At 72.1% G+C, this 54661-nt stretch carries 58 protein-coding genes and 1 pseudogene (2 of these 59 running past the window's edge); 27 read left to right on the forward strand and 32 right to left on the reverse strand.

All coding sequences use genetic code 11. The features are described from left to right. The 3 genes from ACQF4J_RS37970 to ACQF4J_RS37980 form a co-directional block, all read left to right on the forward strand. On the forward strand, positions 1–623 hold the 3' end of the coding sequence (locus tag ACQF4J_RS37970) for an ABC transporter substrate-binding protein (RefSeq protein WP_351564493.1). Its footprint begins 961 nt before the window's first position; 623 of the gene's 1584 nt are visible here — the last part of the coding sequence; its start codon lies off the left edge, out of view; the stop codon is at positions 621–623. A gap of 106 nt (positions 624–729) precedes the next feature. Beyond that, positions 730–1413: a uracil-DNA glycosylase gene (gene ung / locus ACQF4J_RS37975; protein WP_351804622.1), complete on the forward strand. Its 684-nt coding sequence runs from the start codon at positions 730–732 to the stop codon at positions 1411–1413. A 111-nt stretch (positions 1414–1524) separates the two neighbouring features. Next, positions 1525–2046, forward strand: a complete 522-nt coding sequence (locus tag ACQF4J_RS37980; protein WP_351564497.1) for a hypothetical protein — start codon at positions 1525–1527, stop codon at positions 2044–2046. Between the two features lie 37 nt (positions 2047–2083). Here ACQF4J_RS37980 and ACQF4J_RS37985 read toward each other — a convergent pair whose 3' ends face one another. The 3 genes from ACQF4J_RS37985 to ACQF4J_RS37995 all read right to left on the reverse strand — a co-directional run bounded on the left by ACQF4J_RS37985 (position 2084) and on the right by ACQF4J_RS37995 (position 3673). Continuing rightward, positions 2084–2563, reverse strand: a complete 480-nt coding sequence (locus tag ACQF4J_RS37985; protein WP_351564499.1) for a hypothetical protein — start codon at positions 2561–2563, stop codon at positions 2084–2086. A gap of 113 nt (positions 2564–2676) precedes the next feature. After that, entirely contained in the window at positions 2677–3189 is a 513-nt protein-coding gene (locus ACQF4J_RS37990) for a DinB family protein (protein WP_351564501.1), read from the reverse strand. Positions 3190–3229: 40 nt separating this feature from the next. After that, positions 3230–3673: a hypothetical protein gene (locus ACQF4J_RS37995; RefSeq protein ID WP_351804618.1), complete on the reverse strand. Its 444-nt coding sequence runs from the start codon at positions 3671–3673 to the stop codon at positions 3230–3232. Positions 3674–3693: 20 nt separating this feature from the next. On the opposite strand from ACQF4J_RS37995, the gene ACQF4J_RS38000 reads away from it, so the two are divergent. Further along, positions 3694–4599, forward strand: coding sequence for a Gfo/Idh/MocA family protein (locus ACQF4J_RS38000; protein ID WP_351564505.1), 906 nt, complete (start codon positions 3694–3696; stop codon positions 4597–4599). Here the strand turns inward: ACQF4J_RS38000 and lnt are convergent. After that, on the reverse strand, positions 4523–6088 hold the full coding sequence (gene lnt / locus ACQF4J_RS38005; protein WP_427167790.1) for an apolipoprotein N-acyltransferase: 1566 nt from the start codon (positions 6086–6088) through the stop codon (positions 4523–4525). The two genes, ACQF4J_RS38000 and lnt, sit on opposite strands and share 77 nt — an antisense overlap. 70 nt (positions 6089–6158) lie before the next feature. Further along, positions 6159–6635 (reverse strand): nuclear transport factor 2 family protein, encoded by a 477-nt coding sequence (locus ACQF4J_RS38010; RefSeq protein WP_351564509.1) that lies wholly within the window; start codon positions 6633–6635, stop codon positions 6159–6161. Between the two features lie 146 nt (positions 6636–6781). Between ACQF4J_RS38010 and ACQF4J_RS38015 the strand changes: the two genes are divergently transcribed. Next, the gene (locus tag ACQF4J_RS38015) at positions 6782–7756 is read left to right on the forward strand and encodes an LLM class flavin-dependent oxidoreductase (protein ID WP_427167791.1); all 975 of its coding nucleotides are present in this window, start codon (positions 6782–6784) and stop codon (positions 7754–7756) included. 128 nt (positions 7757–7884) lie between these two features. Continuing rightward, positions 7885–8625, forward strand: coding sequence for an SDR family NAD(P)-dependent oxidoreductase (locus ACQF4J_RS38020; RefSeq protein WP_351564516.1), 741 nt, complete (start codon positions 7885–7887; stop codon positions 8623–8625). A 63-nt stretch (positions 8626–8688) separates the two neighbouring features. Here the strand turns inward: ACQF4J_RS38020 and ACQF4J_RS38025 are convergent, their stop codons facing one another. The 4 genes from ACQF4J_RS38025 to ACQF4J_RS38040 form a co-directional block, all read right to left on the reverse strand. Beyond that, positions 8689–8868 carry a hypothetical protein gene (locus ACQF4J_RS38025; protein ID WP_351564518.1) on the reverse strand — a complete coding sequence of 60 codons (180 nt, stop codon included), beginning with the start codon at positions 8866–8868 and terminating at the stop codon, positions 8689–8691. Positions 8869–9003: 135 nt separating this feature from the next. Continuing rightward, a complete protein-coding gene (locus ACQF4J_RS38030) occupies positions 9004–9753 on the reverse strand; it encodes a glucose 1-dehydrogenase (protein ID WP_427167792.1) in 750 nt (249 codons plus the stop codon). A 221-nt stretch (positions 9754–9974) separates the two neighbouring features. Continuing rightward, positions 9975–10997 carry an LLM class flavin-dependent oxidoreductase gene (locus ACQF4J_RS38035; RefSeq protein WP_427167793.1) on the reverse strand — a complete coding sequence of 341 codons (1023 nt, stop codon included), beginning with the start codon at positions 10995–10997 and terminating at the stop codon, positions 9975–9977. Positions 10998–11092: 95 nt separating this feature from the next. Next, positions 11093–11554 carry a MarR family winged helix-turn-helix transcriptional regulator gene (locus ACQF4J_RS38040; protein ID WP_351564524.1) on the reverse strand — a complete coding sequence of 154 codons (462 nt, stop codon included), beginning with the start codon at positions 11552–11554 and terminating at the stop codon, positions 11093–11095. A gap of 139 nt (positions 11555–11693) precedes the next feature. On the opposite strand from ACQF4J_RS38040, the gene ACQF4J_RS38045 reads away from it, so the two are divergent. Continuing rightward, the gene (locus tag ACQF4J_RS38045) at positions 11694–12596 is read left to right on the forward strand and encodes an NADP-dependent oxidoreductase (RefSeq protein WP_427167794.1); all 903 of its coding nucleotides are present in this window, start codon (positions 11694–11696) and stop codon (positions 12594–12596) included. A gap of 123 nt (positions 12597–12719) precedes the next feature. On the opposite strand, the gene ACQF4J_RS38050 is transcribed toward ACQF4J_RS38045, so the two are convergent. Then, a complete protein-coding gene (locus ACQF4J_RS38050; protein WP_351564528.1) occupies positions 12720–13595 on the reverse strand; it encodes an undecaprenyl-diphosphate phosphatase in 876 nt (291 codons plus the stop codon). Between the two features lie 260 nt (positions 13596–13855). Between ACQF4J_RS38050 and ACQF4J_RS38055 the strand changes: the two genes are divergently transcribed. Genes ACQF4J_RS38055 through ACQF4J_RS38065 form a run of 3 tightly spaced genes read left to right on the forward strand, consistent with a single transcriptional unit; the run spans position 13856 to position 16697 of the window. After that, positions 13856–15052: a Gfo/Idh/MocA family protein gene (locus ACQF4J_RS38055; RefSeq protein WP_427167795.1), complete on the forward strand. Its 1197-nt coding sequence runs from the start codon at positions 13856–13858 to the stop codon at positions 15050–15052. Then, the gene (locus tag ACQF4J_RS38060) at positions 15049–15975 is read left to right on the forward strand and encodes a PmoA family protein (protein WP_351564534.1); all 927 of its coding nucleotides are present in this window, start codon (positions 15049–15051) and stop codon (positions 15973–15975) included. The genes ACQF4J_RS38055 and ACQF4J_RS38060 overlap by 4 nt, the downstream gene beginning before the upstream one ends. Continuing rightward, positions 15969–16697 (forward strand): cupin domain-containing protein, encoded by a 729-nt coding sequence (locus tag ACQF4J_RS38065; protein WP_427167796.1) that lies wholly within the window; start codon positions 15969–15971, stop codon positions 16695–16697. Before ACQF4J_RS38060 ends, ACQF4J_RS38065 begins: the two co-directional genes overlap by 7 nt. Before the next feature lie 47 nt (positions 16698–16744). Here the strand turns inward: ACQF4J_RS38065 and ACQF4J_RS38070 are convergent, their stop codons facing one another. The 4 genes from ACQF4J_RS38070 to ACQF4J_RS38085 all read right to left on the reverse strand — a co-directional run bounded on the left by ACQF4J_RS38070 (position 16745) and on the right by ACQF4J_RS38085 (position 19457). Beyond that, positions 16745–17950 carry a DUF5667 domain-containing protein gene (locus tag ACQF4J_RS38070; protein WP_351804604.1) on the reverse strand — a complete coding sequence of 402 codons (1206 nt, stop codon included), beginning with the start codon at positions 17948–17950 and terminating at the stop codon, positions 16745–16747. Next, positions 17947–18495, reverse strand: coding sequence for an RNA polymerase sigma factor (locus ACQF4J_RS38075; protein ID WP_351804602.1), 549 nt, complete (start codon positions 18493–18495; stop codon positions 17947–17949). Before ACQF4J_RS38075 ends, ACQF4J_RS38070 begins: the two co-directional genes overlap by 4 nt. Continuing rightward, positions 18492–18836: a hypothetical protein gene (locus ACQF4J_RS38080; RefSeq protein ID WP_351564546.1), complete on the reverse strand. Its 345-nt coding sequence runs from the start codon at positions 18834–18836 to the stop codon at positions 18492–18494. Before ACQF4J_RS38080 ends, ACQF4J_RS38075 begins: the two co-directional genes overlap by 4 nt. Positions 18837–18986: 150 nt before the next feature. Further along, positions 18987–19457, reverse strand: coding sequence for a winged helix-turn-helix transcriptional regulator (locus tag ACQF4J_RS38085; RefSeq protein ID WP_351564549.1), 471 nt, complete (start codon positions 19455–19457; stop codon positions 18987–18989). 141 nt (positions 19458–19598) lie between these two features. Between ACQF4J_RS38085 and ACQF4J_RS38090 the strand changes: the two genes are divergently transcribed. Further along, positions 19599–20768, forward strand: a complete 1170-nt coding sequence (locus ACQF4J_RS38090) for a thiolase family protein (RefSeq protein ID WP_351564552.1) — start codon at positions 19599–19601, stop codon at positions 20766–20768. A gap of 16 nt (positions 20769–20784) precedes the next feature. On the opposite strand, the gene ACQF4J_RS38095 is transcribed toward ACQF4J_RS38090, so the two are convergent. Beyond that, entirely contained in the window at positions 20785–21561 is a 777-nt protein-coding gene (locus ACQF4J_RS38095) for a TVP38/TMEM64 family protein (protein WP_351564555.1), read from the reverse strand. A 49-nt stretch (positions 21562–21610) separates the two neighbouring features. Between ACQF4J_RS38095 and ACQF4J_RS38100 the strand changes: the two genes are divergently transcribed. The 3 genes from ACQF4J_RS38100 to ACQF4J_RS38110 all read left to right on the forward strand — a co-directional run bounded on the left by ACQF4J_RS38100 (position 21611) and on the right by ACQF4J_RS38110 (position 24731). Next, positions 21611–22333, forward strand: a complete 723-nt coding sequence (locus ACQF4J_RS38100) for a DNA alkylation repair protein (protein WP_351564558.1) — start codon at positions 21611–21613, stop codon at positions 22331–22333. A 286-nt stretch (positions 22334–22619) separates the two neighbouring features. Further along, on the forward strand, positions 22620–23789 hold the full coding sequence (tuf, locus tag ACQF4J_RS38105) for an elongation factor Tu (protein WP_427167797.1): 1170 nt from the start codon (positions 22620–22622) through the stop codon (positions 23787–23789). Between the two features lie 96 nt (positions 23790–23885). Continuing rightward, complete coding sequence (locus ACQF4J_RS38110) at positions 23886–24731, forward strand: spermidine synthase (RefSeq protein WP_351564564.1); 846 nt, start codon at positions 23886–23888, stop codon at positions 24729–24731. On the opposite strand, the gene ACQF4J_RS38115 is transcribed toward ACQF4J_RS38110, so the two are convergent. Next, positions 24693–25979 (reverse strand): MFS transporter, encoded by a 1287-nt coding sequence (locus ACQF4J_RS38115; protein ID WP_427167798.1) that lies wholly within the window; start codon positions 25977–25979, stop codon positions 24693–24695. The two genes, ACQF4J_RS38110 and ACQF4J_RS38115, sit on opposite strands and share 39 nt — an antisense overlap. A gap of 169 nt (positions 25980–26148) precedes the next feature. On the opposite strand from ACQF4J_RS38115, the gene ACQF4J_RS38120 reads away from it, so the two are divergent. Further along, entirely contained in the window at positions 26149–26586 is a 438-nt protein-coding gene (locus ACQF4J_RS38120) for a DUF4442 domain-containing protein (RefSeq protein ID WP_351564982.1), read from the forward strand. 94 nt (positions 26587–26680) lie between these two features. Here the strand turns inward: ACQF4J_RS38120 and galU are convergent, their stop codons facing one another. After that, positions 26681–27631, reverse strand: a complete 951-nt coding sequence (galU, locus tag ACQF4J_RS38125) for a UTP--glucose-1-phosphate uridylyltransferase GalU (protein ID WP_351564570.1) — start codon at positions 27629–27631, stop codon at positions 26681–26683. Positions 27632–28006: 375 nt separating this feature from the next. Between galU and ACQF4J_RS38130 the strand changes: the two are divergent. The 4 genes and pseudogenes from ACQF4J_RS38130 to ACQF4J_RS38145 all read left to right on the forward strand — a co-directional run. Then, positions 28007–29029 (forward strand): annotated as a pseudogene (locus ACQF4J_RS38130) (hydrolase); the annotation flags it as partial. Positions 29030–29349: 320 nt separating this feature from the next. Then, a complete protein-coding gene (locus ACQF4J_RS38135; RefSeq protein ID WP_351804590.1) occupies positions 29350–31815 on the forward strand; it encodes a beta-glucosidase family protein in 2466 nt (821 codons plus the stop codon). Beyond that, on the forward strand, positions 31812–33374 hold the full coding sequence (locus ACQF4J_RS38140; RefSeq protein ID WP_351804588.1) for a carboxylesterase/lipase family protein: 1563 nt from the start codon (positions 31812–31814) through the stop codon (positions 33372–33374). The genes ACQF4J_RS38135 and ACQF4J_RS38140 overlap by 4 nt, the downstream gene beginning before the upstream one ends. A gap of 86 nt (positions 33375–33460) precedes the next feature. Beyond that, the gene (locus tag ACQF4J_RS38145) at positions 33461–34108 is read left to right on the forward strand and encodes a DedA family protein (protein ID WP_351564578.1); all 648 of its coding nucleotides are present in this window, start codon (positions 33461–33463) and stop codon (positions 34106–34108) included. A 3-nt stretch (positions 34109–34111) separates the two neighbouring features. Here the strand turns inward: ACQF4J_RS38145 and ACQF4J_RS38150 are convergent, their stop codons facing one another. Both ACQF4J_RS38150 and ACQF4J_RS38155 read right to left on the reverse strand, forming a co-directional pair. Beyond that, a complete protein-coding gene (locus ACQF4J_RS38150) occupies positions 34112–34645 on the reverse strand; it encodes a gamma carbonic anhydrase family protein (protein ID WP_142150109.1) in 534 nt (177 codons plus the stop codon). Positions 34646–34780: 135 nt separating this feature from the next. Continuing rightward, positions 34781–35242, reverse strand: coding sequence for a DUF7144 family membrane protein (locus ACQF4J_RS38155; protein WP_351564581.1), 462 nt, complete (start codon positions 35240–35242; stop codon positions 34781–34783). 138 nt (positions 35243–35380) lie between these two features. Here ACQF4J_RS38155 and ACQF4J_RS38160 point away from each other — a divergent pair, with 138 nt between their 5' ends. Both ACQF4J_RS38160 and ACQF4J_RS38165 read left to right on the forward strand, forming a co-directional pair. After that, positions 35381–35665 carry a hypothetical protein gene (locus tag ACQF4J_RS38160; RefSeq protein ID WP_351564584.1) on the forward strand — a complete coding sequence of 95 codons (285 nt, stop codon included), beginning with the start codon at positions 35381–35383 and terminating at the stop codon, positions 35663–35665. 71 nt (positions 35666–35736) lie between these two features. Continuing rightward, positions 35737–36213, forward strand: coding sequence for a helix-turn-helix transcriptional regulator (locus tag ACQF4J_RS38165; protein ID WP_351564587.1), 477 nt, complete (start codon positions 35737–35739; stop codon positions 36211–36213). Between the two features lie 25 nt (positions 36214–36238). On the opposite strand, the gene ACQF4J_RS38170 is transcribed toward ACQF4J_RS38165, so the two are convergent. The 3 genes from ACQF4J_RS38170 to ACQF4J_RS38180 all read right to left on the reverse strand — a co-directional run bounded on the left by ACQF4J_RS38170 (position 36239) and on the right by ACQF4J_RS38180 (position 39803). Beyond that, positions 36239–38644, reverse strand: coding sequence for a LuxR C-terminal-related transcriptional regulator (locus tag ACQF4J_RS38170; protein ID WP_427167799.1), 2406 nt, complete (start codon positions 38642–38644; stop codon positions 36239–36241). A gap of 122 nt (positions 38645–38766) precedes the next feature. After that, positions 38767–39249 (reverse strand): DUF1269 domain-containing protein, encoded by a 483-nt coding sequence (locus ACQF4J_RS38175; RefSeq protein WP_351804584.1) that lies wholly within the window; start codon positions 39247–39249, stop codon positions 38767–38769. After that, complete coding sequence (locus ACQF4J_RS38180) at positions 39249–39803, reverse strand: DUF1269 domain-containing protein (RefSeq protein WP_427167800.1); 555 nt, start codon at positions 39801–39803, stop codon at positions 39249–39251. The genes ACQF4J_RS38175 and ACQF4J_RS38180 overlap by 1 nt, the downstream gene beginning before the upstream one ends. Before the next feature lie 538 nt (positions 39804–40341). Between ACQF4J_RS38180 and ACQF4J_RS38185 the strand changes: the two genes are divergently transcribed. After that, positions 40342–40539, forward strand: coding sequence for a hypothetical protein (locus tag ACQF4J_RS38185; RefSeq protein ID WP_351564606.1), 198 nt, complete (start codon positions 40342–40344; stop codon positions 40537–40539). 64 nt (positions 40540–40603) lie between these two features. Beyond that, positions 40604–40915: a hypothetical protein gene (locus ACQF4J_RS38190; RefSeq protein ID WP_427167801.1), complete on the forward strand. Its 312-nt coding sequence runs from the start codon at positions 40604–40606 to the stop codon at positions 40913–40915. Between the two features lie 28 nt (positions 40916–40943). Here the strand turns inward: ACQF4J_RS38190 and ACQF4J_RS38195 are convergent, their stop codons facing one another. The 6 genes from ACQF4J_RS38195 to ACQF4J_RS38220 all read right to left on the reverse strand — a co-directional run bounded on the left by ACQF4J_RS38195 (position 40944) and on the right by ACQF4J_RS38220 (position 48092). Then, positions 40944–42749, reverse strand: coding sequence for a SulP family inorganic anion transporter (locus ACQF4J_RS38195; protein WP_427167802.1), 1806 nt, complete (start codon positions 42747–42749; stop codon positions 40944–40946). A 26-nt stretch (positions 42750–42775) separates the two neighbouring features. Next, entirely contained in the window at positions 42776–45517 is a 2742-nt protein-coding gene (locus ACQF4J_RS38200; RefSeq protein ID WP_427167804.1) for a cation-translocating P-type ATPase, read from the reverse strand. Continuing rightward, a complete protein-coding gene (locus ACQF4J_RS38205) occupies positions 45514–46482 on the reverse strand; it encodes a polyphosphate kinase 2 family protein (protein WP_351804578.1) in 969 nt (322 codons plus the stop codon). The genes ACQF4J_RS38200 and ACQF4J_RS38205 overlap by 4 nt, the downstream gene beginning before the upstream one ends. Positions 46483–46501: 19 nt before the next feature. Beyond that, positions 46502–46921, reverse strand: a complete 420-nt coding sequence (locus ACQF4J_RS38210) for a DUF7144 family membrane protein (protein ID WP_351564621.1) — start codon at positions 46919–46921, stop codon at positions 46502–46504. Positions 46922–47022: 101 nt separating this feature from the next. Next, positions 47023–47472, reverse strand: a complete 450-nt coding sequence (locus ACQF4J_RS38215; RefSeq protein ID WP_351564624.1) for an RDD family protein — start codon at positions 47470–47472, stop codon at positions 47023–47025. After that, positions 47469–48092, reverse strand: a complete 624-nt coding sequence (locus ACQF4J_RS38220; protein WP_427167805.1) for a hypothetical protein — start codon at positions 48090–48092, stop codon at positions 47469–47471. The genes ACQF4J_RS38215 and ACQF4J_RS38220 overlap by 4 nt, the downstream gene beginning before the upstream one ends. 138 nt (positions 48093–48230) lie before the next feature. Between ACQF4J_RS38220 and ACQF4J_RS38225 the strand changes: the two genes are divergently transcribed. Further along, a complete protein-coding gene (locus tag ACQF4J_RS38225) occupies positions 48231–48995 on the forward strand; it encodes an acyltransferase (RefSeq protein ID WP_351564629.1) in 765 nt (254 codons plus the stop codon). 8 nt (positions 48996–49003) lie between these two features. On the opposite strand, the gene ACQF4J_RS38230 is transcribed toward ACQF4J_RS38225, so the two are convergent. Next, complete coding sequence (locus ACQF4J_RS38230) at positions 49004–49861, reverse strand: DMT family transporter (protein WP_351564631.1); 858 nt, start codon at positions 49859–49861, stop codon at positions 49004–49006. 115 nt (positions 49862–49976) lie between these two features. On the opposite strand from ACQF4J_RS38230, the gene ACQF4J_RS38235 reads away from it, so the two are divergent. Both ACQF4J_RS38235 and ACQF4J_RS38240 read left to right on the forward strand, forming a co-directional pair. Then, complete coding sequence (locus tag ACQF4J_RS38235) at positions 49977–50549, forward strand: helix-turn-helix domain-containing protein (RefSeq protein WP_351564633.1); 573 nt, start codon at positions 49977–49979, stop codon at positions 50547–50549. A gap of 22 nt (positions 50550–50571) precedes the next feature. Next, a complete protein-coding gene (locus ACQF4J_RS38240; protein WP_351564635.1) occupies positions 50572–51129 on the forward strand; it encodes a YbaK/EbsC family protein in 558 nt (185 codons plus the stop codon). A gap of 6 nt (positions 51130–51135) precedes the next feature. Here ACQF4J_RS38240 and ACQF4J_RS38245 read toward each other — a convergent pair whose 3' ends face one another. From ACQF4J_RS38245 to ACQF4J_RS38255, 3 genes are all read right to left on the reverse strand, one after another. After that, positions 51136–52356 carry a 4-hydroxybenzoate 3-monooxygenase gene (locus ACQF4J_RS38245; RefSeq protein WP_427167806.1) on the reverse strand — a complete coding sequence of 407 codons (1221 nt, stop codon included), beginning with the start codon at positions 52354–52356 and terminating at the stop codon, positions 51136–51138. 55 nt (positions 52357–52411) lie between these two features. After that, on the reverse strand, positions 52412–52819 hold the full coding sequence (locus ACQF4J_RS38250; protein WP_427167807.1) for a CoA-binding protein: 408 nt from the start codon (positions 52817–52819) through the stop codon (positions 52412–52414). A 121-nt stretch (positions 52820–52940) separates the two neighbouring features. Then, positions 52941–54281: a jacalin-like lectin gene (locus ACQF4J_RS38255; RefSeq protein WP_427167808.1), complete on the reverse strand. Its 1341-nt coding sequence runs from the start codon at positions 54279–54281 to the stop codon at positions 52941–52943. Positions 54282–54503: 222 nt separating this feature from the next. On the opposite strand from ACQF4J_RS38255, the gene ACQF4J_RS38260 reads away from it, so the two are divergent. Then, positions 54504–54661: the beginning of a hypothetical protein gene (locus tag ACQF4J_RS38260; protein WP_427167809.1), read on the forward strand. 595 nt of this gene lie beyond the right edge of the window; 158 of the gene's 753 nt are visible here — the first part of the coding sequence; it begins with the start codon at positions 54504–54506; its stop codon lies beyond the right edge, outside the window.

The raw sequence follows: 54661 nt of genomic DNA on the forward strand, positions 1-54661 counted from the left end.
AGCCGCTGTACTCCATGGTCCCCAAGGGCCTGACCGGTCACACGACCGACTTCTTCGACGACTTCGGCAGCCCCAGCGCGGCAAAGGCCCGCAAGATCCTCACCGACGCCGGCATCACCCAGCGCGTCCCGCTGACCCTCTGGTACACCAGCGACCGCTACGGCTCCCAGACCAAGCCGGAGTTCGCCGAGATCAAGCGCCAGCTGGAGGACTCCGGCCTGTTCACGGTCACCCTCAAGAGCCGCCCCTGGAAGACGTACGTCACCGGCTACCAGAAGGGCGAGTACCCGGTGTTCGGGCGCGGCTGGTTCCCCGACTTCCCGGACCCCGACAACTTCATCGCGCCCTTCGTGGGCAAGCAGAACGCGCTCGGCACCCCCTATCCGGCGCCCGAGATCACCGGTGTGCTGCTGCCCCGCTCGCGCAGTGTCAGCGACCGCGCCAACGTCGTCTCGGACTTCGAGCAGGCCCAGCAGATCCTCGTCCGCGACGCCCGGCTGCTGCCGCTGTGGCAGGGCAAGCAGTTCGTGGCCGCCAGCGACGACATCTCCGGCGCGGAGCAGGCGCTGGACCCGTCGACGATCATGATGATGGGCGAGCTGTCCCGCAAGACCAGCTGGTAGCGGGCCCGGTTCACGGAGCGGAAGACCGTTGTCAGTGGTCGCCTGTAGGTTCTGAGAACTGGAAGTGACCGCACACCGTTCCACCGCACATCGTGAGGAAGTTGACGTGACCGACATCGCCATGCTGCCCGAGTCCTGGCGCGGGGTTCTGGGCGACGAACTGCAGCAGCCCTACTTCAAGGAGCTGACGGAGTTCGTCGAGGAGGAGCGGGCGAAGGGCCCCGTCTACCCGCCGCGCGAGGAGGTCTTCGCCGCGCTGGACGCGACCCCGTACGACAAGGTGAAGGTCCTGATCCTCGGCCAGGACCCCTACCACGGCGAGGGCCAGGGGCACGGCCTGTGCTTCTCGGTCCGCCCCGGTGTGAAGATCCCGCCCTCCCTGCGCAACATCTACAAGGAGATGCACGAGGAACTCGGCACCCCCGTGCCGGACAACGGCTATCTGATGCCGTGGGCCGAGCAGGGCGTCCTGCTGCTGAACGCGGTGCTCACGGTCCGCTCCGGCGAGGCCAACTCGCACAAGGGCAAGGGCTGGGAGAAGTTCACCGACGCGGTGATCCGCGCGGTCGCCGAGCGGCCCGACCCGGCGGTCTTCGTGCTGTGGGGCAACTACGCGCAGAAGAAGCTCCCGCTGATCGACGAGACACGGCACGTGGTCGTCAAGGGCGCGCACCCCTCGCCGCTGTCCGCGAAGAAGTTCTTCGGCTCCCGTCCGTTCACGCAGATCAACGAGGCGGTGGCACGGCAGGGCCACGAGCCGATCGACTGGACGGTCCCGAACCTGGGCTGAGCCCCGCCGGGCCGGTTCCGCGGGGGACCGGCCCGGTGCCGCCTGACCGGGAATGCCGGTCGCTGCGGTTAGCGTCGGTGAGCAGTAGCCGACGAGTGGGCGGAGTGCGCGGTGGCCAAGGGACAGGAGCAGACGGCGCCGGACGCCCTGCTGACACGCATCGGACAGGTCGTCATCCTGCACCACGCCGGGGACCGCGAGGAGGCCCGGCACCGCTTCCTCGAGCTGTGGGCCGAGATCGGCACGGACGGCGACCCGCTGCACCGCTGCACCCTCGCCCACTACATGGCCGACGCCCAGGACGACCCGTCCGACGAGCTGGCCTGGGACCTGAGGGCGCTGACGGCGGCGGAGGAACTGTCCGGGGCGCGCTCCGCCGAGCACGAGAGCGCCACAGCGGTACGGGCGCTGTACCCCTCCCTGCACCTGAACCTGGCCGCCGACTACCTGAAACTCGGCCGCGACGGTGCCGCCCGCACCCATCTGCGCCGGGCCCGGACCGCCGCCGGGACGCTCGGCGACGACCGGTACGGCGACGGGGTACGGGCGGCCATCAGCCGGCTGGAGTCCAGCCTGGGGGAGCGGGGCACCGACGGGGACGGGCGGTGGGGGCCACCGAGACAGCGGCCCTGACGCGGTGGGGGCGCTTTCCGGCGTCCCCGACGGTGGCTCAACGCCCGTAGGCCTGCTTGCAGATGACCGACTCCGGGCTGTCCGCGTGCCAGCCTCCGTACTGCCGCCCCAGCGCGCACAGGTCCTTCGTGTTCTTCGGCACCGACCTGCGCACGTCCGGAATCCCCACGCGCGGCTGCTGGTGGTGCCCGTGCTCCGGCCGCGGTGCCCGGGGGTGGGGCCGCGCACGTGAGCGGGGCGCCGACGGCTTTCCGGCCGGTGCCGGGGCCTTCGCCGCCGGTCCGTGCTGCGGTGCCCCGGGCTCCGCCGGCCGGGACGGGCCGATCATCTCCAGCGCCTCCTTGGCCGGCGCCTGAACGGACTGCGGCTCGCGCTCACCGTCCGGGCGCGGCGCCGACGACTGGGACGGCGCCGTCGGCGGGCCGGAGGCGGGCGGGCGCTGGACCGTCACACAGCCGGTGAGGGCCGCGACAGCGACGGTGACCAGGAGCGTTGCGGTGGTCGTCGTTCGATGCACCGCTCAACGATGGCGTCTCCGCCCGCGCCGCGGAACAGCGGACGGGCGGAGGATGCCCCGCACGGGTGATCTCCGGCCCCTTACGGAGGGCACGGGAGCGGCCGGGCTGACGTTCAGTCGCCGGTGGCGCCGTCGATCCGTTCGCGGAGCAGGTCGGCGTGGCCGTTGTGGCGGGCGTACTCCTCGATCATGTGGGTGTAGATCCAGCGCAGGTTGAACTGCTCGCCGGTGCGCCGGTGCCGGCCCTTGGAGAGGTCGTCCAGGCCGAAGTCGGCCGCGACGCGGCGTGCCACCTCGATCTCGGCCTGCCAGGCGTCCCGCGCCTGCGCCCAGGTGTCCGCCTCGGTGAGGTGGAACTCGCCGTCGGGGTCCTCGTCGGTGAAGTGGATCGGACCCGCGTCCTCGTCGGCGAGGACCCGGCGGAACCAGCCGCGCTCCACGTCCGCCATGTGCCGTACCAGCCCCATCAGGGACAGCGTGGACGGCTCCACGGAGGCGGTCCTCAGCTGGGCGTCGGTCAGGCCCTCGCACTTCCAGGCCAGTGTCTGCCGGTGGTACTCCAGCCAGCCCTCCAGCATGGTGCGTTCGTCGGCGGTGGTCGGGGGTTCACGGCGTTCGGTCGTCATACGGGCATCCTCGTCCAACCCCGTCGCCCACGACCACGGGTTATCGGCCCGCGCCGCGGCCCGTCAGCGGCTGCTGCCGGCGACAGCGCGTGGCGGGCCGGGTCCGTCGAGCCCGGGCCCGCCACGCGTGCCGTGAGCCGCGGCCGGGTCGCCCTGCTCGGCGACGCCGCGCACCCATGCCCCCGACGCTCGGCCAGGGCGGCAGCCAGGCGATCGAGGACGCGACCGTGCCGGCGCACCACGCCGACGCGGTCGCCGCCTGCCCGGCGGCCCGGCCGCCCCGTACGGCGGGCGTCACCCGCCAGGCGGTCCGGGAGGTCCGCTTCAGCACGACGACCGCCTCCGCCCCGACGGCCGTCCGTGACACGGCCGTCGCCGCGCTCTCGCGAGCCGTACCCGGGCTCCTGCTGCGGGGCTTCGCCTCGAACGCCGACTGGCGGCCGCCGCTGCCGCCGTATGCTTCCGGCAGGAGCAGGGCAGGCAACCGTCAGAGGAGAACACCCCGTGAAGGTCGGCTGCATCGGACTCGGCGACATCGCGCAGAAGGCCTATCTTCCGGTGCTCGGCGCCCTGGCCGGGGTCGAGCTGCACCTGCAGACCCGCACCCCCGCCACCCTCGACCGGGTGGCCGACGGCCTCCACCTCCCGGCCGACCGCCGCCACCGGGACCTGGACTCCCTGCTCGCACAGAACCTCGACGCCGCCTTCGTGCACGCGCCCACCCTCGCGCACCCCGAGATCGTCACGCGGCTGCTCCAGGCGGGTGTGCCGACCTACGTCGACAAGCCCCTCGCCTACGAACTCGCCGACTCCGAACGGCTCGTGGCGCTCGCCGAGGAGCGCGGCGTGTCCCTCGCCGTCGGCTTCAACCGGCGCTTCGCACCCGGGTACGCGCAGTGCGCCGACCATCCGCGCGAGCTGATCCTCATGCAGAAGAACCGGATCGGACTGCCGGAGGAACCCCGGTCGATGATCCTCGACGACTTCATCCACGTCGTCGACACCCTGCGGTTCCTGGTGCCCGGGCCCGTCGACGACGTGACGGTACGCGCGCGCGTGGAGGACGGGCTGCTGCACCACGTGGTGCTGCAGCTGGCCGGGGACGGCTTCACCGCGCTCGGCGTGATGAACCGGCTCAGCGGCTCGGCGGAGGAGATCCTGGAGGTGTCCGGTCAGGACACCAAGCGTCAGGTGGTCAACCTCGCCGAGATAGTCGACCACAAGGGGCAGCCGACGGTGCGGCGGCGCGGGGACTGGGTGCCGGTGGCCCGCCAGCGCGGCATCGAGCAGGCGGTCCTGGCCTTCCTCGACGCGGTACGGGCGGGCAAGGTGCTCAGCGCCCGGGACGCACTGGCGACTCACGAACTGTGCGAGCGGGTGGTACGTGCGGTTGTGGACCGGGCCGCCTGAGCCGGACCGCCCGCACACCCTCCGTCGCGCACCACACCGCGAGGATCAGGATCGCGCCGTGCACCGGCCAGTCGCCGTAGCGGACGTACGGAGTGATCCCGTGGGCCAGCGGAACGTCGAACACCACCGATGAGCTGCGGTCCGTACCCACCCAGGAGCCGATCCGCTGCCCGCTCGGCCCGTAGACGGCCGACACGCCGGTCAGCGTCGCGTGCACCATGGGGCGGCCGGTCTCGGCGGCGCGCAGGGCGGCCAGCGAGGCGTGCTGCTCGGGCGCCCAGCTCTGCTGGAACGACGACGTCGCCGACTGCGCGATCAGCAACTCGGTGCCGTCCTGGGCGAGGTGACGGCTCATGTCGGGGAACGCCGACTCGAAGCAGACCATCGGGCCGACGCGCAGCCCGTGTCCGACGTTCATCACGACCTGTTCCGTGCCGCGCCTGCGGTCCTCGCCGGCCGCCTTGCCGACGGAGGTGACCCAGCCGAGCAGCGACCGGGCCGGTATGTACTCGCCGAAGGGCACCAGCCGCATCTTGTCGTAGCGGTCGCCGGTCAGGCCGTCCGGGCCGACCAGGACGGAACTCTTGTAGATGCCGGGCCGGTCGGAGCGCCGGGCGTCGACGTTGACGAGGATGTCGGCCTTCGTCTCCCGGGACAGCGCGGCGATGCGCCGGGCGAGGTCGGGCCGGTGGCCGAGGTCGTAGCCGACGCTGCTCTCGCCCCAGACGACGAGGTCGAGGCCGCGTCCGGCGAGTGTGCGGGTCAGCTGTTCCTCGCGGTCGAAACGCCGGCCGGGGCCGTCGATGACACCGGGCTGCACCACGGCGACCCGCACCCGGCCGTCGACGTCCGGGCGGGGCGAGAAGACCCAGGCCGCGGAGGTCGCCGCCGCCGTCGCGACGATCCCGGCGACGGCCGGCACCCGCGACTCACGCACGGACACCAGCACGGCGACGGCCACGTTGACGGCCACCACCAGGAAACTCAGCAGCCACACCCCGCCGACCGAGGCGAGCCGCAGCGCCGGCTCCACCTGCCACTGACTGGAGCCCAGCACCCCCCAGGGCCCGCCCAGCCCCTGCCAGGAGCGCACCAGCTCGACCATCAGCCAGGCCGACGGCACGACGAGGAGGCCGGCCAGGACCCGCCCCGGCCCGGGCACCCCGCCCAGGAAGCGGCGCACCAGCCAGCCCCACGGCAGCCACAACGCGCCCAGCAGCGCCGCCAGGGCGAAGATGAAGACGTTCAGGCTCGGCAGCAGCCAGTGGTGCACCGCCACCATGTATCCGAACCCGCCGCACCAGCCGTCGTACGCCGCCCGTTTCCCCGTCGGCGCGGAGCGGACCAGCAGGATCCACGGGACGAGGGCGACGTACGCGAACCACCACAAGGACGGCGCGGGGAAAGCGAACATGGGCAGGGCGCCGGCCAGCGCGGCGATGGCCGAGCGGCGCCACGGAGAGGCGAGCCAAGAACCCAAGGTCTTCATACGGCCCCCCTCTACCCAGCTATGGCTCCAGTGTGCGCGTTTTCGATGATCCGGCACAGAGCGGCCGGGATCATTCGGCCACGGGCGCGGGCCGCGGCCCGGGCAGCCGCCGCCACTTCTCCTCGACGACGACCTCCGTCAGCCGCCAGCCGTCGTCCGTGCGCAGCAGGGCGAAGGCGTAGCGCCCGCCGCACACGAAGTCGGGTACGGAGCCGTCCGGATCGAACCGCATCGGGTTGACGTAGTCGGCCCGCACCCGGGCCGTGTCGCCGGTGTCCTGCTCCAGGGTCCCGAACCGCACGCGGCGGTTGACGATCAGATGCTGCCGCATCGGGAAGAGCAGCATGCTCTTGGCGAGCCAGGCGGAGACGCTCCCCGCGTCGCCCTCGATGCCGCCCGCCGAGCGGTAGTCGGCGCGCCCGTCCGGCGCGAACAGCCCCCGGTACGCCTCCCAGTCGCCGTCGTCCACCGCCGTCGCGTAGTCGGTGACCACCTCGTCGACGGCCAGCCGGTCCATCACGGTCGCGAGCTCCACACGCTGCGTCATCGGCTCAGTTTTGGGCATGAGGCGGGCCGGGCCAAGGGGCGTGGCGCCACAATCGACGCTCGTCACCCCCCGCGCGCGTACAACTCCCTTGCCCTGCAAGCCCATTCCGGCGTGATGCCGGCGCGGGCCCTTCCTATACTGACCGAATGATCACCGTCCCGCTCAGCGCGCTCGAGGTGGCCATGGTCCAGTCGGGCGCCCCGGCCGTCGACACGTTGCGCGACACCGCCGAGTTCGCCCGGCGCCTCGAAAACCTCGGCTACGAACGTCTCTGGTACGCGGAGCACCACCACTCCCCGGCCATCGGGGCGTTCCCGCCGGTCGTTTTGACCGCCCACGCGGCCGCCCTGACCTCGTCGCTGAGACTCGGTTCGGGAGGGGTCCTCGCGCCGAACCACGCCCCGATCATGCTGGCGGAGCAGTTCGGCACGCTCGCCGCACTGCACCCGGACCGCATCGACCTGGGGATCGGCCGCGGCCCCGGCACCTTCGACGAGCCCACGGCCAGGGCCCTGCGCCGGGGGGCGGCACCGACCACGGACGCCGAGTACCGCGACGACGTCACTGCGATCCTGCGCCACCTGGTGGACGAGGTGGCGCTCGGCCCGCTCCCCGAACCGTGGCTGCTGTCCTCCAGCACCGCAGGCGCAGCGCTCGCCGCCGAACTGGGACTGCCGATCGCCTTCGCCCATCACATCCGCCCCGACAACACCCCGGCCGCGCTCGGCCACTACCGCGATCACTTCACCCCCTCTCGCTGGTGCGCACGGCCCCGCGTGCTGGTCTGCGTGGAGACGGTGTGCGCCGAGACGGACGAGGAGGCCGCGCGGCTGGCGGGCCCGATGGACGTCGTCAAGGCCGGGCTGCTGCAAGGACGCAGTGAGACCGCCTTCCCGACGCCCGAGGAGGCGGCGGCCCACGCGTTCACGGAGCAGGAGGAGAAGGCGCTGACGGCCTTCCGTTCTCAGCAGGCGCACGGATCGCCGGCATCGGTGGTGAAGCGGCTGGCGGAAGTGGTGGAGGCGACGGGGGCGGACGAGTTGATGCTGGTGACGCCGGTCTACTCGCTCGCCGACCGGCTGAGGTCGTACGAGCTCGTGAAGGAGTACGCCCGGGCGTAGCTTTTGCGGCGGGAGCCGTCGGACCACGGTATCGGTCGGACCGGGAGGTGCCCGGCCCGCAGACCGGTGGCCGCTGGACGGCTAGGGTGATCGATGATCGATCATCACGCTCCAGCTCGGGAGGTCCCATGAAACGTCTCGTCACCGTCGTCACCGGGGGCAGCAGGGGAATCGGTGCCGCGACCTGTCTGCGGCTCGCGTCCGAGGGACATGACGTGGCGGTGGGGTACGTCCGTGACGCCGAGGCCGCCGAGAAGGTGGCGGACGGGGTGCGCGAGGCGGGCGCTCGCGCGATCGCGGTGCGGGTGGACACCTCCGTGGAGGCCGACGTCGAGCGGCTCTTCGAAACGGCCGAGCGCGAACTGGGGCCGATCACGGGGCTGGTGAACAACGCGGGCGTGACCGGCCTGCTGGGCCGCCTCGCGGACACGGACACGGCGACCCTGCGCCGGGTCGTCGACGTCAACCTCCTGGGGACACTGCTGTGTTCACGCCGTGCGGCCCAGCTCATGACGGCACGGGGCGCCGGCGTCATCGTGAACGTGTCGTCGGGTGCGGCCACGCTCGGCAGCCCCGGGGAGTACGTGCACTACGCGGCGACCAAGGCCGCCGTCGACGCGCTCACCCTGGGTCTCGCCAAGGAGCTCGGACCGGACGGCATCCGTGTCAACGCGGTCGCGCCGGGCGCGGTCGACACCGAGATGCACGCGGCGATGGGGGACCCGGACCGGGCCTGGCGCATGGCGGAGGGCATTCCGCTGCGGAGGCCCGGGCGGGCGGAGGAGATCGCGGCGGCCATCGCGTGGCTGATGTCCCCGGACGCGTCGTACACGACGGGGGCGGTGCTGCGGGTGGCGGGCGGGCGGTGAGGGGCCGGGGACGCCTGCGGAACGGCCTCGCGGGCGCCGGGCGGGCTCAGGGCCCCGGCGCCGTCAGGCCGCCTCGATGACGTCGCCGCGGATCGCCTCGGCCCACTCGACCACCAACAGCTCGTACTCCGCGCGTTCCTGGGCCGACAGCGAGCCACCCGCACGCATCCACAGCGCCCGGATCTGCTCGTTCACCTCGGCGGCAGAGCGCACGGAACCAGAGGTCACGGAATCGGGGGACATGCGGACAAGCCTAGGGGCAAGCACTGACACTGCGCTACCGAACGGCTACTGATCCCGTATGTCCTGCGTCACGGATTCCTTGATCGCACCCCTCGTACTGAGCCGTGAGTCAGGGTGCGGGCACGGCGGACCGGACTACACCTGCTTGGCGCCGCCGTCGACGAAGATCTCGGTGCCGGTGATGAAGCTGGACTGGTCCGTGGCGAGGAAGAGGGCGAGGGCGGCGACCTCCTCCGGCTGGCCCATGCGTCCCAGGGGCACGATCCCGGCGAGGGTCTTCCGCAGTTCCGCGGCCCCTTCCTCGTCCGCGGCGAGGCCGTTGAGGCCGGGCGTGGTGATGGGGCCGGGGGAGATGGTGTTGACGCGGATGCGCCGCCCGCTGAGTTCGTTGGCCCAGGTGCGGGAGAAGGAGCGGATGGCGGCCTTGGAGGCGCCGTAGACACCGAAGGCCGGGTCTCCGGAGACACCCGCGATGGAGCCCGTGAGGATCACGGATGCGCCGTCGACCAGGTGGGGAAGTGCCTTCTGGACGGTGAAGACGGTGCCCTTCACGTTGCTGTCGAAGGTGCTGTCGTAGTGCTCCTCGGTGACCTGGTCGAGCGGGGCGAACGTGCCGCCGCCGGCGTTGGCGAACAGAACGTCGATCCGGTGTCCGGCGTCGGCGACGGTGGCGTAGAGCCGATCGAGGTCGGCCAGGCTTGCGCTGTCGGCCCGGACCGGGGTGACGTTGGCGCCGATCAGTTCGGCGGCCTGGTCGAGAGCCTCCTTGCGGCGTCCCGTGATGTAGACGTGGGCGCCCTCCTCGGCGAAGCGCTGGGCCGTCGCCAGCCCGATGCCGCTGGTGCCGCCGGTGATGACGACCGTCTTGCCGTCCAGCTGTCCCATGGTGTCTCTCCTGATAGGTGCGGCGGCCTGTCGGCGGCCGGTCGATTTAACTTTCAATGAACCTACGTCGAGAAAGATGACGTGTCAACTAACAGGGTGAAGTGTCATCTATCTCGCGGTTCTGTGGTGGAGTGAGAGGGGCGGTGAAGGCGCCGCCGTGGTCGGCGGCGGGCGCGTGGCCCGCTGCCTCGCCGGGCGGCGCCTTCCGTGGCCCCGCGGGGTCAGCGCCAGCCGAGGTCCGGCGCGACGTGCTTCAGGATGCCGTCGAGGACGTGCGCGTTGTACTCGACGCCCAGTTGGTTGGGCACCGTCAGCAACAGGGTGTCGGCGGCGGCGATGGCTTCGTCCTCGGCGAGCCGCTTGACGAGTACGTCCGGCTCGGCGGCGTACGACCGGCCGAAGATGCTGCGCGTGTTGGCGTCGATGTAGCCGATCTGGTCCTTCGAGTCGCGGTCGCGGCCGAAGTACGCCCGGTCCCTGTCGTCGACGAGCGGGAAGATGCTGCGGCTGACCGACACCCTGGGGGTGCGGGTGTGGCCGGCGGCCCGCCATGCCTCGCGGTACGCCTCGATCTGCTTGCGCTGCTGGACATGGAGCGGCTCGCCGCTCTCGTCGTCCTTGAGGGTCGAGCTCTGCAGGTTCATCCCGAGACCGGCGGCCCAGACCGCGGTGGCGTTCGAGCCGGAGCCCCACCAGATGCGGTCCCGCAGCCCCTCGGAGTGCGGCTCGATCCGCAGCAGACCCGGCGGGTTGGCGAACATCGGGCTGGGATCGGGCTCGGCGAATCCCTCGCCGCGGAGCACGTCGAGCAGTTCCTCGGTGTGCGCACGGGCCAGGTCGGCGTCGGTGCCGCCCTCCGGCGGGCGGTGACCGAAGTGCCGCCAGCCGTCGACGACCTGCTCCGGTGACCCTCGGCTGAGGCCGAGCTGGAGCCGGACGCCCGAGATCAGGTCGGCCGCGCCCGCGTCCTCCGCCATGTAGAGGGGGTTCTCGTAGCGCATGTCGATCACGCCGGTGCCGATCTCGATCCGGCTGGTGCGCGCGCCGATCGCGGCGAGCAGCGGGAACGGCGAGGCGTGCTGCCGGGCGAAGTGGTGGACGCGGAAGTAGGCGCCGTCCGCCCCCAGCTCCTCCGCGGCGACCGCGAGGTCGATCGCCTGCAGCAGCGAGTCCGAGGCGGAGCGCGTCTGGGAGTGCGGCGACGGCGTCCAGTGCCCGAATGACAGGAACCCGATCTTTTTCATACCGCTTTCAACAATCGCGGGACGCGTTCATTCCGTCCGTTCGTGGAGGCGGTGCGGCGCGACGGGCGGGTCGGGTGACGGTCTCGGCGGGGACCTCAGTTGGTGTCGATCTTCTCGATGACCGTGTCGGTGATCTCCGCCAGCAACGTGATCTGGCCGGGCGAGAGGTGGTCCAGGAAGAGGCGCCGGACGTCCTCGACGTGCTGCGGCGCGGCGGCTTCCAGCGCCTCCCGGCCGGCCGGAGTGACCATCATGTACGCCCCGCGTCCGTCGTCCAGGCACTCCTCCCGGGCGACCAGGCCGCGCTTCACCATGCGCGAGAGGTGGTGCGACACTCGGCTCTTCTCCCAGCCGAGCACCTTCGCGAGTTCCAGCACGCGCAGTCGGTCACCGGGCGCGCGGGTCAGTTCGGCGAGTACGGAGTAGTCGGTCGCGGACAGCCCGAACTCGCCCTGCAGCGTCCGGCCGGCCTGGTTGACCAGCAGGTCGTGCATGCGCAGCATGCCGCGCCAGGCTCGTTCCTCGACGGGGCTCAGCCAGCGGGGTGCTTCCTCCATGGCCCCACCATAGGAGGAGGTTGACCTTTCCATCACCTCCGGGTTTACGGGTGCGGTCCGCGCATGTATGTGATACATCAACTATATGCGGCGCGTGAGAGGTAGCGCGACGCGAGGATGGAAGAAGGTGCGAGTCGTCATGCCGAATGCCGTTGTCATGACCGGGTACGGTCCGCCGGACGTGCTGAAGTGGGCCGAGGTTCCCCTGCCGCAACCTGGTGAAGGTCAGATCCGGATCAGGGTCCGTGCTGCGGGCGTGGGCCCGACCGACCTGGACATCCGGGCCGGACGCCTCAGGTTTCCGCTGCCTCCGGACCCCGTGCTGGGCTACGAGGTGGCCGGCGTCGTCGACGCCGTCGGACCCGGTGTGTCGGGCACGCGCGTCGGTGACGAGGTCGCGGCCGTCCTCTTCGAGCGCGGAGGCTACGCCGAGTACGCGGTGGCGTCGATCTGGACGCACAAGCCCGAGTCGGTGTCATGGGCGGATGCCGCGGCGCTTCCGAGTTCGGTGGAGGCGGCTGCCGGTGTTCTCCGGCAGTTGCGGGTCGAGAGCGGAGAGACCCTTCTCCTCCTCGGAGGTGGCGGTTCGGTGGGCGTGATCGCGACCCAGCTGGCGGTCGCCCGCGGCGTGAAGGTCATCAGCGCCGTGGGTGCGCGGGACGACGAATTCGCCGTGGAACTGGGAGCGTCGCCGGTCCGCTACGGCTCCGGTCTCGTGGACGCCGTCCGAGCCCTGGGAACCGTGGACGCCGTCTTCGACGCGGCCGGCAAGGGGGCGCTCGCCGACGCCGTGGAGCTGGCGGGAGGGCCGCAGCGGGTCATCACCCTGTCCGACCATGCGGCGCCCGGACTCGGAGTCGTGCTCTCGGTGCCCACGGCGGACCGGGCCTCCGGGGCGCTGGACGAGGGCATGGCCATGCTGGCCGAGGGGCGGTTGCGGATGAAGGGCCGCAGGACCATGCCGGTGCGGGAGGCCGCCGAGGCGCATCGCCTGCTGGAGAGCGGTGAGGTGCGGGAGCGGATCATCCTCACCGTGGGTTGATCCCGGTCGTGCGGGGGAGTGACGTTGCTTGTCGGCTGCGGGCCGGTGGGGGCTGGTCGCGCAGTTCCTCGCGCCCCTTTAGGGCGTGGCGGGGGGTGGTGTTCGGCGGTTCGGCCTTGCTGGTCAGCCCGCTGATTCTGCCGCGTGCGGGCTGAGGACGCCTGCTGTCACCAGGCCGATGATGACGATGCCCAGCGCGATGCGGTACCAGACGAACGGCATGAAGCTCTTGGTGGAGATGAACTTCATGAACCACGCGATGACGGCGTACCCGGACGCGAAGGCGATCACCGTCGCGAACAGCGTCGGACCCCACGCCACGTGATCGCTCTCCAGCGCGTCCTTGGTCTCGAACAGGCCGGAGGCCAGCACCGCGGGGATGGCGAGCAGGAAGGAGTAACGGGCCGCGGCCTCGCGCTTGTAGCCCATGAACAGGCCGCCGCTGATCGTGGCGCCGGAGCGGGAGACGCCCGGGATCAGCGCCGCCGACTGGCACAGGCCGTACACCAGGCCGTCCTTCACGCCGAGGTTCTCCAGCGTCTTGCGCTGCTTGGGCGCGCGGTGCCGGCCGCCCGTCTCGTCCCGCGCCGCCAGCCGGTCGGCCACGCCGATCACGACGCCGACGACGATCAGCATGGTCGCCGTGATCCGCAGATCGCGGAACGGCCCCTCGATCTGGTCCTTGAACAGCAGCCCGAGCACGCCGATCGGGATCGAGCCGACGATCACCAGCCAGCCCATCTGGGCGTCGTGGTTCCCGCGCATCTCCTTGCTGAACAGCGAGCGCGACCATGCCGAGATGATCCGGCCGATGTCCCGGCGGAAGTAGATCAGCACCGCGGACTCCGTGCCGATCTGCGTGATCGCGGTGAAGGCCGCACCCGGGTCCTTCCAGCCCGAGAAGGCCGCCGTCAGCCGCAGGTGCGCGCTGGAGGAGACGGGGAGGAACTCGGTCAGCCCCTGGACGAGTCCGAGGATGAGGGATTCAAACCAAGACATGAAGTTACGGCGTCCAAGTGCTCGTCGAGGCAGGCGCGACGGAACGTCACGCCGCCGGGCGTGGTGATCACGGGTGTGCGGGGCAGCCTAGCGTCCGACGGCGACGGGACCGGCACAGGGGTTTCACCGCCCCCGCGCGGCCATGGCTTTCGGGTGGTTGACCTTGCGCGGGGGCGGAGCTTACGTTGCAGGGAGGAGAAAGCGCTTGCTGCTCGACCTCCTCACCAGGCCGCCGTTCCGGAGGAGTGCTGATCGCGTCCATGTCCACGTCCGAGACCCGGTTTGGGACGTCCCCGACCCCCTTCACCCCTGCCGCCGGCCGCCGCATCCGGGCCGCCCTCGTCGGCATCGGCGCCATCGGGCGCGGCTCCCACCTGCCCGCCCTGGCCGAGCTCGCCGAGGAGGGCGAGACGGAGGTCGTGGCCGCCGTTGACATCGATGCCACCGCGGTCGAGGAGTTCTGCGCGGCGAACGGGATCCCGCACGCCTACACCGACCTGGACCGCATGCTGCGCGAGCAGCGGCCGGACCTGGTGAGCATCTGCACCCCGCCCACGCTGCACCGCGAGCAGACCGTCGCCGCGCTGCGGGACGGGGCCTGGGTGTGGTGCGAGAAGCCACCCGTGCCGACCCTCGCCGACTTCGACGCCGTACAGGCCGAGGAGGGCACGGCCGGCGGGCCGTACGCCTCGATCGTCTTCCAGCACCGCTTCGGCTCGGGTTCGAAGCATGTGCGCCGGCTGCTGGCCGAGCGGGCCATGGGGCGGCCGCTCGTCGCGCACTGCCAGACCACCTGGTACCGCGACGCCGCCTACTACGCCGTGCCCTGGCGCGGCCGCTGGGCGACCGAGGGCGGCGGGCCCGCCATGGGACACGGCATCCATCAGATGGACCTGCTGCTGGACCTGCTCGGCCCGTGGAGCGAGGTGCGCGCGATGGCAGGGCGCCTGGTGCACGACGTGGAGACCGAGGACGTCTCCACCGCCCTGGTGCGTTTCGAGAACGGCGCCATGGCCACGGTCGTCAACAGCGTGCTGAGCCCCGACGAGGTCAGCCGCATCCGCATCGACTGCGAGCGGGCCACCGTCGAGCTCACCCACCTCTACGGCCACTCCAACGCCGACTGGCGCATCACCCCCGCGCCGGGCGTGCCGGGCGACGAGGCCGACGCGTGGCGGGACTTCGGAGCGGACGTGCCCAGTTCCCACCTGGAGCAGCTGCGGGAGCTGGTCGCGAGCATGCGTGCGGGGCAGCGCCCGCGCAGCAGCGGGGCCGACGGGCGGACCAGCCTGGAACTCGTCGCCGCGCTGTACAAGTCGGCGTTCACGGACACCACGGTGCGCGCGGGCGAGATCGGGCCCGGCGACCCGTTCTACACGGCGATGCACGGGGACGCCCCCGGCTGGGCACCCGTCCTCTCCACCGCTCCCGTCGCCGCCGAGGAGGTTTCCGCATGACGGGCCTGCGCCTCGTCCACGCCCACGGCGACCGGATCACGGTCACCGAACCGGTCACCGGCGTCGAGCTGCTCAGCTACGTGTACGCACCGGAGGCCGCCTGGGAGGCCCCCAAGCCGTACATCCACCCCCTGCGCACGCTGGCGGGCGACGTCGTCACCGACTACCGCCCCAACGACCACCGCTGGCACAAGGGCCTGCAGCTGACGGCCTCGCACCTGTCGGGCGCCAACCTGTGGGGCGGCAACTCCTACGTCCACGGCGAGGGCTACCTCGAACTCCCAGAGCGCGTCGGCTCGATGGCCCACGTCGCCTTCGACGAGGTCGCCGTGCGCGACGACCGTGTGGTGATCGCGGAACGGCTGACCTGGCACCCGTACAACGGCGAGCTGTGGGCCGACGAGGAGCGCCAAATCGAGATCCACGACGTGGACCGCGAGTCCGGATCCTGGGCACTGACCTGGTGCAGCGCGGTCACCAACCGTCGCGACGAGCCGCTGCGCTTCGGCAGCCCCACCACCGCCGGCCGTGAACTGGCGGGCTACACCGGGCTGTTCTGGCGCGGCCCGCGCGGCTTCCGGGACGGCCGCATCATCGGCCCCGACGCCGAGGGCCCCGGCCTGATGGGCGAGCAGGCGCCCTGGCTCGCCTTCTCCGGCGAGCACGACGGCGCCGACGGCCACGCCACCCTGCTGTTCGCGCACGCCCCCGAGAACGACCACGACGGCGCCCACGGCACGCACCCCGCCCACTGGTTCGTACGCAACGAGCCGTTCGCCGCCGTGGCCCCCTCCTGGGCGTTCTACGACGAACTGGAACTCGCCCCCGGGGACACGCTCGCCCGCCGCTACCGGGTCGTCGTGGCCGACGGTGCCTGGGAGCGGGAGGAGATCGCCAAGTACCTGGAGGCGCACCCGTGGTGAGCGGTGCCGGCTTCACCGGTCCGCCGGGCGGCGTCGCCGTCTCGCACCTCACCGTCTACGACTGGCCCGCCGCCGACGGCGTCCGCGGCGGAACCCCCCATATGCACCTGACGTGTTCGGAGGCGTACGTCGTCACCGGCGGGCGCGGTGCGGTGCAGACCCTCACGACGTCCGGGTACGAGGTCACGCCCCTCGTGCCCGGCACGGTCGCCTGGTTCACTCCGGGCACCATCCACCGCCTCGTCAACGAGGAGGACCTGCGCATCACGGTGCTGATGCAGAACAGCGGCCTGCCGGAGGCCGGCGACGCGGTGCTGACGCTGCCGCCGCGGTATCTGGCCGACCCCGGCACGTACGCCGCCGCCACCACCATTCCGGTGGACGCGCCGGAGGAGGAGCAGGCGCGGGCGGCCCGGGCCCGCCGGGATCTCGCCCTGGAGGGCTACCGGGCGCTGCGCGACGCGGACGGCCCCGAGGCGCTGGCCGCCTTCCACCGCGCCGCCGCGGCACTGGTGCGACCCCGGCTCGCCGAGTGGCGCGAGCGCTGGCGGCGGGGCGCCGAGGCGGCCGCGGCCGCCACGGGGGAGCAGCTGGACCGCCTGGAGGAGGGCGACGCCGACCACCTCACCGAGGCCGTCGTACGAGCGGAACAGCCGTCGGCGTACGGGAGGTTCGGGATGTGCGGGCGGCTGGACGTGTACGCGGCGCGGACCCGCCCATGAGAGGCGGGGCCGGGGGCGGGTCGTGGCCGCGGCCCGCCCCCGGTCTCTCATCCCTGTGACCCCCGATTCCTGCTCCCCTCTGCGGGGGCGTCGGCCCGGCCCGGCCGCCCCGGTGCGCTCTCCGGTTCGGGGTTCGCCGTCGTCGGTGGGACGTTCGCCCCGGTGACGTCCCGGTCGATGGTGTCGAACAGAGCGGTGACCTGGGCGCTTTCGTCGGTGAGCGCGGGCGGCAGCTGCTCGCGCACCACGTTCCAGGAGCGACGGTTGTCCTGCGAGAAGTCCGCCAGCGTGGCGAGCATCGCCCGCGTCTCCGCTTCGTCGGAGGAGGTGACGAGGAGCAGACGGAGCCCTTGGGAGGCGTCGTCCCGCAGGTCGGTCACCGCCACCCGGAGGTGAGCGGTGTAGCGTGCGTCGGCTGCCGCCGCGTTCTCGCGCGCCACGAGCAGCTCGACCTCCCGCAGCCGGGTCGAGGCCTGGCCGAGGTAGAGGTCGGCACGCTGGGTGTCGTCGCGTGCCCAGGAGAGCTGCACGTCCTCGATGCCTCTTTTCATGCCGTACAGGGCGTCGCCGGGAAGCGCGTTCGTGCTCGCGGAGGCCATGCCCGCGAAGGACCCCACGGCGACACCCAGGGCCAGCCCGGCCGTGGCCAGTCGACGCGACCACCTGGACCGGGGCCGCAACGCGCGATGACCGCTCCGGGTGGGCCGGGACCGTTGGGGCGGTACGGCGAGCGGATCGGTGCCCTCGGCGAGCATGGCCTCCATGGCCGCCACCAGCCGGGCCCGCTGGACGATCTTGACTTCGGGATCCAGTTCCGGCTTCGGCATGTGGGCCAAGGCCTCCGTCAGACCCAGCAGCCTGGCCTGCTCGCCGCTGTCGGCGGTGGGCTCCGGGTGCGGCCCTTCCGCCTGGATCTCGGCATCCTCCAGCCCTTCGAGTGCCGCGGCGAAGGCGTTCGTACGCGGCGGCCTCCGTTGTACGGCGACCGCCGCGGTTCCCCGCGAGGACCCCGCGGCGAGGCGCTGCCGCCTGAGGGGCGCGGAGCCCGCCACCGGCACGGCGGTGACGGTGGGCTCGGCAGGGGACGACTGGCGCGGGGCGCTCTCCAGGACCCGCGCGAGCATGGCGTTCCGGCCCTCAGCGGTGAGCAGCGGCAACTGCTCGTCCGCGTAGGCAGCGGCCACCGCGAACCGGTCGGTGATCTCGGGGTTCACAGCGGAATGGGACTCGGCATCGTGTTTCCGGTCGGTCATCGTTCCCCCTTCCCCGTGCCGCGTCGTGTCGCCGTGGCGTCGAAGAGCTCCTCCAACCGCCGGCCGGCGTTGGTCAGATGGGTCGTCACCGTGCTGCGGGCGATGCCGAGTTCGTCGGCGATGAGCGGGGTCGGTTTGTCCAGGATCCATTTCATGATGGCCACTTCGCGCATGGCCGGAGGAAGGCTTTGCAAGGCGGCGACGACATCGTCGTGGACGATCTTTCTCTCCAGGGGGTCGAAGTCGATCTGGGAGGACCTGGAGTGGGTGAGTTGCTCCAGCAGGCTCGCTTCGTTCTTCGCCGCCTCGTAGTGCCGGGCGAGGCTCTTGCGTAGCACGCCGTACATGTAGGCCGTCGGGTTGTCGATCCGCTCCCAGCGGGAGTAGACCTCCAGGAAGGCATTGCCGACGATCGACTCCTCGTCGGCGGCGGGGGCATGGAAGTGGACGAACTTCACGAACTGGGGCTGGTATTCGGTGTAGAACCGCGTGAACTGCTCTCGGGGGTCCTGTGCGGCTCCGTCCGGCGGAGGCGTCGAGGTCACCGGCCCCCGCCCGCTCCGCCGGTGCGGGAGGGTCGGCCGGCCGCCCGGACCGTGACGGCGCATCTGCGGTGGCGCGGGCGTTCGCTCCGGGCCGTGCCGCGGAGCGCCGTGGCGGGCGGGTCGGGTTCCGTGCGGCGCTCCGGGAGCCGGAGTTCCCAGGTCAGTAGGGTGCCGGTGCGGGTCCGGCGTTCTTCCCTGACGGTGCCACCGGTGCGGGCGAGCTCCCGCAGGACCGAGCAGTTCAGGCGCTGCCGGGAGCGGTCGCGGACCCACAGGGTGATCGTCCGGGAGTGGGCCAGCAGGCTGATCACCAGGGCCGCGCTCTGGGCGAGTTGGTGCACGAGTCGTGTCCTTCAGTGCGTGAGGAGGAGGTAACCCTTACGCAGAGAAGTGGCGTTCGGCCCCCGAAATGACGAGGCTGCCGGGTCCGTAAACCTGAGCGAGTCGTCACCCGTTCGCCGGTACGAGTGCCGTACGGACCGTGGACGAGCTCACGCCGCCGTAGGGCCCGTCACCGTCCAGCCCTCGGCCTGCGGGTGGGCCGTCAGGTCCTCGTGGTGGACCGGTTCGCCGCAGGCCCGGCAGGTGACCACCGGGACCATCTCGTTGCCGCAGGTGTGCTCGACGACCATGGGCAGGTCGACGCCGCCTCGCAGATGCCGGTCGCCCCATTCCTTGAGGGTCATCAGGACCGGCTCCAGTTCGAGCCCCGCCGGTGTGGGCCGGTACTCGAAGCGCTGCGGGCGTTCGCTGTAGACGCGCTTGGTCAGGATTCCGGCATCCACCAGCCGGCGCAGCCTCGTGGCCAGGATGTCGCGCGGGGCGCCGATGTTGCGCACCAGTTGGTCGAAGCGGCCGTTGCCCAGGCACACCTCGCGCAGGACGAGCAGGGAGTACTTCTCGCCGACCAGCGCGAGGGCGTCGGCGATGGAGCAGGGGCGCGGGTCTTTGGGGGCGGCCATGGCGCCAGTCTAGGGGAGGGTTTGATTTTCCAACTCACCCGGTTATGGTGAGTTCGGATTTCCTACCGACCGGTAGGCCTGCCCGTCGGTCCCGTCGGTCCCGTCGTTCCCGTCGACCCCGTTGTCCCGGAGGCCCGCACCATGCGTGACGCAGTCATCGTCGAAGCCGTACGCACCCCGATCGGCAAGGGCAAGCCGAACGGAGCCCTCGCGCACGTCCACCCCGTGGAACTCCTCGCCCACACCCTGCGCACCCTCGTCGAGCGCTCCGGCGTCGACCCGGCGCTGATCGACGACGTCATCGGCGGCACCGTCGACCAGGTCGGCGAGCAGGCCATGAACACCACCCGCTACGCCGTGCTGTCGGCGGGCTTCCCGGACACGGTCCCGGCCACCACCGTCGACCGCCAGTGCGGCTCCTCCCAGCAGGCCGTCCACTTCGCCGCGCAGGGCGTGCTCTCCGGGGCGTACGACATGGTCGTCGCCTGCGGAGTCGAGTCCATGAGCCGCGTGCCGATGTGGTCCAACGTCCCGCCCGGCAAGGACCCCTTCGGCCCCGGAGTCGCCGAGCGCTACCCGGAGGGCCTGGTCCCGCAGGGCATCAGCGCCGAACTGATCGCCGCCAAGTGGTCCATCACCCGCGAGCGGATGGACGCCTTCGCTGTGTCCTCGCACCGGAAGGCCGCCGACGCCTGGCACCAGGGACTGTTCGACGCCGAGGTCGCGCCGCTGGAGGGCGTCACCCGCGACGAGTGCGTACGGCCGAACAGCACCACCGAGATCCTCGCCGGCCTCAAACCCGCCTACCACGACCCGAACTTCGCCGAGCGCTTCCCGCAGATCGAGTGGAATGTCACCGCGGGCAACGCCAGTCCGATCAACGACGGCGCCTCGGCCGTCCTCATCACGTCCGCCGAGACCGCGGCGCGCCTGGGCCTGCGCCCGCTCGCCCGGCTGCACAGCTTCGCCGTGACCGGCTCCGACCCGCTGCTGATGCTCACCGGAGTGATCCCCGCGACGGACAAGGTGCTGCGCCGGGCCGGACTGACCCTCGACGACATCGACCTGTTCGAGGTCAACGAGGCCTTCTCCAGCGTGGTCCTCGCCTGGCAGCAGGAGACCGGCGCCGACCTCGCCAAGGTCAACGTGCACGGCGGGGCGATCGCCCTCGGCCATCCGCTCGGCGCCAGCGGCACCCGGCTGACGACCACCCTCGTGCACGCCATGCGCGCGCGGGGCGCCCGCTATGCCCTGCAGACGATGTGCGAGGCGGGCGGCCTGGCCAACGCGATGATCCTGGAAGCCGCGTAGCGAGCCGTCGGCGCGGTCAACGGCCCCGGATGTGGTGCCGCTTGCGCCACGCCACCACCGCGCCCACCAGCGCCGGTGCGGCGATGCAGGCCATCGCGATCAGGAAGGCGGGGGACGTCGGCGCCGAGGCACGGGCGCCCGCGACGACGTACGCGGCGGTGTTCGGGATCGAGCCGAGCGCCGTCGCGACCAGGAAGGGCACCCAGCCCATACGGGAGACGGCGGCACAGTAGTTCGCCGCCCAGAACGGCACCCCGGGGAAGAGCCGGGCCGCCATCATCGAGCGGAAGCCGTGCCGGCTGAGCTGCCCGTCCGCCGCCTTCAGCAGCCGGCCCCGCAGCAGCGGGCGCAGCGCGTCCTGCCCGAGCACCCGGCCCAGGCCGAAGGCGATACCGGCCCCCAGCACGGTGCCCACCAGGGTCGTGCCGATACCCAGCTGGGAGCCGAACAGCGCGCCCCCGGCGAGGTTCAGCAGCGGCCGCGGCACGAACGCCACGGTGCACAGCCCGTACGCCCCGGCGAACACCACGGCCGCCGTGGCCCCGTCGAGCTGCGGCGGCCAGCCGTGCGCGAGCAGTCTCTGCGGTTCGAACAGCAGCACGCACGTGGCGGCGCCGGCCAGCAGGACGACGAGCAGCGACAGCCGCGACCACGGCGAGAGCAGCACGCGCGCGCCGCGCGTGCCCGGGCCGGGCGGGGCGGAGGCGGGGACGGCGGCGACGGCGAGCTCCGTTGCGGCGGCCCGGGGAGAGGCCGTGGCGGTGCCCCCAGAGCGGGTGGTGGCATCGAGCATCCGGTGACACTAACCGACCGGTGTGTGTGATCGCCGTATGGTTCGTCGCATGGGCGTCACGGACGAGGTCACGATGGATGTGCCGTTCAGCACACTCGCCGACACGGTGCTGGAGCGGCTCACCGCCGTCTACGCCGACGCGGCCGACCCCGCGCGGGCCGCGCCGATGCGCGCGTACATGAAGGACGTGGCCCCTTTCCTGGGCCTCACCACGCCCGTGCGCCGGGCGCTGTCCCGCGTGGTCGTGGACGGCCTGCCGCGCCCCGACGAGAGTGACTGCACGGCGATCGCGCTGCGGTGCTGGCGACTGCCCGAGCGCGAGTACCAGTACTTCGCCGTGGACTATCTGCGCCGCCACGCGCGCGTGTGCTCCTCGGCCTTCCTGCCCGTCGCCCGTCACCTCGCCGGCACGCGCTCCTGGTGGGACACGGTCGACCTGCTCGCCGCGCATGTCGTGGGAGCCCTGGTGGCGGCCGACCCGGCGCTGACGGCGGACATGGACGCCTGGATCGTCGACGAGGACCTGTGGATCGCCCGCACCGCCCTCCTGCACCAGCTGCGCTACAAGGAACGCACCGACGCCGAACGCCTCTTCGCCTACTGCCTGATCCAGTCCGGCCACCCCGACTTCTTCATCCGCAAGGCCATCGGCTGGGCCCTGCGCGAGTACGCCAGGACCGACCCGGAGGCCGTACGGGCCTTCCTGGCGCGGGAGCGCGGAAGGTTCGCGCCGCTGTCGGTGCGGGAGGCGCTGAAGAACATCGGGGCGTAGCCGCGCCGAGCGTGGCGACGCCCCGGGCCCCCCGGCGCACCTGGGAAAACCATTCGACGCCGGGCGGCCCGTCGGCGATGATCGGTCCCATGTTCCGGCACGCCTTCCTTCTCGCAGCATCCGCAGTCGCGGATGCTCCGAAGGCTGCCGTCCCGATCTTCCTCGCCGCAGCCGACGGCGCCCGAAGCTGACCCTCTCCGGATCGTCCGGCGGACCCCGCAGGGGGAGGGTCGGCGAGTCCTTGGGGTCCCCACTTTCCTCCGCAGAGGCTTCGAGGTACTCAGCCATGCCCAAGACGGCGTACGTACGCACCAAACCGCATCTGAACATCGGCACGATGGGCCATGTCGACCACGGCAAGACCACCCTGACCGCCGCCATCACCAAGGTCCTGGCCGACCGCGGCAGCGGCACCTTCGTGCCGTTCGACCGCATCGACCGCGCCCCGGAGGAGGCCGCCCGCGGCATCACCATCAACATCGCGCACGTCGAGTACGAGACCGACACCCGGCACTACGCGCACGTCGACATGCCCGGCCACGCCGACTACGTCAAGAACATGGTCACCGGCGCCGCGCAGCTCGACGGCGCCATCCTGGTCGTCTCCGCCGTCGATGGGATCATGCCGCAGACGGCCGAACACGTCCTGCTGGCCCGGCAGGTGGGCGTCGACCACATCGTCGTCGCCCTCAACAAGGCCGACGCGGGCGACGAGGAGCTGACCGACCTCGTGGAGCTGGAGGTCCGCGAACTGCTCACCGCGCACGGATACGGCGGCGACGCCGTGCCCGTCGTACGGGTCTCGGGACTGAAGGCCCTGGAGGGCGACCCGCGCTGGACGGCCGCCGTCGAGGCGCTGCTCGACGCGGTGGACACCTATGTGCCCATGCCGGAGCGGTACTTGGACGCGCCGTTCCTGCTGCCGGTCGAGAACGTGCTGACCATCACCGGCCGGGGAACCGTGGTCACGGGCGCCATCGAGCGCGGCACCGTGCGCGTGGGCGACCGGGTCGAAGTGCTCGGCGCCGGTGTCGAGACCGTCGTCACCGGCCTGGAGACCTTCGGCAGGCCCATGGACGAGGCGCAGGCCGGGGACAACGTGGCCCTGCTGCTGCGGGGCGTCGCGCGCGACGCCGTCCGGCGCGGGCACGTGGTGGCGGCGCCGGGGAGCGTGGTGCCCGGGCGGCGGTTCTCGGCGCGGGTGTACGTGCTGTCGGCGCGCGAGGGCGGACGCACGACCCCGGTGGCGAGCGGGTACCGGCCGCAGTTCTACATCCGGACCGCGGACGTCGTCGGTGACGTCGACCTCGGTGAGGTCGCCGTCGCGCGGCCCGGAGACACGGTGACGATGACGGTCGAGCTCGGGCGTGACACGCCGCTGGAGCCCGGACTCGGGTTCGCGATCCGGGAAGGCGGGCGGACCGTGGGGGCGGGGACCGTGACGGCCGTGGAGTGAGGCCGGGGTGCGTGGGGACTGCGGGGCGGCCGTTGGGGCCGGTCGCGCAGTCCCCCCGCGCCCCTTGGGGACGCTGCCCGGCCGCACAATGGAGCAGTGACCGAACCCATCCCCGTCAGCAGGGCCACCGACCTCGGTGTCGCCAAGCTCATGCCCGACGTCGACCGCGAGCGGGCCTGGCTGCTGACCGTCGACGGGGCGCCGCAGTCCTACGTCGACCTCGACGAGCCGGCGTATCTGGAGTTCGAGTACGCACAGCGGCTGGGACACGTGCTGGACGTCGTCGACGAGCCGGGGCGGGCGCTGGACGTGGTGCACCTCGGGGGCGGCGCGCTGACGCTGCCCCGGTACCTCGCCGCGACCCGGCCCGGTTCCCGGCAGGACGTCGTCGAGGCCGACCGCGCGCTGCTGGAACTGGTCGTCGAGCACCTGCCGCTGCCGCAGGACGCCGGGATCGCGCTGCACGCCGCGGACGCCCGCGCGTGGCTGGAAGCCGCCCCCGACGGGTCCGCCGACGTCGTCGTAGCCGACGTCTTCGGCGGCTCCCGAGTCCCCGCCCACCTCACCTCCGTCACCTACGCCCGCGAGGCCGGCCGGGTGCTGCGCGACACCGGCGTCTACCTGGCCAACCTCGCCGACGCCGCGCCCTTCGACTTCCTGCGCTCCCAACTCGCCACGTTCGCCACGGTCTTCGAGGAGCTCGTGCTGATCGCCGAACCGGCCGTGCTGCGCGGCCGTCGCTTCGGGAACGCGGTGCTGGCCGCCTCCCACCGGCCCCTCGACACGGCGGCCCTGGCCCGGCTCACCGCATCCGACGCCTTCCCGGCCCGGGTCGAACACGGCCAGGGCGCACGGGACTTCATACGCGGCGCGCGACCCGTCCGGGACGAGGACGCCGTACCGTCACCCGAGCCCCCCGACGGGGCGTTCGGCATCGGCTGAACCGCTCCTGACGGCCACCTCCCTGGTACGGCGCCGCAGATTGCGCACGTCCGGCACGGTCAGCACGGCCGCCGTGACCACCACGACCAGCGCGGAGCAGCCCCACAGCGACGCCGTACGCCCGAAGGCCTCCTCGGCGGGACCGGCCAGCGCGGTCGCCAGCGGTACCAGGGCGACCGAGCCGAACCAGTCGTACGCGGAGATCCGCGAGAGCTTGTCCTCCGGTATCTCCTGGTGCAGCGCGGTCATCCAGGACACCCCGAACACCTCGACGAGCGCGCCGGACAGGAACATCACCGCGCACAGCGCGCCGACGGGGACCGGGACGGCGAGCGCGGCCGACGGCAGGGCCAGCGGGAAGACGCACAGCGTGCCCGCGAGGAGCAGGCGGCGCGGCTTCCAGCGGGTCATCAGCAGCGCGCCGGCCACCGTGCCGGCGCCGAAGCAGGCCAGTGCCAGACCCCACGGACCCGCACCGCCCAGGTCGTCCCGGGCGACGAGCGGGCCGTAGACCGCGTCGGCGGCGCCGACCACGGCGTTGGCGATCGAGAACTGCACCACGATGCCCCACAGCCAGGGACGTCCGATGAACTCCCGCCAGCCCTCGCGCAGATCGGCGAGCATCCCGCCGCCCGCCTCGCGCGGGGGGATGTGGCCGACATCGAGGAAGGCCCGCAGCGCGCCCGCGACCGCGAAGGCCGCCGCGTCCGCCGCGAGGACCCAGCCCGGCCCGAAAGCGGCGACCATGGCGCCGCCGAGCGCGGCTCCGCCCAGGCCGGCCCCCTGCATCGCCATCCGGAACATGGCGAACGCACGGCCCGCCTGCTCCCCCTGGACCGACGACATCAGCATGCCCTCGGCCGCCGGGCTGAAGAAGGCCTGGCCGGTGCCGCCCAGCGCGGTCAGCAGCATCATCTGCCACAGCTGCGGATGCCCGGCGAGGACCAGCGCGGCGAACGCGCCCTGGGACAGGAAGTTGAGGGCGTTGGCCGCGACCATCACGCGAGGCCGGGGCAGTCGGTCCGCCACCGCTCCGCCGATCAGCAGGAACACCACCAGCGGCAGCGTGCGGGAGGCGGCCACCAGGCCCACGTCACCGCCGTCACCGCCCGCGTCCAGCACGGCGAAGGCGGCGGCGATCAGCGCACCGTTGCCGCCGAGGCTGGTGACGACCGCCGCGGCGGTCAGCAGGCCGTAGTTGCGGTGGGCCGCGAGGGGGCCGGGGGAGTGTGCGGAGGCGGGGGTCACTGGCTGACTGTCCCCGCTGGTGACGCCACCTGCCAAACCGTTTTCCCGTCATGCCCGGCCCGGAGCCCGCGACCGGGAGGCGGTCCGCCCGGTACGGCGAACGATCACCGCACGGATCTGGCCACTCGCGGCTACTCATGGGTAACATCCCCGCATGAGCGCAGACCAGATGTCGATCGGCGAGATGCTCGCCGCGACGGTGCCGATGGCCCGGACCCTGAACCTGGAGTTCCTGGAGACCACGCCGGAGAAGGCCGTGGTGGTCCTGCCGGACCAGAGCGAGTACCACAACCACGTCGGCGGCCCGCACGCCGGCGCGATGTTCACCCTCGGGGAGACCGCGAGCGGGACGATCGTGCTGGCCGCCTTCGGCGAGCAGCTCTCGCGGGCCGTGCCGCTCGCCGTGAGCGCGGAGATCGCCTACCGGAAGCTGGCGATGGGCCCGGTCACCGCCACCGCGACCCTCGGCCGTCCGGCCGCCGACGTGGTCGCCGAGCTGGACGCCGGGCAGCGCCCCGAGTTCCCCGTCTCGATCGAGCTCAGGCGCGAGGACGGCGCCGTCACCGGTGAGATGACCGTCATCTGGACGCTGCGTCCCAACGGCTGATACGGCTGCGACGCGGGGTCCGGGGCATACGGCTCGGACCCCGCGTCGTGGCGTCGTCCCGGGTGTGCCTCGCCCGGGGTGACACGCCGTGTCCTCAGGCCGCCTGGCGACGTCGGTCGGCGACGGCTCCGTCCTCCAGGCCCGCGACGAACTCCTTGAGCCAGGCGGTGAATTCGGGCCCCAGGTCGTCCCGGTCGCAGGCCAGTCGAACCACCGTGCGCAGATAGTCGGCCTTGTCGCCGGTGTCGTAGCGCAGTCCGTCGAAGACGACGCCGTGCACCGTGCCGCCCGCGGCCAGTTCCTGGAGGGCATCGGTCAGCTGGATCTCGCCGCCGCGGCCCGGCGGGGTGCGCTCCAGGGTGTCGAAGACGGCCGGGTCGAGGACGTAGCGGCCGATGACGGCGTAGGTGCTCGGCGCGTCCTGGCGCGAGGGCTTCTCCACCAGGCCGGTGACCCGGACCACGTCGGCCTCGGCGGTCGCCTCGACGGCCGCGCAGCCGTAGAGGTGGATCTGCTCCGGCTCCACCTCCATCAGGGCGACCACGCTGCCCGCGTACTGGTCGCGGACGTCCAGCATCCGGCTGAGCAGGGTCTCGCGCGGGTCGATCAGGTCGTCGCCGAGCAGGACGGCGAAGGGCTGGTCGCCGACGTGGCGGCGGGCGCACAGGACGGCGTGGCCGAGGCCGAGCGGTTCGCCCTGGCGGATGTGGTGGATGTTGGCCAGCCGGGCCGGATCGCGTACGGAGTCCAGCCGTACGGTGTCCCCCTTGGCGGCGAGGGCCTGCTCCAGCTCGAAGGCGTTGTCGAAGTGGTCCTCGATGGCCCGCTTGTGCCGCCCGGTGACCATCAGGACGTCGTCGAGCCCGGCCGCGGCCGCCTCCTCCACGACGTACTGGATGGCCGGCTTGTCGACGACCGGCAGCATCTCCTTGGGCGTGGCCTTGGTCGCGGGCAGGAAGCGGGTGCCGAGCCCGGCGGCCGGGACGACCGCCTTGGTGACGGTACGGACGGAGGCGGGGGCGCTCGTGGCGTGGGGGGCGATCATGCGGCCCATGCTGGCTCACGCGGATGAGAGGGCCCCGAGAGAAACCTCGGAGGACGCTGTGGGTCCGGCTGGACGGAACGCAAGGATTTGAAGGTTTCGTGCGCCGGTCGCCTTTTTCCCCACACAACTTGGCGGCGCTGCGACCGTTCCATCGAATGCCGGTGTGGATACCGCGGGTAACTTATCTGAACTTTCGCTGTTTTGAACTTGGGTCACTCGAACTTCTTGTTTCCTGCGCATCAATTGTGCGAAAGTGAACGGCCCTATAGCGGTCCCGGCACCCGACGTGCACAGGTACGCACCAATCAGACCCCCTCTTTTCGGTGGACCCGCGAATTCCGTACGTCGTCCTGCGGCTTGGAAGGAATCGGTTCAGTGCCATCCCCTTACCCCCCACGTCCCCCGTATCCGCCGCGTCCCGGATCGGGTCCGGAAGAGTCCGACCGCAACCTCGTCGCGCAACTGAACCAGGGCGCCGCGGGTGCCCGGGCGGGAGCGTTACTGCTGGCCAGGCACTGGCGGGCGGCATACGACTACGCAGTCGTATGTCTCGCCGGTGCTGACGACCCTGCGTCCATGGTCACGGCCGCCGCATTCCACCGGGTGCTCGGCGGGCCGGCCGGTGGCGCGCTGCGGCCGCAAATCCTGATGGCGGTACGGGAGACCGTCAAGGAGTGGGCCGCCGACGACGACATTTCCCTTGTGCTGCCGGAACTCCGCAAACCGACCGGCGGCCGGGGGCTGCGGGCCGCACGGTCCGTGACGCCCGAAAGGCGACAGCTCGCCGAACGGGCATTCAGGGCGCTTCCGGGAGCCTCCCAATGCCTCTTGTGGCATACCGAGGTCGAGGCGGAACCCATAACCATACCAGCCGGTCTGCTGGGGGTGGACGCGCCCACCGCGGCGGCCGCTCTGGAGCAGGCGCGCGAGCAATTCCGGGTCGGCTGCGTACGCGCCCACCGGGAACTCGCGCCCGGCCGGGAATGCCGTTTCTACAACCGGCTCCTCGACGTCCCGATACGGCGCGGGGGCGCCCTGCTCCCGGACGTGCAGCAGCACCTGGCGGAGTGCCGCTACTGCCGGCACGCCGCCGAGCAGCTCAGTCACTTCGAGGACGGTCTCGAGGTGCTGCTCGCCGAGACCGTCCTCGGCTGGGGCGCGCAGCGCTACTTCGACTCCCGGCCGGGTCGCGGCGGGGACCGGAAGGTGCGGCCGGGTCACCGCGGCGCCCGGCCCCTCGGCGGCGGCCGTCACCGTCCCGCTCCCTCGGCCAGACGTGCCACGGTCATCGCCCTGGGCGTCGGGGTGACCGCCCTCGCCCTGCTGGCGACGGTGCTCGTGGCCAAGGGCTGGTCCGTCGACAGCGGTGTGCCGGCTCCACGAGCCACCTGGGGTGCGCAGGTTCACTAGGGCGACGGGGTCACCCTTCCGTCGGGTGGCCCCTTTCCCTGGGTGGCCCCTTCCGTCGGGTGGTCCCTTTCCCCGGGGGCCCCTTCCGTCGGGTGGCCCGACTTCGTTTGTTGTCGGCGTTCGCGTCGTTTCTCGTTCCTGTCATTGACACGAGTCACCTCCGGTCATAGTTTTCCCGCCGCGTCGGTGGTGTCGAACGGAACGTCAAGTGGCCAGTGAGGCCAGGTGCGTTCACGTACCGAACACACCACCGGGGGTGCTCCAGCGGTCCACATCGTCGTGTCCGCACACCGAAGGAGTGACGGCTCATGTCCGACCCCGTCTCCCGCCGATCCGCCCTGCGTCTCATGAGCGGCGCGATCGCCGTCGCCGCGGCGGCCACCGGTGGTTTCACACCGGCCGCCCACGCGCAGTCGAGACCCGAGGCGGGGGCCGGCCCCCGCGTCGAAGGCCTCCTCGCCCGGCTCACCCTCGACGAGAAGATCTCCCTCCTGCACGGCACCACCGACCCCGCCTCACTCGGCCAGGCGGGCTATGTCCCCGGCGTGGCACGCCTCGGCATACCGCCCCTGCGCCTGGCCGACGGCCCGGCCGGCGTCCGCGTCACCCGGCACGCCACCGCCCTGCCCGCCCCCGTCCTCCTCGCCTCCGCCTTCGACCCCCAACTCGCCCGCCGCTACGGACAGGTCATCGGACGCGAGGGCCGCGCCCTCGGCCAGGACGTCCTGCTCTCCCCGATGGTCAACCTGATCCGCACCCCGTACGCGGGCCGCAACTTCGAGACCTTCAGCGAGGACCCGCTGCTCGCCTCGGACTTGGTCGCCGCGGAGGTCGGCGGCATCCAGGGCGAACATCTCATCGCGACCGTCAAGCACTTCGCGATGAACAACCAGGAACGGGACCGCATGACGATCGACGTACGGGTCGACGAACAGACCATGCACGAGCTGGAGTTGCGTGGCTTCGAGGCCGCCGTCGGCGCGGGCGCCGGTGCCGTCATGGGCGCATACAACAAGGTCGACTCCACTTTCGCCTGCGAGAACAAGACCTTGCTCACCGACATCCTGCGCGACCGATGGGGCTTCGAGGGCTGGGTGATGACCGACTGGTTCGCCGCCCACAGCACCGTCGCCGCCATCACGGCGGGCCTCGACATGGAGATGCCCGACGGCACCCACTTCGGTACGGCGCTCGCCACGGCCGTGCGCGACGGCGCCGTGCCCGAGCGCTACGTCGACCGCGCCGTGCGCCGCGTCCTCGCCGTCATGGACCGCTTCGGGCTGCTCGACGGCAGCGCGCCGCCGCGCCCCGACCGGGACCCGCGGGCGGGCGCGGCCGTCGCGCTGGAGGTCGCCAGGGCGGGCGCCACGCTCCTGCGCAACGAACACCGCACCCTGCCCCTGCGCCCCGGCGGCACCGTCGCGGTGATCGGCCCGACCGGCAGCCTGCCGTTCGTCAGCGGCGGCGGCAGCGCGCACGTGGTCCCCGACCATGCCGACAACCCCCTCGACGCCATCAAGTCCCGTGCGGGCAAGGTGACTTATGCCCCTGGCGAGGATTTGTTCGGCAAGGCGATCCCGGCATCGCTGCTCAGCCCCGCCTTCGACAGCGAGGGCGTCCAGGTCGGCGCGGGCAAGGTCTGGACGTACGACGGCACGCTCACCGTCCCCGAGGCCGACGAGTGGACCTTCGTCCTGCACTTCTCCTCCGCGCCCACGGCACGGCCCAAGGTACTGCTCGACGGCACCGAACTGTTCCCGCAGGCCGCCGGGTACGGCGAGTACTTCCAGGGTGGGCTCGTCTCGGCCGCCCCGGACGGGCTGTCCGTACGCCGCAAGAGCCTCACCCTCGCGGCAGGCGCCCACACCCTGCGGATCAGCGCGCAGGGAGGAGCCGGCGGGCTGCTGTTCCGGCTGCGGCGCAGCACCGGCGCGACCCGCGCACAGGACGTCGCCGAGGGCGTCGCCGCCGCCCGGGCCGCGCGGGACGTCGTCCTGTTCGCCTATGAGGACGCCACCGAGGGCCAGGACCGCACCACCATCGCCCTTCCGGGCCACCAGGAACAGCTGATCGACGCCGTCACCGCCGCCAACCCGCGCACCACGGTCGTCCTCAACACCTCCTCCTCGACGTCCATGCCCTGGTTGCGGCGCACCGGCGCCGTCCTGCAGATGTACTACCCGGGCCAGGAGGGCGCGGCCGCCACCGCCGCCGTCCTGTTCGGCGAGTGCGACCCGGGCGGCCGTCTCACCCAGTCCTTCCCGGTCGACGACGACCATCACCCCGTCGCCGGAGACCCCCGCCGCTACCCCGGAGTCGACGGCATCGAGGAGTACTCGGAGGGCATCCACGCCGGCTACCGCTGGTACGACGCCGAGGGCGTGCGGCCGCTGTTCCCCTTCGGGCACGGGCTGTCGTACACCTCCTTCGCCTACGACGACCTGCGGGCGCGCCGCACGAGGGCCGGGCTGGAGGTGTCCTTCACCGTCCGCAACACCGGCCGGCGCGAAGGCATCGCCGTGCCGCAGGTGTATCTCGGACGCTCGCCCGACCTCCGACTCGACCAGGCGGTACGGGTGTTGGGCGGCTACCGCAGACTTGTGCTGGTTGCGGGGGAGCGGCGGCGCGTCCGGGTGGAAGTCGCCGCACGCACATTGTCCTCATGGGACCCGAAGCGTCACGATTGGGTGCTCGGCACCGGCCGCCGCTCCGTCTGGGTCGGAGCGTCCGCGCGCGACCTGCGGCTGCGCACCAGCGTGGAGGTGGGCAAGTGATCCGACGCATCGCCGTCGCCCTGACGGCCCTCGCGGCCGCCCTCGTCGCCCCCGTCCCCGCCGCCCAGGCCGCCGCGGCACCGGGCGACGGTCCGGTGGTCCGCACCGACGCGGGCCCCGTGCGCGGCGAGACCACCGCCGAGGGGCGGCAGTTCCTCGGCATCCCGTACGCCGAGCCGCCCGTGGGCGCCCTGCGCTGGCGCGATCCGCGGCCCGTCCGCCCCTGGCACGGGGTGCGTTCGGCCCGGTCCTTCGGCAACAAGTGCGTACAGAACGCGAGTTGGGACCCCGGTTACGACCGGCCGTCGTACACCGAGGACTGCCTCGACCTGAACGTGTACGTCCCCGACGGCTCGGCGCGCCGCGCGGTCCTCGTCTGGTTCCACGGCGGGGGACTGACCGCCGGCGCCGGCCAGGACGTCGTCCCCGACACCTTCGCCCGCCGGACCGGAACCGTCGTCGTCACCGTCAACTACCGCCTCGGCGCGATGGGTTTCCTCGCCGCGGCCGGCCTGGACAAGGAGGCCCGGGACGGGGTCTCCGGCAACTTCGGCATGCTCGACCAGCAGGCCGCGCTGCGCTGGGTGCGTGCCAACATCGGTCGCTTCGGCGGCGATCCGGCCCGCGTCACCGTCGCCGGCGAATCGGCCGGCGGCCGCTCGGTCTGCACCCAGCTCGCCTCGCCCACCGCGAGGGGCCTCTTCCGGGCGGGCGTCATCGAGAGCGGCGCCTACGGCGACTGCGCCGCCCGCACCCACCCGGACGCGGTGGCACAGGGAGCCGACTTCGCGAAGCGGCTCGGCTGCACGACGCCGGCCTGTCTGCGCGGCAAGTCCGCCCGCGAGATCCTCGAGGCCCAGGGCGACTTCGACTGGGGGCCGGTGACCGGCGGCGCCTTCCTGCCGGTGCAGCCCGAGCAGGCGCTCGCGAAGGGCGCGGCGTCCCGGGTGCCGGTGATCAACGGCGCCAACGAGGACGAGGGGCGGCTGTTCGCGTTCTCCCGCTTCGACCTGAACGCCACCCCGCTGACCGCCGAACGGTATCCGCAGGTCATGCGGGACGAGTTCGGCGATGAGGCGCTGTCCCGCTATCCGCTGTCCGACTACCCGACCCCGACCGTCGGGTACGCCACCGCCCTGGGCGACGCGGTCTTCGCGTGCACCGCGCTGCGGCTCGACGGCCTGCTGAAGGCGCGCGGCCCGGTCTACTCGTACGAGTTCGCCGACCGCACCTCGCCGCCCTTCGCCTCCCTGCGCAACCTGCACACCGACTTCGACTTCGGCGCGACGCACGTCAACGAGGTCCAGTACCTCTTCAAGCACTTCGGGCTCGAGTCGCCCCTCGACGCGCAGCAGAGGGCGCTGTCGCGGCAGATGATCCAGTACTGGGGGTCGTTCGTGCGGGACGGTGTGCCGCGGGCCACCGGACAGCCGGCGATGCCCGCCGGTCCGGGCGTCGTCCTCTCGCTCAGGACCGCGTCCAAGGGCGGTGTCACCCTGAGCACCACGGTTCACAGGGAGCACAACTGCGACCTCTGGGACCGCCTCGCCGCCGGCTGACCCGGTAGGCTTCCCGGCGTGCGCCCCCGTGCGGCGCACGCCGGGAACACGGCGAACCAAGCGTCACGATCCGGGAGGAACCGGCTTTGCACGTCCAGGAGTGGCTCGACACCGTGCCCGCCGCGGCCGTCTACGCCGTGGTGGCGCTGGTCATCGGTCTGGAGAGCCTGGGCATCCCGCTGCCCGGCGAGATCGTCCTGGTCTCGGCGGCCCTGCTGTCCTCCCAGCACTCGGGCGTCAATCCCGTGATCCTCGGCGCCTGCGCCACCCTCGGCGCGGTCGTCGGCGACTCCATCGGCTACGCCATCGGCCGCAAGGGCGGCCGGCCGCTGCTGGCCTGGCTGGGCGCGAAGTTCCCCAGGCACTTCAGCGAAGGACACGTGGCCACGGCCGAGCGGTCCTTCGAGAAGTGGGGCATGTGGGCCGTCTTCTTCGGCCGCTTCATCGCCCTGCTGCGAATCTTCGCCGGCCCGCTCGCCGGTGTGCTGCACATGCCGTACTGGAAGTTCCTGATCGCCAACGTCCTCGGCGGCATCTGCTGGGCGGGCGGCACCACCGCGGTCATCTACTACGTCGGCATCGTCGCCGAGGACTGGCTGAAGCGCTTCTCGTACCTGGGCCTGGTGGCCGCGGTGCTCGTCGGTCTGGCGTCGATGCTGGTCATCAGGCGCCGGGCGAAGAAGGCGGCACAGCAGCAGGCGGCCGAGCCGGAGCCCGTCCCGGCCGTCGACTGACGGCTACGGCTTCTCGTAGAGCTCGCCGTGGGCCGTCGCGAGTGACGCGTACAGCGTTCCGTTGAGGGTGACGCCCTCGCGCTCCTCGTCCGTCAGCTGCCGCTTGACCTTCGCGGGGACGCCGGCGACCAGCGAGCCGGGCGGCACCTGCATCCCCTGCGGCACCAGCGCCTGCGCGGCGACCAGCGAGCCCTCGCCGATCACGGCCCCGTTGAGCACGGTGGCGCCCATCCCGACCAGACAGTCGTCGCCGACGGTCGCCCCGTGCACCACCGCGTTGTGCCCGACCGACACCCGCTGCCCGATGCTCACCGGGAACCCGGGGTCGGCGTGCAGCGTGCAGTTGTCCTGGATGTTGGCCTGCGCCCCGACGGAGATCCGCTCGACGTCACCGCGCAGCACCGCCCCGTACCAGACACTCGCACCGGCTTCGAGCGTCACGTCCCCGATCACCGAAGCGGTCGGCGCCACGAACGCCTCCCCGTCGATCTTGGGCTCCCTGCCGCCGATACCCGTGATCAGTGCCTCGTGCGTCATCGGTCTCTCCTCCTCGTCGGTACAGGACGCACCGTAGGCGATGAGCCGCCGAGGAAGCGCACCGGGCCGCGTGTCACCCCGCGCGGGTGAGGCCGCGGAGGGCGGCGACGCGGCGCGTGGCGTCGGCGCGGCACCTCACATGGGCGCGCCGTAGACCTTATGGGCCTGCGCGTGGCCGTAGGTCGCCAGGGACCAGATGATCAGCACGTCCAGCCCGATCATGATGGCCGACCACACCGGGTAGTACGGCGTGAAGAAGAAGTTCTCCAGCATGCTGAGCATCGCGACGACGATGCCCACCACGCGCGCCCACGTCCGGCCGCTGAAGAGGTTGAACGCCGCGGCCAGGACGACGAGGCCGGAGATCAGGTGGAACCAGCCCCAGCCGGTGACGTTGTAGTCGTACGGGTAGTCCCGCACCCGCTGGTAGAAGTTGTCGTCGATGAGAGCCGCCATGCCGACGACCGCGTGGTAGAGACCGACGATGAACAACATGCACACGGCGAACACGACCCCGCCGACCATGAGCGGCTTGACGCGCTTCTCCGGCGCCTCGCCGCCGTACCGGGTCTGCCCCGCCGATGTCTGCTCAGCCATGTAGGACACCTCCTCCGGAAACGAGGAGCATCCCGCGGCCGGCGCGCCGGGGGTTCACCCGCCGCGGATGATTCCCGGCCCGCGCCGCCCGGGAGAATGTCGGGTGTCCCCAGCCCGCGGCAGCGGAGGTGACCCCTCATGGGTACGGCGGAGGAACGCCCGGGACCCCGGCGGGCAGAAGCGCGGGCCGTCGGCGGCGAGTTCGAGATCCGGATCAAGGGCAGGGTGGGACAGGCCTTCCGGTCGGCGTTCGCCGAGCTGACGGTCACGGTCAACCCGCCGGAGACCGTCCTGTACGGCGCCGGGCTCGACCAGGCGGCCCTGTACGGCATCCTGGACCGCATCCAGGCCCTCGGACTGGAACTGGTCGAGGTACGACGGTTGCCGGGCGGGACGGGTGACACCGGGACCAAAAGGCCGTAAGCCCCCTTCCGGCATGCGTGCGCGGCCCCCACCGTTGGTATGTACCGCCTACCTCGGAGGAGGTGAGGGTCATGTCTGCGGTGCTGGGCGGCCGACGGAGGGAAGCGCCCCTCCACGGCACGGATGCCCGGCGGGTGTCCGCGCTGCACGGCCGACTGCGTGCCCTCGGCGACGAGGCGCCGGAGGCGGACACCGTGGTGGCGACCTGTCTGGAGTGGGTCGCCGACACGCTCGTGGACATCGCGGTCGCCCTGGGCGACCCGCGCAGCGCGGGCGTGCTGATGGACGAGGCCTCGGCCGTGCTGGCCGAGCTGCCTCGCGACGGTCGGGACCTCCCGGACCCCGTGGCGCCGACCGAACCCCTGACGGAACGTGAGCACGCCGTCCTGGTGCGACTGCAGGAGGACGTGCCGCTCCGTCAGATCGGATCCGATCTCTTCATCTCGCACAACACGGTGAAGAGCCACGCGCGAGCGGTGTACCGGAAACTCCGCGTCTGCTCGCGCACCGAAGCCCTCGACCGGGCGAGGCGACTACGGCTCCTGTGACGACCGGAGCCGGACAGGAGGACCTTCAGAGCAGTTCGAGTTCGCGAGCTCGCCGTACCGCGGCCGACCGCCGGGACACGGCGAGCTTGCGGTACACGCTCTTGAGGTGCGTCTTGACCGTGTTGACCGACAGATACAGTTCCGCGGCGATCTCCTCCGTCGTCATCATCTCCGCGAGGCGCCGCAGCACGTCGTGCTCCCGGGTGCTGAGCGGGGCGACGGGCGGCCGGCCGTCCCCCCACCCCTGGGCCGGTACACCGGAGAGGACGACACCGGTACGCGGTGACCGGAGGGCCCCGGCACGCATCGCGCCCGCCGCGGCCGCCCATGCCCGCCCGACGGAGCGGCGCAGATCCTCGGCGAGCCACCCGGCGGCGTCGGGGACGGTCCCCGCGAGCCCGGCGGCCGGCGGTGTTCCGCTCTCCGGCGCGCCGAGGAGCCGGTCGGCCAGAGACCCGAGCCACGCGACGAAGGGGTCCGGCGCGGTGCGCAACGCCGCCTGGGCGTCGCCGAGTTCGTTGCGGGCCCGGACCGGCTGGAACCCGGCCGCGGCTACCCAGGCCCGCACCAGGTGCAGTGTGGCCAGGGACGAGTCCCCGGGGGCGCAGCCCGGCAGCGGCGGCCGCCGCGCCTGCCCGGCGAGTTCGTCCGCGGCCCGGAAGCGTCCGCGGATCACCTCCAGCAGCGCCAGCTCGACGAGGCAGTCGCGGCGCAGCGTGCCGTTGCCGGCGGCGCCCGTGGCCCGCAGTCCCGCCGTCAGTGACGACTCGGCCGCCTTCAGGGCGCCCGTGCGCAGTTCGGCGCGCCCGCGCACGCACAGCGCCAGGGCCCTCAGCTCGGGGCGGTCGGCCAGCAGATCGGCGGGCACCTGGGCGAACAGGTCCTCGGCGGCGGCCGCCGCCTCGCCCGCCGCCCGCGGATCGCGGTCCCTGTCCATCACCATGCGGACGACCGCGTGCGACAACCTGCACCGGGCGATCCGGCCGGCATCCTGCCGGGGCACCGCGTCGAGCAACCGGTCGGAGTACTCCAGTGCCCGCGCGCAGGCCGGCCGCTCGCCGCGCCGCAGAGCGGCGGCCGCGGCCACGAGCGCGGCCTCCGGGGCGGGAGGCTGCCCGGACCGGCTCTCCGGAGCGGCGGGCGTCAGCCGCGTCAGCTCATCCGGCAGCCGGCCCTCGCTCAGGGCCAGGACCCGCCCGATGGCCAGGTGCCGTACGACGAGACGGCCCGCGCAGTCCCAGTCGTCCGCGGCCAACGCGTGCCGTACCGCCTCGTCCAGCAGCCCGTGTTCGCCGAGCCACCCGGCCGCCCGGTGGTGCAGAAGGGGCACCAGGTCGGGTGCCTCGTGCCGCAGCCGCACCCGCAGCACGTCGGCGAACATCCGGTGGAAGCGGTACCAGCCGTTTCCGACGTGCTGGAGAAACGTGTTCTGCTCCGTGAGCGCCGCGAAGTGCGCCCCGGCCTCCGCGCCCGCGAGTTCGGTGGCCAGCTCGGCGTTCACATGGTCCAGAACGCTGGTCGCCAGCAGCAGGTCGCGCACGGCGGGACTTCGGCAGTCCAGCACCTCCTCCACCAGATAGCTCACGACCGCCTCGTCGTCTCCGGCGAACCGGGCCACGAACCGCTCCGGGTGCGGGTGGTCCGCCATGGACATCGCCGCCAGACGCAGGCCCGCGGCCCACCCGTCGGTCCGCCGGCGCAGGGTGCTCGCCACCTGCCGGGGCAGCACGATGCCGTGCTGGGCCAGCAGGGCGGCCGTCTCGCGGTCGTCGAAGGCCAGGTCCGCGGTGCGCAGTTCGGTGAGCTCACCGGACAGCCGAAGGCGGTGCAGGTGCAGGGGCGGGTCCCGGCGCGCGAGGACGACCAGCCGCAGCGCCGGCGCCGCGTGCCGCAGCAGGTAGGCGGTCGTCCGGGCGACCGCCGAGCCGGTCTCCGGCTGGAAATCGTCCAGTACGAGGACGACGGGATCCTCCCGCGCCGCGATCGCGTCGGCGATCGCCGCGACGAGAAGCGGCCGGTCGGCCGCGGCGGACGACGGATCGAGGCCTTCGCCCCGGTCCCCGGCGGGACCGCCCGTCCACGGCGCGCACCGTCCGTCCGCGAGCCGCGGCAGGTCCACCCCGGCCTCGCGCAGGGCCGCGGGCACCCGCGTCCAGAAGACGTCGGCCCGCTCCTCCGGGCCGTCGCAGGTGACCCAGGCGACCGGGCCCGGCGCGCTCCCGGTGTGCGCCCACTCCACGGCGAGCGCCGACTTGCCGGCGCCCACGGGACCGACCAGCGCGGTCAACGGACGCAGCACTCCACGGGAGAGACGTTCCGTCAGCCGGGGCCGGGGCACGAGCCACGTCGGCAGGGGAGGCACCCCGACCCGGGCCGGCAGGGCGGCCACGGGCGCGCTCCGTGGCCGTCGCGTGTTGTTCGACTCGTCCATCGCCGGCACCTCGCTCTCGGGGCTGGCCGGTACATGTCGGACGAGTGTGGCCCCACCCGGGCGGGGCGTTCATGGTGAGCGCCCCATCTCACCCGGGTGAAATTGGTGGAACGGTCAGCAGTTCACGCCTGAAGGGCCGTGACGAGCTCCTCCTCGCGGTCCTTGGTGAGCGACGTGCGCAGCACGGTCGGCTCGAACGGGCGCAGCGCCTCCCTGACCCGGTCCGGCGTGGAACGCCGTACGAGGGCGAAGACCGCGGCGCGGCCGGGCTCGAGGGTGCCCGCGATCTCCTTGACGAACGCGTCGTTGATGCCGACGTCCGTGAGCTTCCCGGCGACCGCTCCGGTGGCGGCACCGACGGCGGCCCCGAAGACGGGCATCAGGAAGATCAGGCCGAACAGCGTCCCCCACAGGGCGCCGCCGGCGGCGCCGCTCGCGGTGGGGCTGAAGGACTGGCGCACGTGGATCCTGCCGTCGTGGGTGCGCCAGGCGAGGGCGGCGTCGTCCAGGTCGAGCAGTTCCTGTTTGGACAGCTCCTTGGACAGACGCAGTACGGCCTCGGCCTTCTCCTTGTCGGAGAAGCCGAGTACGACGAGATCGGTCATCAGGACCTCCTGTTGTCGGGGCCGGGCTGTCGGCCCGCTTCGCTGTGCCGCTCGGCGGCCTCGTCGAGCCGCGCCAGGCCGGCGGCGAGTTCCGCCATCACCCCTTCCAGGGCCTCCTCGGTGAGGAAGCCCTCCGCCACGGGTACGCCGCCCGCGTCCCGGATCGCCTCGCGCAGATCCCGCGCCCAGACGTGCTCCAGCAGGACGAACCCGGCGGCCGTGCCCGGATCGAGCCCCCGTGCGAGGTCGCGGATCTCGTCGAGACCGAGGCCGAACGCGTTCGACTCGGACAGCGACGGCGACATCGCCGCGGCCCGCCGCAGGGTCCGTCGTGGGATACCGAGCAGCGCGGCCACGGTCGCTCCCATGCTCTCCGCCTGGTAGTCGGCGGTGACGAGGTCGCCCCCGGGCCCCTTCTGCACGAAGAGCAGGTCGAGCACGCGGATCCGGCCGTCGCGCTCCAGCACTCCGAGTTCGTCGAGGATCCTTCCCTCGAACTTCGCGTCGGGCCCGAACTCGACCGTCAGCAGCTGTACCGGCCCGATCTCGACCATGGCCGCTCCCTTCGACGTGATGGCACTCCATCCAGCCGCCTCGCGTCACCGGCGCGCCTCACCCGCGTCAGGTGAGTGGACGAACTCCCCGCCGTAGCAAGGCGCGTGGGCACGGCGCGCGGTGCGCGACCGTAGGCGGCCGGCTGCCGGACCGCCGTCCACCGGGACGGCGTACACGCCGTAGTCCGGACGCAGTCCACCGTTCTGCGGAGATCGGGCGACACGCCCTCCCCGCGTCCCGGCGCGAAGTGCGCTTTCCGCGTGGACGTCTGACGGCACCTCACCCGCGGCAGGTGAGGCAGGCACCCGCCGAACGCCGAACGCCGAACGCCGAACGCCGAACGCCGAACGCCGTACGTCAAGGACGGCATCGGCCGGTACGTGGTGGACGGCGAGAGCGACGCGGTCGACCCGGCGCGGGAGGGCACCAAGGCTGCCGCGCACCACGTCCTGAGCGTGGCGGCCGACGGCTCGGAGACGCTGCGGCTGCGGCTCGGGCCCGCCGGCTCCCGGCTGTCCCTGGGGCGGCTTCGACTCGGTGTTCCGCGACCGGATCGCCGAAGCCGACGCGTTCTACGCGGAGTTGACCCCCGAGGGCGCGAGCGAGGACGAGGCGCGGGTGCTGCGGCAGGCCCTCGCCGGGATGCTGTGGACCAAGCAGTACTACCTGTTCGACCTGGAGACCTGGCTGAACGAACACGGCCTGGACCCGTTGAGCCTGCCACGCCCCCGATGAACGCCCTCGTCGTCCGGGCCCTGCTCAACCTCTACGGGTTCTACGGCGACGAGCTCACCGTCGAGTGCCCGACCGGCTCCGGCACCCGGATGACCCTGTTCGAGGTCGCCCGGGAGATCTCCGACCGCTCACCCGGCTCTTCCTGCGCGGCGAGGACGGGCGCCGGCCCGTCCACGGCGGACAGACCAAGTTCCAGCAGGATCCGCACCGGCGGGACCCGATCTCCTTCCACGCGTACTTCCACGGCGACAACGCCGGCATCGGGGCCGCCCACCAGGCCGGCTGGACCGGCCTGGTCGCCACCCTGATGACGGTCTTCGGCACCCTCACTCCCGGCGATTTGCGCACCGATCCCGCACGGAGCCCGAAGCGCTGACCGACGGGCCCGTCCGAGGAAGGGTGCGTCAGGTGCCGGCCGTGTTCTCGGGCGCCGCCGGGTGGGCCCAGTCGCCGGCCGGCGGGCTCGCCGCGGTACCCGTCGGGTGCCGGTCGTCGACGGGGGTCCACTCCACGCCCGTCCGCTCACGGTAGGCCGCGACGGCCGCCTCCACGGTCGGGAAGAAGTGAGCGGGGTCGATGGTGCGCGTCAGCTCGTAGCGCTCGATCTTGCGCCGCACCGGATCCTTGAGCTCGGCGAACACCAGGCTCGTGCCCCGCTCGTTGAGCACCTCGTCCAGCTCCTCCAGCTCGTCGGCCGCCGTGGTGTCCACGTCGGTGATCGGCTCGGCCGCCAGCACCACCCAGACGGGCGCCGGGTCCACGACGGCCAGCCGCATCACCTCGTGGCGGAAGGCCTTGGCGTTGGCGAAGAACAGGGGGCCGTCGAAACGGTGGATCACCAGGCCCGGCAGCTGCTCGGCCGCGGGGTAGGACCGCACGTCGTGGTAGCCCGGCAGCCCCGGCACCCGCCCCAGCACGGTGTTGTACGGCCACCACGCCCTGCGGAAGACGTTGAGGATCGACAGGCCGACGGCGACCGCGATGCCCGGGAGGACACCGAGCAGCGCCACGCCGAGGAATGCCGCGATCGACAGCATGAACTCCGCCCTGCGCTGCTTCCACAGGCGCGCGGTCCCGGGAAGGTCGGCCAGCGAGAGGGAGGCGGTGATGACCACCGCGGCCAGGGCCGGCTGGGGCAGATTGCGGAACAGCCCCGGCAGCAGGACGAGCATGAGAACGATCAGCCCCGCGCCGACGACGCCGGTGAGCTGGCTGCGGGCGCCGGCCCGCTCGGCCACGGCGGTGCGTGATCCGCTGGTGCTGACCGGGAACCCCTGGAACAGTCCGGCGGCCATGTTGGCCGCCCCGATCGCCGTCATCTCCTCGTTGCCGCGCACCTGTTGACCGGTGCGGGAGGCGAAGGCCGAGGCGTTGGAGATGGTGTCCGCCAGGGACACCACGGCGATGCCGAGGGCTCCGGCGCCCAGCGGGGCGAGATCGTCGAGGCGGACGTCGGGGAACGTCAACGGCGGGAATCCCCGTGGCAGTTCGCCGACCAGGCTCACCCCGTGTCCGCCCAGGTCGAAGGCCGAGGTCGCCGCGATGGACAGCACCACCATGACCAGGACGGCCGGCACCTTGGGCAGCCACCGTTGCAGCACCAGGATCAGCACGATCCCGGCGCCCCCCACGGCCACCGCGGCGGGCACGGCCTTGCCGTCGGCCAGCCCCCGGACGAAGGCGTCGAACTCGCGGATCAGCCCGTCGGCGTCCGTCTTGAAGCCGAACAGCTTGGGCAACTGGCCGATCAGGATGGTCAGCGCCAGCCCGTTCATATAGCCGATCATGGTGGGCTTGGAGATGAGATCCGCGATGAAGCCCAGTCGGCACACCCCGGCCAGGACCGTGATGGCGCCGACCATCAGCGCGAGCATCGAGGCGAGTGCCACCGCCCGCGCGCTGTCGCCGCCGGAGGCGATCAGGGGCACGAGCGTCGCCGCGATCATCGGACCCAGGGAGGAGTCCGGGCCGAGCACCAGGATGCGCGACGGCCCGAAGACGGCGTAGGCCAGCAGGCAGAGCACGGAGGTGTACAGACCGGTGATCGCGGGCAGTCCCGCCAACTCGGCGTAGGCCATGCCCTGCGGCACCAGCAGGGTGGTCAGCACCACTCCGGCGACGACGTCCTTGACCAGCCAGTCCCGCCGGTAGGCCAGGAGGATGCGCAGCCCCGGCGGGACGAAGCGGGCCCTGGTGTCGTCACCTGGCATGGCGGTCCTCCAAGGGCGTGGGCGGCTCAGCCGGACGGCAGGGGAGCCGTGGGCCGGCGCCTTCGGGAGATGCCCTTGGCCGCCTCCCACAGCCCGAGCAGGGCGAGGGCCGGCAGCAGCGCCCATCCGAACTGCCCCACGGTGAGGGGAGTGGTGCCCAGCAGCCGGTTGAAGACGTCCGTCTGGGTCGCCAGCACGGCGAGCACGAACTCGCCGAACACCGCCCGGTTCATCTGCCGGCTGTCGAAGGTCGAGGTCGTCAGCACCGTCTCGGTCTCGCTGCGGCATTCCAGGGCGGCCACGATCAGGCAGAACGCGAACGACGTGAACGCGATCGAGTTGCCGACGGCCGCGCTGTCGAAGCGCGTCTCACCGAGCTTGATCATCAACAGCAGGCCGATCGTGATCGCCAGTCCGGCCAGGCCCACCGTGACCATGAGACGGTTCGTCATCACCGGTTCGCCGCGCGGCCGGGGCCGCCGCTCCATCAGCCCGGGACTGACCCGGTCGAAGCCCAGGGCGAAGCCGAAGGCCGCGTTGACGAAGAAGTGGATCCACAGCACCTGGGGCGGCGTGAACGGCTCCCCTCCCGCGATGTCGAACAGCGTCGCGCCGAGGAAGGTCAGGACGAACACGACCAGTAGCACCAGGACGAAGCGGATGTACTTGGTGAGGTTGTCGTAGATCTTGCGGCCCTGCTCCACCGCGAAGACGATCGTGGCGAAGTTGTCGTCGGACAGGATCAGCCGTCCGGCGTTCTTGGCCACCTCGGTGCCCGAACCCATGGCGATCCCGATGTCGGCGGCCTTGATGGCGGGGGCGTCGTTCACCCCGTCCCCGGTCATCGCCACCACGTCACCCTTCTTCTTCAGGGTGTCCGCGAGCAGCACCTTGTGCTCGGGGGCGACCCGGCCGATCACGCCGATGCCGTCGATGCGCTCCAGCCGCTCCGCCTCGGAGAGGGCGGCGAAGTCGGACCCGAGGATCGCCTCGCCCTCGATGCCGACCTGTTCGGCGATGGCGGCGCCGGTGATGACGTCGTCGCCGGTCACCATGCGCACCCGGATGTTGGCCGCCTGGGCGCCCGCCACCGCCTGCTTCGACTCCTCGCGCGGTGGATCCTCCATGCCGACCAGGCTCGCCACCTGCAGGTCCTTCACGTGGGCGAGCAGATCGTCGGCCGAGAAGTCGGCCGGGTCCAGATCACGGACGGCGGCGGCCATCACGCGTCGGCCCGCCCGCTCCATCCGCTCCATCTGCGCGTGCGCCCGCTTGCCGAGATCGGCGTCCCAGGGGATGGGCACGCCGTCGGAGAGAGCGGTGGACGCGCGTCCCATCACCGCGGGCGCCGCGCCCTTGACGAAGCACCGGACGACGGGCCGGCCGCGGCTGTCGGTCGCCGTGTTGAAGGTGGCCATCAGCTTGTACGAGGGGTCGAACGGCAGGGTGGCCAGCCGCGGGAACCGCTCGCGCGTCGCCTCGACGTCGAGCCCCGCCTTGTGGCCCAGGACCAGCAGCGCGCCCTCGGTGGGATCGCCCACGACCTGGCCGTTCACCAGCTTGGCGTCGCTCGCGATCAGGTAGGGCAGGATCGCGTCCTCGATGTCGGGCGAGCGGCCGGCGGCGTGGTGCACCCTGCCCTCCAGGCCGTAGCCGGTGCCGGAGACGGTGTAGCGGTCGAAGGCGTCCACGACCTCCACGGCGGTCATCTGGTTCAGCGTCAGCGTGCCGGTCTTGTCGGAGTTGATCGCCGAGGTGAAGCCCAGCGTCTCCACCGACGGCAGGTCCTTCACGATCGCGTGCCGGTGTGCCAGGTCGAGTCCGCCGAGCGACAAAATCGTCTGGGTCACCGTGGGCAGGGCCTCGGGAACGGCCGCGATCGCCAGGGAGACTGCGCTGACGAACAGCGTGTCCCAGGCCTCGCCCCGGCTGCGTCCCAGGGCGAACATCACGATCATGGTCAGCCCGGCCGCGCCCGCGATCCACAGTGTCAGCCGGTCGAGCTCCCTGGTCAGCGGCGACTCCTCCCGAGGGGTGGCGGACAGCATCCCCGAGATCTTGCCCAGTTCGGTGCCGGACCCCGTCGCGGTGACGATCATGGTGCCGCTGCCGTGGGTGACGGGGGTGTTCATGAACGCCGTGTTGGTCCGGTCGCCGGGACTCAGCCCCTCGCCCCGCAGCACCTCGGTGTCCTTGGCGGCGGGTGTGCTCTCGCCGGTCAGTGCCGACTCGTCGATCTGCAGGGCGCTCGCCGCGACCAGCCGGCCGTCGGCGGGGACGTCGTCCCCGGCGGTGATCAGTACGACGTCCCCGGCCACCACCTGCTCGGCGGGGATCTCGGTCTCCGTGCCGTCCCGCCGGACCCGGGCGGTCGCCTGCATCATCGACTTCAGGGCGTTCATGGCGCTGGCCGCCTTGCCCTCCTGGCGCATCCCGATGACCGCGTTGAGCACGGTCAGCACCAGCAGGAGCACGGCCGTGGCCCACTCCTGGATCAGCAGCGACACGATCGCCGCGGCGACCAGGATCATCTGCATGTAGCTGCGGTACTGCTCGAGCACCCGCCGCCACAACGGCGGCGGCTGCTCCTCCGGCAGCGCGTTGGGGCCGTCCCGGGTCAGCCGCTCGGCCGCCTGCGCCGAGGTGAGGCCGACGGCCGGGTCCACGCCGAGCGCCACGGCCACCGCCTCGGCCGACCGCCCGTACCAGGTGCGGGCCGGCTCGGCGTCGTCGCGTCGCCCGTCCGTGGAGGAGATCGAGGAGGTCATCGCCGGTCACGTCCTTTCCGCTCGGCCGCGACCGACTCCGCGTACGGGTCGGCCGCCGCGCCGGGCGGTGCCGCGGCCACCAACTCCTCCTTCACCACGAACAGTTCGTGCCGGGCCTTCTCGCCGACCTCGGGGTACTGCGGATCGATGTCGATCAGGGTGTGGGCGAGCACCGCGGCCGCGCAGATGCGCGCGAACCACTTGTGGTCCGCGGGGACCACGTACCACGGGGCCCATTTCGTGCTGGTGGCGGAGAGCATGCGGGAGAACGCCCTCTGGTAGTCGTCCCACCAGGACCGCTCACGCGCGTCCGCGGCGGAGAACTTCCAGTTGCGCTCGGGCACGTCGATCCGTTTGAGGAACCGGGTGCGCTGCTCCTCCTTGGACAGGTTCAGGAACAGCTTGACGATCCTGAAGCCGTTGTCGTGCAGATAGCGCTCCCAGTCGTTGATCTCCCGGTAGCGCCGGCGCCACACGCCCTTGCGCTTGGCCCCCTCCGGGAGCCGCTGGCGGTCGAGGTGCTCCGGATGCACCCGGACCACCAGCACCTCCTCGTAGTGCGAGCGGTTGAAGATGCCGATCTCCCCGCGCCGGGGGAGCCGGCGGGCATACCGCCACAGGTAGTCGTGGTCGAGCTCCTCGCTGGAGGGCACCTTGAAGTTCGACACGTGGACGCCCTGCGGGTTCACCCCGCTCATGACGTGCCGGATCGTGCCGTCCTTGCCGCCGGCGTCCAGGGACTGCAGACACATCAGCACCCCGTATCTGCCTTCGGCGGCCAGCCGCCGCTGGTAGTCGGCGAGCAGCGTGACACCGGTACGCAGCAGCTCCTGCCCGTCCTTCTTGCTGCTGATGCCGGCCTTGAAGCCGGGATCGAAGTCGATGGACAGGTCCACCTCCGACCCCGGCTTCACCCGCAGAGGGGCGATGAAGTCGGCGATCCGCTCGGCTCGTTCGTCCGACATGCGCCACCGTCCTCGGCTCTCAGTACTCGCGGTCCCGCTCCACCACGCACAGGCCCCAGATGGTGAAGCCGTACAGCGCGATCATGGTCATCGACCAGAACGGGTAGTACGGGAGCGACAGGAAGTTGGCGATGATCAGCAGCGAGGCGATGGCGACGCCCATCACCCGCGCCCAGGTCGCCGTCATGGCCAGTCCGATGCCGACGCCTACGGCGATCACGCCGAGGGCCAGATGGATCCAGCCCCAGCTGGTCAGGTCGAACTGGAACACGTAGTTGCGGGTGTTGACGAAGACGTCGTCGTTCGCGATCGCCATGATGCCGCGGAAGACGTCGAGGATGCCGCACATGATCAGCATCACGCAGGCGAAGGCCGTCAGGCCGCTCGCCGCGGCCAGGGCGCCTTCCGAGCGGTGGTGTTTCGGGGTCGTCGTGGCCATGGCTGGACCTCCGTCCCGGGGGCCGCCGGCGGCGGCCCTTTACACGATTCCTACTCCGGGTGCCGGGACCGCCGCGTCACCTCGCACGGGTGAGGGCGGCGTCAGAACCGGTGGTAGCGGACCGAGGTGGCCACGGCCAGGTCCTGGAGCGACGCGCGGCGCCGGCTGAAGGGGATCCAGAACAGCCCGACGGGGAACACCAGGTACAGCGCGGCCCGCAGCAACGCCCGCGGGACGCCGAGCAGCCGCCCGCCGCGGCCGGTGACCCGCAGCCCCATCAGCCGATCGCCCACGGTCCCTCCGGTCGAGGCCCAGCTGACGGCCAGGTACAGCACGGCGAGGATCCAGCCGGCCACGCCCGTCAGCCAGTCGGCGAGGTCGGGCATGCGGAACGGCGGCCCGGTGACGAGCAGCCGGAACCCGGCGTACACGAACTGCGCGGCCAGGCCGATGCCGGCCACCACCAGCACGTCCACCAGGGCGGCCAGGCACCGGGTGACGACGCCCGCGACATCGCCGTACGGGCTGCGGTCCCGGCTCTCCCGGCTCATGGCGCCGGTCCGAGCGACCCCCCGTGGCCGTCGGCCCGCGCCGTCTCCGGCACGGGTCTGTGCAGCAACCGGTCGGCGACGCGGTTGACCATCCGGTCGGCCCGCGCGCTCCGCAGCCGCAACGCGTCGACCGTCTCGTCGGCCATCCCCCCGCTGGTCTCCCGCACGATCCGGCCCAGGTCGATCTCCTCGAGCACGGCTCTGGTGAGCGTCACCAGGTCGACCCGGCCGATCACGCCGTCGACGTCCAGGCGCGCGGCGATCCGGTCGACGTCGACCCGCGCCGCGATGCGGTCCACGTCGATCCGCCCCGCGACCTCCTCCACGTCCAGCCGCGCCGCCACCCGGTTCACGTCGATCCGGTCGGCGATCCGGTCGACGTCGACCTGGTCCGCGAGCGCGTCGACGTCGACGCGGCCGGCGACCCGCATCACGTCCACCCGGTCGGCGACCCGGTTCACGTCGAGGCGGGCGGCCAGGTCGTCGAGGTCGAGACGGTCGATCACGGCGGCCGTCACCGTCCGGATCAGCCGGTCCGTCACATAGTCCGCGGTGGACAGTCCGAGCCGCGCCACGCGCTCGATCGTGCGGCGGGGGTCGAGGAGACGGAGCAGGGTCACCCGGTCATCGCATCACCGCCCCGGCACGGCCGCCTCATCCGCTACGGGTGAACCGCGCGAGCGGACCGTGCCCGGGTAGGGCGAAGATCACAGGACCACGACCTCATGCGCGCACGGAGCGCTGAGTACGGTGACTCCGTGCCGAAGAGCAAGAACACGTTCTCATCCTGGCGGCGTCGCCTCACACAGCGCGTCGTCCACGCGGGCTGGGCCTGGGTGCAGCGCACGGGCTCGGTGACGGCCGAGAGCCCCGGCCGCTTCCGCTTCGGCTCGATCGGCGCCCACACCCGCCTGGCCTTCCCGCTCGGCACGGTCTTCGGCGAACCCTGGATCCACCTGGGCTCCCACTGCATCGTCGGCGAACAGGTCACGCTCACCGCCGGCCTCATGCCCGACCTAGACCTCGGCCCCGAGCCGATCCTGCGCATGGGCGACGGCGTGGTCCTGGGCCGCGGCAGCCACGTCATCGCCGACACGACGGTCACCATCGGCAGCGACTGCTACTTCGGGCCGTATGTGTACGTGACGTCGACGAACCACTCGTACGACGATCCGCACGAGCCCATCGGCAAGCAGTGGCCGCGCATGGAGCCCGTGGAGATCGGGCCGGGCTGCTGGATCGGCACCGGCGCGGTGATCCTGCCGGGCGCGCGGATCGGACGGAACGTCGTCGTGGCCGCGGGGGCGGTCGTGCGGGGTGTGGTGCCGGACCACGCCGTGGTCGCCGGGGCGCCCGCCCGGGTCGTACGACGCTGGACGGCCGCCGAGGGCTGGCAGCCGCCGCTGAGGACGCCGGCGCCGGTGCCGCTGCCCGACGACATCACGCCCGAGCAGCTGCGCGCGCTCTCGGCGCTGGACGAGGAGACGGCGGCGAGGCTCGCCGAACTCGACGCCGACGCCTGACGATCGGCTCAGCCCGTCGCCAGCAGGAGCGTGCCGACCAGGGCGAGGCCGGCGCCCGCCGCCTGCACGCCCCGCAGGCGTTCGCGCAGCACCCCGCGCGCGGCCAGGGCGGTCACCACCGGGTAGAGCGAGGCGAGTACGGCGGCCACGGTGACGGGGCCGTGCTGGGCGGCGACCGAGTAGGTGCCGTTCGCGGCGACGTCCGCGAGTCCGACGAAGCCGAGGGCCGGCAGGGAGGCCCAGGGGAAGCGGCCACCGGGAAGGGCCTTGGCGCCCCGCTTCACGGAGACGTACAGGGCGACGCCGCCCGCGGCCACGTTCGTCAGCCGCTGCACGAAGAGGGCGAGGAACAGGCCGGTGACCGTCGTGGAGGCCTCCGCGATCAGCGCGAACACCGCGCCGAAGCCAAGTGCCGCGATCAGGGTGAGCACGATGGCCTGCCGCTGCACGGCCGCGCCCCCGCGCTGGGGGCCGCCCGCCAGGACGACCCCGGCGACGGCCACCGCGATCCCCGCGACCTGCACCAGGCCGGGACGCTCGCCGAGGATGAGGCCCACCCCGACCGGTACCGCCACGCTCAGGGTGGCCAGCGGGGAGACGACGCCCATGGGGCCCAGGGCGAGGGCCTTGTAGAAGGCGATCATCGCCACCGGGCCGGCCAGGCCCGCCGCGAACGCGAACCACAGCCGCGGGCCGGCCTCGCTCCAGCCGCCCGTGGCCGCCACGATCGCGCCGAGCACGGCGGCGGCGATCGTCTGCGAGACGACGACCACGGTGAGAGCGGGCAGACGCCGCGTCAGCAGACCGCCGCCGAAGTCGGCCAGGCCCCACAGCAGGCTGGTGGCCAGGGCGAAGAGTGCTGTCACGGTCGGCCTCGCAGTACAGTTCGGTGAACGATCGGGTGCACCCCACCGTAGTTCAATGGAGTGAACCCTGTCATCCAGAATATTGACCTCGACCGGCAAGGGCATTGGACGGAACGTGTCGGATCTCGATCTGCTGACCCAGTCCCTCGCGCGCAACGTCAAGCGCTGGCGCAACGAGCGCGGCTTCACGCTGGACACCCTCGCCGCCCGCGCCGGGGTCAGCCGCGGAATGCTCATCCAGATCGAGCAGGCCCGCACCAACCCGAGCATCGGCACGGTCGTCAAGATCGGCGACGCGCTCGGGGTGAGCGTCACCACGCTGCTCGACTACGAACAGGGCCCGAAGGTCCGCATCGTCCCCGCCGACCAGGCGGTACGGCTGTGGCACACCGACGCGGGCAGCTACAGCCGACTGCTCGTGGGTACCGAGGCGCCCGGCCCGCTCGAGATGTGGGAGTGGCGGCTGATGCCGGGCGAGGGCAGCGCCTCGGATCCGCACCCCGTCGGCACGGTCGAGCTGGCCCATGTGACCGAGGGCGAGCTGACCGTCACCGTCGACGGCGCCGAACACCGTGTCCCGGCCGGAGCCAGCGTCACCTTCGAGGCGAACGCCCCGCACCGCTACGGCAACACCGGAACCGCCCCGGTGGAGTTCGTGCTCACCGTCTCCGTCCCGCCGGTGCGCTGAGCACTGCTGTTAGCGTGCGGTCATGGACGCACCCATCGGACACTTCGACACCGCGCTGCCCGCCCCCGACGCCCTCGACGAGCTGACCGGCCCGGTCGCCGACGCCGTACGCCACTGGCGTGGCAGCGTCCCGGCGGAGCAGATCGTGTACGTCGACACCGACCCGCAGTGGGCCGACACCGCCGTCTTCGTGGAGCACTACGGCCAGGAGCTGCTGGAGCGGTCGGCGAACTGCGTCGTGGTGGCGGGCAAGCGCGGGGGCGAGACGACCCTGGCCGCGTGTGTGGTGCTCTCCACCACCAGGGCCGACGTCAACGGTGTGGTGCGGCGTCAACTCGGCGCCCGCAAGGCCTCCTTCGCGGCCATGGACGTCGCGACGGGGGAGACCGGCATGGAGTACGGCGGCATCACCCCGATCGGGCTCCCCGAGACCTGGCCCGTGCTGGTGGACTCGGCCGTCGTCGACCTGCCGTACGTACTGGTGGGCAGCGGACGCCGGCGCGGCAAGCTGCTGGTGCCGGGCAAGGCGTTCGCGGAGCTGCCGGGAGCGGTGGTGCTGGAGGGCCTGGGCGTGGCCTGACCGGCGTCAGGACGCCGGGCTCCGCCCCAGGTACTGCTCGGCGAACGAGGCCGCGGCGGCGGGCGACTCGAAGAGGCGGCGCAGCCGGGCCAGGGTGGTTCCCGCTCGGTAGGCGTCACCGCAGGACGCGCCGTGGTACACCTCCGACAGCCACTGCGAGAACTCCTGGTAGTCCCACACCCGGCCGAGGCAGGCCGCGGAGTAGCCGTCCAGCCCGGCCTCGTCGCCCTTGGTGAGGTACGCGACGAGACCGTCGCCCAGCAGGAACGCGTCGTGCAGGGCGAGGTTCATGCCCTTCGCCGCGATGGGGGCGGTGAGGTGGGCCGCGTCCCCGGCCAGGAACAGCCGGCCGAACACCATCGGTTCGACCACGTAGTTGTGCATGTCCAGGACGCGCTTCTCGATCAGCCTGCCCTCGGTGAGCGGTGGCCGGTCGGCGGCGCCCAGGCGTTCCTGCAGCTCGGCCCAGACCCTTTCGTGCGACCAGTTCTCCGGGGCGTCGCCGGGCGGGCACTGGAGGTAGTAGCGGGTGACCTCCGGGCTGCGGGCCATGTGCCCGGCGAAACCGCGCGGATGGACGCCGAACACCACGCAGTCGCTGGACGGCGGCGCCTCGGCGAGCAGCGCCAGCCAGCCGACGCCGTAGTCGTGCCGGGCGATCCGGGCGCCCTGCGGCAGCACGGTACGTGTCACTCCGCGCGCCCCGTCGCAGCCCGCGACGAAGTCGCAGTGCACGAGGTGCCGTTCGCCCGTGGCGGGGTCCGTGTACGACACCGCCGGGCGGTCCGAGTCCAGCCCGTGCAGCTGTACGTCCCGCACGCCGAACCGTATGGCGCCGCCGCGCACGTCGGCGTACTCGCGCACGAGGTCGGTCACCAGCAACGGCTGCGGATAGACGTAGTGGTGATGCCTCGTCAGTTCGTGGTAGTCCAGCCGGTACCGTTCGTCGCCGAACCGGAACTCGCACGCGGTGTGCAGCTGCGCGCGCTCCAACAGGCCCTCCGCCAGGCCCCGTTGCTCCAGCCCGCGCACCGCCCACTCCTCCAGCACGCCGGCCCGGGGCCGCCGCTCGATGAACTCGCGCGACTCCGTCTCCAGGACCAGGCAGTCGACCGAGGCGGCCCGCAGGATGTTCCCGACGGTGAGGCCTGCGGGTCCCGCGCCCACGATCACGACCGGGAAGCGGTGCGCGGACGGGGGCTCGGCGCGGGGTGCGAGGGAGGTCACCCGAGCATTATGACGGTGGACTGTCAGTGGGCAGCGGTGTTCGGACCGGCCCCCGTCAGCCGAGCCGCGGGATCTCGATGGCGGGGCAGCGGTCCATGACCATGTCGAGACCGGCGGCGCGGGTGCGCTCGTACGCGGCCTCGTCGACGACGCCGAGCTGGAACCAGACGGCCTTGGCGCCGATGGCGGCCGCCTCGTCGGCGACCCGTCCGGCGAGGTCGCTGTTGACGAAGACATCGACGACGTCGACGTCGAAGGGGATGTCGGCGAGCGAGGCGTACCCCGGCTCGCCGTGCACCGTCTCCGCCTTGGGGTGCACGGGCACGATGCGCTTGCCGTAGCGCCGCAGTACGTCGGCGACGCCGTGGGCGGCCCGCCTCTCGTTCGTCGACAGGCCCACGATCGCCCAGGTGTCGCCGAGCTCCGTGAGGATCTTGCGGACTGTTGCCGGGTCGCCGTACACGCTCGGTCTCCTCGTCAATCTTCGAAAGCTTGCGAAGCCGACAACAGAGCGAGGGGCGCGATGATTCCGCTGCCGGGCGGTGGGAGCGTGGCCCGGCGCGCGGGCCACGCTCACCGCGAGCCTACCGCTGGGTGTAGATGAAGCCGATCTTGTCGACCGCGTCGCCGGAGCGTCCGTGGAAGCCCGCGATCTGCCAGCCGCTCGGGGCGGTGCGGGTCACGCAGTCGGAGGTCGTGGTGCCGCCGGCCAGGGTGCGGCCGAGGTTGGTCGTGTACTTGGCGTAGAAGATCCGCGTGTGGCCGTTGTACTGGTCCTGGCAGAGGTGGGCCGAGGTGACGTACTCACCGCTGCCGAGGGTGAGGGAGGCCGCGGTGCCGCCGGTCCCGCCGTGGGCGAGCGTGGTGCCGTTGGCCAGGGTGAGGCTCATCTGGTCGACGCGGCTGCCGCTGCGCAGCGCGACGGTGGTGGCGCGGGCGCCGGCCGGCACGCTGTCGATGTCGTTGTAGTAGTCGCCGTGCGGGCCGCCGAACTGGTCGCTGAGCTGGAAGGCGGAGTTGCGCGACCAGGTGAAGCCGACGGTGATCGGGTCGTGGTCGGAGAGCATCAGCCCGGCGTCGGTGAGGAACTTGGCGTGCTCGTTGTTGTACGACGTCGCGTTCAGGGAGACGAGCTTGCTGCCGCGGTAGAGGACCTTGTCGACGACCTCGCAGGTGTTGGGCACGGTGGCCCCGGACTGGTCGCAGACCAGCGCGTCGCTGCCCTTGGCGGGCGGGGTGCCGCCCCGTACGAGCTGCACCCAGGCGTCCGTGAGCCCGTTGGCGGAGGCGAACTCGGCGATGGTGTCGGCGGAACGGGTGTAGCGGGTGTTGGTGTCGCCCATGACCACGACGGCGTTGCCCGCCGAGTGGGCCTTGATGAAGGCGGTGAGCTGGTTGAGGTTGTCGGCGCGGGAGGCCTCGTCGCCGTCGTTGGTGCCCGCGTTGGTGTGCAGGTTGTAGAAGTCGACGTAGACGCCCTCGGCCAGGCGCTCGCGCATGAAGGTGAAGCCCTTGGGGGTCAGGCAGTCACCCGAGTCGACCTGGCAGGAGTTCCAGTGGACGCGCTCGAAGTCGTCGGTGTCGTACGGGATTTTGGACAGGGTGTTGAGGCCGCTGCCGATGCCGGCGCCGCCGCTGGTGGGGGTGCGGTAGGCGTGCGCGGTGTCGGCGGCGTAGAGGTACGCGTGATAGTTGAAGTCCTCCTCGACGTGGACGATGTCGTAGGGGGCGATGCGCTGGCCGATGGCGGTGGTGCTGGTGTCGCGCGGCGTGGAGGCGCTGGAGAGGCTTTCGGGCAGGCCCGCCACGTTGTAGCTGAGGACGCTGAACGAACCGGGGTCCGCGGCGGCCGCGGAGGGAGCGGCTGCGGTGAGCCCGCCGAGCGTGGCGGCTGCCACGGCCAGGCAGGCGATGAGTCTGCGCATGGGGTGTGTCTCCTGTGGAGGGAAAGCGGTTGCGGTGAGGAGCGTGACAGAAGTTACCGCCGGTTACCCGAGGCCTGTCGAGTGTTTGGACGCTCTTTCACAGGAGTTGCCCGCCGTACACGGTCGGTTCGGACGACAGCGGAGGACGAAAGCGGAGGACGACGTGGCGAATGGGGCCCGCGTACGGTCGTTTGCCGCCGCCTTGTCCGGAATCCGCGCCGGATGACTGCGCCCGGCCGTTCCGCCGCCTACGCTCACCCCGTGCTGCGCATCACCGACGCCCGAACCGGCGAGTCCGTCGAGGCCGCTCCCGCCCGCCGGGGCCTGACCCGGGTCGAGGCCCATACGACAGGGGCCGACACCGGCGCCCTGCGTGTCCT

This window comes from Streptomyces sp. C1-1 (genome assembly GCF_050214755.1).
GTDB lineage: Bacteria > Actinomycetota > Actinomycetes > Streptomycetales > Streptomycetaceae > Streptomyces.

Bases quoted from the DNA above. Each gene is read 5' to 3' on its own strand.
- ACQF4J_RS37990 (WP_351564501.1), bottom strand. From the start codon at position 3,189: ATGACGACCGAACGCCGTGAACCCCCGACCACCGCCGACGAACGCACC.
- lnt (WP_427167790.1), bottom strand. From the start codon at position 6,088: ATGAAGACCTTGGGTTCTTGGCTCGCCTCTCCGTGGCGCCGCTCGGCC.
- ACQF4J_RS38010 (WP_351564509.1), bottom strand. From the start codon at position 6,635: ATGACGCAGCGTGTGGAGCTCGCGACCGTGATGGACCGGCTGGCCGTC.
- ACQF4J_RS38015 (WP_427167791.1), top strand. From the start codon at position 6,782: ATGATCACCGTCCCGCTCAGCGCGCTCGAGGTGGCCATGGTCCAGTCG.
- ACQF4J_RS38020 (WP_351564516.1), top strand. From the start codon at position 7,885: ATGAAACGTCTCGTCACCGTCGTCACCGGGGGCAGCAGGGGAATCGGT.
- ACQF4J_RS38025 (WP_351564518.1), bottom strand. From the start codon at position 8,868: ATGTCCCCCGATTCCGTGACCTCTGGTTCCGTGCGCTCTGCCGCCGAG.
- ACQF4J_RS38030 (WP_427167792.1), bottom strand. From the start codon at position 9,753: ATGGGACAGCTGGACGGCAAGACGGTCGTCATCACCGGCGGCACCAGC.
- ACQF4J_RS38035 (WP_427167793.1), bottom strand. From the start codon at position 10,997: ATGAAAAAGATCGGGTTCCTGTCATTCGGGCACTGGACGCCGTCGCCG.
- ACQF4J_RS38040 (WP_351564524.1), bottom strand. From the start codon at position 11,554: ATGGAGGAAGCACCCCGCTGGCTGAGCCCCGTCGAGGAACGAGCCTGG.
- ACQF4J_RS38045 (WP_427167794.1), top strand. From the start codon at position 11,694: ATGCCGAATGCCGTTGTCATGACCGGGTACGGTCCGCCGGACGTGCTG.
- ACQF4J_RS38050 (WP_351564528.1), bottom strand. From the start codon at position 13,595: ATGTCTTGGTTTGAATCCCTCATCCTCGGACTCGTCCAGGGGCTGACC.
- ACQF4J_RS38055 (WP_427167795.1), top strand. From the start codon at position 13,856: ATGTCCACGTCCGAGACCCGGTTTGGGACGTCCCCGACCCCCTTCACC.
- ACQF4J_RS38060 (WP_351564534.1), top strand. From the start codon at position 15,049: ATGACGGGCCTGCGCCTCGTCCACGCCCACGGCGACCGGATCACGGTC.
- ACQF4J_RS38070 (WP_351804604.1), bottom strand. From the start codon at position 17,950: ATGACCGACCGGAAACACGATGCCGAGTCCCATTCCGCTGTGAACCCC.
- ACQF4J_RS38085 (WP_351564549.1), bottom strand. From the start codon at position 19,457: ATGGCCGCCCCCAAAGACCCGCGCCCCTGCTCCATCGCCGACGCCCTC.
- ACQF4J_RS38090 (WP_351564552.1), top strand. From the start codon at position 19,599: ATGCGTGACGCAGTCATCGTCGAAGCCGTACGCACCCCGATCGGCAAG.
- ACQF4J_RS38095 (WP_351564555.1), bottom strand. From the start codon at position 21,561: ATGCTCGATGCCACCACCCGCTCTGGGGGCACCGCCACGGCCTCTCCC.
- ACQF4J_RS38100 (WP_351564558.1), top strand. From the start codon at position 21,611: ATGGGCGTCACGGACGAGGTCACGATGGATGTGCCGTTCAGCACACTC.
- tuf (WP_427167797.1), top strand. From the start codon at position 22,620: ATGCCCAAGACGGCGTACGTACGCACCAAACCGCATCTGAACATCGGC.
- ACQF4J_RS38120 (WP_351564982.1), top strand. From the start codon at position 26,149: ATGTCGATCGGCGAGATGCTCGCCGCGACGGTGCCGATGGCCCGGACC.
- galU (WP_351564570.1), bottom strand. From the start codon at position 27,631: ATGATCGCCCCCCACGCCACGAGCGCCCCCGCCTCCGTCCGTACCGTC.
- ACQF4J_RS38135 (WP_351804590.1), top strand. From the start codon at position 29,350: ATGTCCGACCCCGTCTCCCGCCGATCCGCCCTGCGTCTCATGAGCGGC.
- ACQF4J_RS38150 (WP_142150109.1), bottom strand. From the start codon at position 34,645: ATGACGCACGAGGCACTGATCACGGGTATCGGCGGCAGGGAGCCCAAG.
- ACQF4J_RS38155 (WP_351564581.1), bottom strand. From the start codon at position 35,242: ATGGCTGAGCAGACATCGGCGGGGCAGACCCGGTACGGCGGCGAGGCG.
- ACQF4J_RS38160 (WP_351564584.1), top strand. From the start codon at position 35,381: ATGGGTACGGCGGAGGAACGCCCGGGACCCCGGCGGGCAGAAGCGCGG.
- ACQF4J_RS38165 (WP_351564587.1), top strand. From the start codon at position 35,737: ATGTCTGCGGTGCTGGGCGGCCGACGGAGGGAAGCGCCCCTCCACGGC.
- ACQF4J_RS38170 (WP_427167799.1), bottom strand. From the start codon at position 38,644: ATGGACGAGTCGAACAACACGCGACGGCCACGGAGCGCGCCCGTGGCC.
- ACQF4J_RS38175 (WP_351804584.1), bottom strand. From the start codon at position 39,249: ATGACCGATCTCGTCGTACTCGGCTTCTCCGACAAGGAGAAGGCCGAG.
- ACQF4J_RS38180 (WP_427167800.1), bottom strand. From the start codon at position 39,803: ATGGTCGAGATCGGGCCGGTACAGCTGCTGACGGTCGAGTTCGGGCCC.
- ACQF4J_RS38195 (WP_427167802.1), bottom strand. From the start codon at position 42,749: ATGCCAGGTGACGACACCAGGGCCCGCTTCGTCCCGCCGGGGCTGCGC.
- ACQF4J_RS38200 (WP_427167804.1), bottom strand. From the start codon at position 45,517: ATGACCTCCTCGATCTCCTCCACGGACGGGCGACGCGACGACGCCGAG.
- ACQF4J_RS38205 (WP_351804578.1), bottom strand. From the start codon at position 46,482: ATGTCGGACGAACGAGCCGAGCGGATCGCCGACTTCATCGCCCCTCTG.
- ACQF4J_RS38210 (WP_351564621.1), bottom strand. From the start codon at position 46,921: ATGGCCACGACGACCCCGAAACACCACCGCTCGGAAGGCGCCCTGGCC.
- ACQF4J_RS38215 (WP_351564624.1), bottom strand. From the start codon at position 47,472: ATGAGCCGGGAGAGCCGGGACCGCAGCCCGTACGGCGATGTCGCGGGC.
- ACQF4J_RS38240 (WP_351564635.1), top strand. From the start codon at position 50,572: ATGGACGCACCCATCGGACACTTCGACACCGCGCTGCCCGCCCCCGAC.
- ACQF4J_RS38255 (WP_427167808.1), bottom strand. From the start codon at position 54,281: ATGCGCAGACTCATCGCCTGCCTGGCCGTGGCAGCCGCCACGCTCGGC.